This window comes from Streptosporangium sp. OZ121 (assembly GCF_051918885.1).
GTDB lineage: Bacteria > Actinomycetota > Actinomycetes > Streptosporangiales > Streptosporangiaceae > Streptosporangium.
In genome coordinates, this window is sequence record NZ_JBPXMC010000025.1 from 1 (window position 1) to 55283 (window position 55283).

Below are 55283 nucleotides of genomic sequence, written 5' to 3' on the forward strand. Positions count from 1 at the left end.
GTACGACATCTGGGTGCGCCTGCCGCGAGGCACCGTCCACAACGACTCCCGGGCCACCTACGAGATCACCACCAGCTTCGGCGTGGAGACCGTCACCCTGGACCACACCGCCGACAACGACACCTGGATCAACCTCGGCAAGTACGGCTTCGAACTGCTCCACGACACCGACGTCCAGCTGCGCCTGCTCAACGGACCCGCCGCCCCCGGTGACGCCGCGGCGGAAAGCCTGCTGGCCGACGCCGTCATCGTCGCCCCCCACCAGGACTGACGACACCACAGCGGAGCGGCAAGAGACCGGCCACCGGCCGTGAGGTGAGCCCACCCGACACCCGGCCGGGCTGTCGCCGACGGTGAGACACCGTCGGCGACGGCCCCTTCCCACCATGAAGGAGAACTCCGGCCGGAGAGGAGAACCGCAGGAGACCCCGCCGGGAGTGCGGCCCCGTTCGACCTCGGCCGAATGACCGAGGCCGTGCTACGGCGGAGGTCGCGCCCGTCCTTCTCCGGCCCCCTCCGCCGCGCCGCAAGTCAGGCCTAACGCCTGATGGATCCTTCTTTCCCCGTCAATAACGTTTGGTCCGTCATAACGCCATACGTTGTTGAAGGAGAACTGCCGTGACCATCACCGGAGAGGTCGGCGCGTGGGACGCGCGGGGAGGCGCGGCGCCGGCCGTGACGGCCAGAGGTCTCACCAAGATGTACGGCCGGGGGGACACCGCCGTGCACGCGCTGCGAGGGGTGGACGTCTCCTTCTCGACGGGCGCCTTCACCGCGATCATGGGCCCCTCGGGGTCGGGGAAGTCCACGCTGATGCACTGCCTGGCCGGGCTGGACACGGTGAGCGGCGGTCAGGTGCGCATCGGGGACGTGGAGCTGACCGGGCTCAACGACAGGCAGCTCACCATGCTCCGCCGCGAGCGGATCGGCTTCGTCTTCCAGGCGTTCAACCTGCTGCCGACGCTGACGGCCGAGCAGAACATCCGGCTCCCGCTGGAGATCTCCGGGCGGCTCGCCGATCCCGCGCTGTTCGACCTGGTCGTGGAGACCGTGGGCCTGCGCGACCGGCTGGGTCACCGGCCGTCGGAGCTGTCGGGCGGCCAGCAGCAGCGCGTCGCGGTCGCCCGCGCCCTGATCAGCAGGCCTCAGGTCATCTTCGCCGACGAGCCCACCGGCAACCTGGACTCGCGCAGCGGCGCCGAGGTGCTGTCCTTCCTGCGGACGTCGGTGCGCGAGCTCGACCAGACGATCGTGATGGTCACCCACGACCCGGTGGCGGCCTCGTACGCCGACCGCGTGGTCTTCCTCCGCGACGGCCTGGTGGTCAGCGAGCTGACCGGGCCGACGCCGCAGTCGGTGCTGGACACGCTGATGAAGCTGGAGGCGTGAGGTGCTGAGGACGACGCTGGCCGGGTTGCGGGCGCACCGGCTGCGGCTGGTACTGACGTCGCTGGCGATCGCGCTGGGGGTGGGCTTCATCGCGGGGACGTTCGTGCTGACCGACACCATCGAGGCGGGCTTCACCCAGAAGTTCGCGGCGGCGGCCGACCGGATCGACGTCGCCGTGACCCCCCTGTCCGGGGGGAACGGCGACGAGACGCCGTCCGTCTCCGAGGCGACCCTGGAGAAGGTGCGCGCCGTGGACGGCGTGGCCGACGCCCAGGGGCTGGTGCGGGGCACGTCCGCCCTGCTCGGCAAGGACGGCAAGGCGGCCGGCGACTTCCCCACCGCGGGGATCTCCCTGCCCGAGGGCGACCTGAACCGTACCTCGATCGTGAGCGGTGCGGCCCCGAGGACCGCGACGCAGGCCGTGCTCGACGAGGACACCGCCAGGACCAGGGGCTTCAGGCTCGGCGACGTCATCGCGGTGCTCGACACGAAGAACGTCCGGCACGAGTTCACGCTGGTGGGCCTGTTCGACATCGGCCTGGACCAGGAGCTCGGATACTTCGGCGCGGTCGGCTACACCACGGACACGGCCAGGAAGATGACCGGGCAGAAGGGGTACCGGGAGGTCGACGTCGCCGCCGCCGAGGGCGTCACCCAGGAGGCGCTGCGCGGCTCGGTCGCCGCGGCCGTGGGCGCGGGTCACGAGGTCAGGACCGGTGAGCGGTACGCGGCGGACCTGGCCAGGTCCAACGGCGCCAACGGCGACTTCCTGATGCTGGGCCTGCTGCTGTTCGGCGTGGTGGCGATGTTCGTGGCCGCGCTGGTCATCTACAACACCTTCAACATCCTGGTGGCCCAGCGGACCCGCGAGATGGCGCTGCTGCGGTGCATCGGGGCGACGCGCGGGCAGGTCTTCGGGTCGATCGTGCTGGAGTCGGCCGTGGTCGGCCTGCTGTCGTCGGTGCTCGGCCTGCTGCTCGGCTACGGCCTGGGCGCGGGGGCGCTCGCCGTGCTCGCGATGTTCGACGCGCCGATGCCCTTGGACGCCGCCGTCACCCTGGCGCCGCGCACCATCGTCCTGGGCCTGGTCATCGGCCTGACGGTCACGGTCGTCGCGGCGCTGCTGCCCGCGCGGGCGGCGACGCGGGTGGCGCCGATCGCGGCGCTGCGCTCGCAGGCCGAGGAGCAGACCTTCAGGACCGGCCTGGTACGGATGATCTTCGCGGGGCTGTTCCTGGTCGCGGGCTTGGGCACCACGGTGGCCGGGATGTCCATGAAGCCCGGTGAGACCGCCCTCGTGGTGGTCATGGCCGGCTGCTCGCTCGTCTTCCTCGCGGTGCTGGTCCTCGGGCCGGTGATCGTCAGGCCGCTGTCCGCGTTCGCGGGGTGGGTGCCCGCCAGGATCTTCGGCGTGCCCGGCAGGCTGGCCGTGGACAACTCCCGGCGCAATCCGAAGCGGTCGGCGACCACCACCGTGGCGCTCACCGTGGGCGTGACGCTCATGACGGTCATCTCCGTCGTCACCGGCACCGTGCGGGTGACGTACACCCAGCAGCTCGACGAGCAGTTCCCCTTCGACTACATGGTGCAGACCCAGGAGCGTGACTCGGGCCTGCCCCGCGCGATCGCCGAGAACCTCCGGACCAGTCCCGAGCTGGCCTCGGTCATCGCCTTCCGCGAGACCACCGCCAGGCTCGCGACCGGGACCGCGAGGTACGACGTGGGGACCTTCACCCCGGCCCCGGGCTTCGACCCGCCGCTCGACGCGGGCTCGCTCGACCGGCTCGGGCCGGGGACCGCGCTCGTCGCCGAGCGCGTCGCCGAACGGCTCAAGCTGGGGGTCGGCGACCGGATCACCGTACGGACGGCGAAGGCGGGCGCGGTCGGCCTGACGATCGTGGGTCTCTCCGACATCGACGCGAGCCTCGCCAGCCTGACGGTGCCGGAGCGGGATTTCGACCGCTACTTCGGCGAGGTCGGCGACAACCGGGTGATGATCAAGCATCGGGACGGCGTGAACCCGGACCGGGCGCTCGCGGCGGTCGAGGCGGCGACGGAGCCGTACCCGACGGCGAAGGTCGCCAGCTCGACGGCGATGCGGGGCCAGTTCGACGAGGCGCTCGACATGATGCTGATGATCATCACGGGGCTGCTCGGCCTGGCGGTGCTCATCTCCCTGCTGGGCATCGCCAACACGCTCTCCCTGTCGGTCCACGAGCGCACCCGCGAGTCCGCGCTGCTGCGGGCGCTCGGCCTGACCCGGCCCCAGCTGCGGCGGATGCTCTCGGTCGAGGCGCTGGTCCTGGGCCTCATCGGCGCGCTGGTCGGCGTGGTGCTGGGCGTCGCGTTCGGCTGGGCCGCAGCGCAGACGATGACCGACAACGTCATCTTCCAGCTGCCGGTGCCGCAGATCCTGTCGTTCGTGGCCCTGTCCGGCCTGGCCGGGGTGGTCGCCGCGGTCCTGCCCGCCCGGCGCGCGGCCCGCGCCTCGGTCGTCGGCGCGCTCGCGAGCGGCTGAGTGTGGCGGCCGGGACGTCTCGCTATCGGGGGCGGCGTCCCGGCCACTGCTCGGCCACGGTCTCGGGATTGAGCAGCGGCCGGATGACGATCTCGCCGGTGGCCCTGTCGATCACCACGCACCCGGAGCCGACGGTGTCGGGCAGCACGCTGGGATCGTCGGACTCGGGCTCGTTCGACCAGGCGACATAACCCTCGTTGAAGGCGTAGATCCTGATCTCGACGGCGGAGCCGGGGCCGCGGACCCCGTTGAAGTACTCCTCCGCCACCGCCCTCGCCTGGTCCGGGTTCACCCTGTTCTCCTCGTCTCACTCGTCTCACTCGTCTCACTCGTCTCGCGGAGACCCGCCGGCGCGGGGGAAGGCGCCGGAATCGGGAAGGGCACCGGGGAAGGCGTCACAGCCGCCGCCCCTCCCTGTCGATCACGACGCAGAACACGCCGGTCACCGACTCGTACGGCGGCTCCACCGCCATGTGGCCCCGCTGCGCGTCGATCCAGATCACCTCGCCGTCGAAGTTCACCGCGTTCCACGCGTGGCTGCCCCCGGCCGGCCAGCGGTTGATGATGACCGCGGAGGAGCCGTGCCCCCCGGCCAGCAGCGCCTGCGCGATCGGGAGGTAGGAGTGGCGGCCCTGTCCCACGTACTGGAAGCGCTGCCCCAGCCACCGCTCCGCCCTGGCCACTCCCCCGGCCTCGCCGCTGAGCAGCGGCTTGCCCCCCCGGTCGTACTCGGGCCTGCGCGGCGCGGCCACCGCGGGGGTGCCGTACCAGGTGGAGAGCACCGACAGGGCGCAGTCGATCGCGTTGGTCGCCCGGAACGGGTCGTCCGCCGGGCCCGTCCCGTTGATCAGCCTGATCCACATGCCGCGCGGGTCGGGGAAGCGGCGCGGGGTGCCCTGCTCGGTGAGGGGGACGGCCCGCAGCATGTCCTCCTCGGTCTGCGGATCGGGCCTGGCCAGCCCGCCCGCCACCCCGTACGGCCTGCACTGGTCCAGCCGCGCCGGACCCCAGCGCATCCGCTCCCGCTCCCGCTCGCGCTCGCGCGGCGCCGGTGCCACGACCGGCACCTGGACCTCCAGCTCGAAGTCCCGCCACCGCTGCCCGTCCACCGTCACCACGGGGTTGTAGACCCCCGCGGGCAAACTCCACTCGTTCACGACTCCCCCGTCACCATCCCCTGGCAGCCAGATAGTAGGGCGGCCCTCTCCGCGACAGGGAAGAGTTGACCATTTACAGCCCGGGGACCGCCCTGGGATGGGGCGGCGGAGAAGCCGCCGCATGGTGAGGATGGCGATTCGGGGCCGTTCGGCGGTACGGGCCTCGTGCCGGACGGAAGGTCAAATACCCGCGGGAATGTGGCTCAGATCTTCCCCCTTTCTCCCGATATTCAGGGTTATTATCTGCCCAGCTCCCCGCGATCAAGCGGGGCCCCGATCGGAACGAAGGTGGCGAGGTGTCCGAGCGCGGCGAGGATTGGAACGAGGCGATGCTGAACAAGGGTCAACTTCCTGCGGAGATCGACACGACGAAGCCCAGCATCGCGAGGGTCTACGACTGGTTTCTGGGTGGGAAGGACAATTTCGCCATCGACCGGCAGGTCGCCGAGGCGGCCCTGAAGATCGCGCCGGGAGCCCAGGAGGCCGGGCAGCAGAACCGCGCCTTCCTGCAGCGGGTCGTGCACCACATGGCGGCCGAGGCGGGGATCAGGCAGTTCATCGACATCGGGTCGGGCCTGCCCACTCAGGGCAACGTGCACCAGGTGGCGCAGGAGGTCGATCCGGCGGCCCGGGTGGTCTACGTGGACAACGACCCCATGGTGCTGGTCCACGGGCGGGCGCTGCTCGCCGCCGACAACAGCACGACGGTCATCCAGGCGGACGCGCGCGACCCACGGTCGATCCTGGAGAACGACCAGGTCAAGAAGTTCATCGACTTCAGCGAGCCGGTGGGGCTGCTGATGCTGAGCATCCTGCACCATCTGAACGACCACGACGATCCCGCGGGAATGGCGGCCACGCTGCGCGCCCCGCTGGTGTCCGGCAGCTTCGTGGCGATCTCGCACTTCTGCAATCCCGGTGAGGTGCATCCGGCGGCGTCCCAGCAGGCCACGACGGTCGAGAAGCTCTTCAATGAGAACCTCGGCACCGGCCGCTGGCGCACCACGGACGAGATCATGGAGTACTTCGGCGACTTCGAGCTGGTCGAACCGGGCCTCGTCCCGCTCCCCGAGTGGCGCGACGAGCCGAGCTTCTTCGTCAAGAACGCCCTTCTTTACCACACCTATTACGGCGGTCTGGCTCGCAAGCCCTAGACGAACCTCGGCCGGGCGCCGATCCGCGGCACGGCCGCGCCGTTCACCCGGCCCGCCGCCCGGTCCACCGCCTGATCCGTTGCCTGGTCCGCCGGAGGCAGTCCCGCACAGGCCGGAACACGATTCCCCCGCATCGGCCGCGGACCGCGCGGGGTACGGAATCACGGCCCGGGTCAGGCGACCTCGACGGTGATGGTGTGCCAGCCGGTGGCGCCGTCCGGGGCGATGGGGACGCGGTCGCCGGTCTGGGTGTAGCCGGTGGCGTCGGTGGCGCGGACCTCGATGGTGTGGCTGCCGGGGGTGGCGTCCCAGTCGTCGAGGACCCACTGGCGCCAGGTGTCGGCGGTGGGGGCCTCGGCGAGGCGCGCCTGGCGCCACTGGCCCCGGTCGACGCGGACCTCGACCGCGTCCACGCCCTTGTGCTGGGCCCAGGCGACGCCCGCGACGACGGTCTTCCCCGCCGGGACGGTCGCGCCGTCCCTGGGCAGGTCGATGCGCGACTCGGTCTTGATCGGGCCCTTGGCCGACCAGCCCCTGGGCGTCCAGTAGGCCTCGTCCCGGTCGAAGCGGGTGACCTTGATGTCGGTGACCCACTTGGTGGCCGAGACGTAGCCGTAGAGTCCGGGGACGACCTGGCGGACCGGGAAGCCGTGGTCCACGGGGAGCGGCCGGCCGTTCATGCCGAAGGCCAGCAGGGCGTCGCGGCCGTCCATGACGACGTCGACCGGGGTTCCCGCGGTCCAGCCGTCGGCGGAGGTGCTGAGCAGCATGTCCGCGTCCTTCTGGACCCCCGCGTCGCGCAGCACCCCGGCCAGGCTGACGCCCAGCCAGCGGGCGTTGCCGATGTAGGGGCCGCCGACCTCGTTGGAGACGCAGCACAGCGTGACGTCGGCCTCGACCACGGCGCGTTTCATCAGGTCGGCGAAGGTGAGCTCCACGGGCCTGTCGACCATGCCGTGGATGGTGAGGGTCCAGTCGCGCGGGTCGACCTGGGGGACCACCAGGGCGGTGTCGACCCGGTAGAAGTCGCTGTTGGGGGTGACGAACGGCGACAGTCCCTTGATCCTCAGGTCGACCCCGGCGGGCAGCGCGGGGAGGGGTTTCGCGGGCCGGGGCAGCGTGACGGAGCCGCGCGCCGCGCTCACCTCGGCCCGCCCCGAGAACGCGCGCCCGGCCAGTCCCGCCACCCCGGCGAGGGCCACGCCGCCGACCGCGCCGGTCAGCAGGCCCCGGCGGTCGAAGGCGCGCAGGTCGTTCCCCGCCCGCATGACGGACGGCGTCGACGGCTCGGGGTGCTCCCCGGCCTCCGGCGGGGCCTCGGGCGTGACCAGTCGCAGGCGCGTCGGCCCGGTGTCGTGCGCGGCCCCCGCCGCGCTCACGGCACCGGCGCCACCGGACACTCCTCTGTACGGCCCGGCCCAGGTCTCGTCGGGTACGAGGGCCCGGCGGACGAGCCATCGCAGGACGAGCATGGCGGCGCCGACTCCGGCCAGCGTCGGGACAACGTCCATCGGCCCGGAGCCGGGGCGGGCCAGCACGGCGACGACACCGATGAGGCCGAACACGGCCAGCCCCGCCATCCCGTACCGGAGGTCGCGGACGGCGACCCTTCCCAGCCAGGCGGCGATCGCGGCCAGGATCAGCAGGATCCCGGCGAGCAACACGGTCTTGTCGCTCTCGCCGAAGGTGCGGATCGCCCACTCCTTGAGCGGGGCCGGGGTGAGGTCGACAACAGAGTTACCGACCGCGACGACCGGGAAGGCCGCGGGTTTCACCAGGCCCGCGACGAGCAGTGACACCCCCACCGCGACCGCACCGGACACCAGGCCGATCAGCGCCGAGGCCCAGGAAGGCATGCGCCTGTTGCTCTGCATACCCTGACGCTACGCCCATACGGGACCGAAGGTTCTTACGCGCCGATTACAGGTGCCGTCCCGCGCCGATCACGGGCGCCCCCGGCCACCCGCGAGCACCGTCCGGCGATCCACCGGCATCCTCAGGCGATCACTTCGGCGATGATCGGGGCCAGCGCGCGGAAGGCGCGGCCACGGTGGCTGATGGCGTCCTTCTCCGCCGCGGACAGCTCGGCGGTGGTCCGGGTCTCGCCCTCGGGGACGAGGATCGGGTCGTAGCCGAAACCGCCGCTGCCGCGCGGAACGTCGATGATCACGCCGTGCAGCGCCCCCTCGGTCACCCGCTCCTCCCCCGACGGGAGTGCCAGCGCCGCCGCGCACGCGAAGTGCGCGCCCCGGTGCCCCTCGGGCACGTCGGAGACCTGCGCGAGCAGCAGGTCGAGGTTGGCCCGGTCGTCGCCGTGCCTTCCCGACCAGCGGGCGGAGAAGATGCCGGGCATGCCGTTCAGGGCGTCGACGCAGAGGCCGGAGTCGTCGGCGATCGCGGGCAGGCCGGACTGCTGGGCGACCGCGTGCGCCTTGAGCAGGGCGTTCTCCGCGAAGGTCAGGCCGGTCTCGGCGACGTCGCCGATCTCGGGGAACTCCTCGAGCCCGACGATCTCCACCGGGATCGAGGCGTCGGCCAGGATCCGGCGCAGCTCGGCGATCTTCCCGCCGTTCCGGGTGGCGAGGACCACGCGTGCCCGGTTCACGCCGGACCCGGCCGTTCCGGTCCCGTTCGCACCGGACCCGCTCATGCCAGTGCCTCCCGCTGGAGCCGGGTGAGCTCGGCGCACCCGGCCGCGCCCAGGTCGAGCAGCTCGTCGAGGGCGGCGCGGTTGAACGGCTTGCCCTCGGCGGTGCCCTGGACCTCGACGAACTCGCCGGAGCCGGTCATCACCACGTTCATGTCCGTCTCGGCGGCGACGTCCTCGGTGTAGCAGAGGTCGAGCAACGCCGTGGAACCGACGACGCCGACGGAGACGGCCGCGACCGAGTCGATCAACGGGTCTCCGCCGCACATCTTGCGCTTGCGCATCCACGCGACCGCGTCGACCAGTGCCACGTACGCCCCGGTGATGGCGGCGGTGCGGGTGCCGCCGTCGGCCTGGAGCACGTCGCAGTCGATGACGATCGAGTTCTCGCCCAGCGTCTTGTAGTCGACGCAGGCGCGCAGGGAGCGGCCGATCAGACGGGAGATCTCGTGCGTACGGCCGCCGATCTTGCCGCGGACCGACTCGCGGTCGTTGCGGGTGTTCGTGGCGCGGGGCAGCATGGCGTACTCGGCCGTGATCCAGCCCTGACCGCTGCCCCGGCGCCAGCGCGGCACGCTGTCCTGCACGGAGGCGGCACAGAGCACCCTGGTGCCGCCGAACTCGACGAGCACCGAACCCTCGGCGTGCGCGAGCCAGCCGCGGGTGATGGTGACGGGGCGGAGTTGATCGGGAGAACGTCCATCTGCGCGAGCCATGAAACTCACCCTAGGTCATACCGGACCCCGCTCCGTGCGAGTTCCATGCGCCCGCCGAACCCGCCGCGGGAGGCGTCCTCCAGGACGCGGTCGCGGTCGTTCCAGGGCACCAGATGGGTGAGTACCAGGGTGTCCACGTCCGCCTTGGCCGCGTGCTCGGCCGCCTGGCGGCCGTTCAGGTGCAGACCGGCGGGCAGGCCCGGCTTGTCGATGTGTGACGCCTCGCACAGGAGCACGTCGACCCCCGAGGCGAGCTTGACGAGTTCGGCGCTCTCACCGGTGTCGCCGGAGTAGGCCACCGAGCGCCCGCCGTGCGAGACCCTGAACCCGTAGGTCTCCACGGGGTGGTTCACCAGCGCGGCCGTCACCTCGAACGGGCCGACCTCGAACGTCCCCGGCGTCAGCCCCACGAAGTCGAAGGCCGTGTCGAGCGGCGGCTCGTCCGGCATCGCGTAGGCGGAGTTCAGCCGCCTGCGCGCGTCGGCGGGCGCGTACACCGGTATCCGGGGCAGCGGGCCCTGCGGAGAATAGGTGCGGACCACGTGGTACGGGCACATGTCGAGGCAGTGGTCGGCGTGCAGGTGCGACAGGCATATCGCGTCCACGTCGTACAGGCCTATGTGCTTCTGGAGCGCGCCGAGCGCGCCGTTCCCGAAGTCGAGCAGCATGCGGAACCCCTCCGCCTCCAGCAGATAGCAGGAAGAAGGGCTGTCAGGCCCGGGGAAACTCCCCGAGCATCCAATGATCGTCAATTTCACGGCGGCCTCCTACGGTTACTGTGCGGCGCCGCGTGTCACGGCGCGGGCGCCGGTGGCCGGTATCCGCCCCCCTTCGTCCGCCACTCCCGGCTGCTCCCCCTACGGAGCGCCTGAGCACCGTCACACGCGATGCCCGTTGTGCGGGACATCCCCTACTACCGCCACTTCGACCGCCTGGATCTCCGGCCCGAGGAACCGTCGTCCGAGGTCGGCGAAGAGGCCCGCGTCGCCGGTGGCGCGGAAACGGTGCCTGGGCGCGCCCCCTACGGCGGCCAGGCTCCGGTCGTGCAGGACGCGGTAGACGTCCTTGGCCGTCTCGTCGGCGCTGGACACCAGCGTGACGCCGTCTCCCACCACATAGGAGATCGGCCCGGCGAGGAGCGGGTAGTGCGTACATCCCAGGATCAGCGTGTCGCACCGGTCGGCGAGCACCGGCGCCAGGTATTCGCGGATGACGTCGATGAGCTCGTCGCTCATCGTCTCCCCCCGCTCGACGAACTCCACCAGGCGCGGCGCCGCCACCCCGGTCAGCCGGACGTCGGGAGCCGCGGCGAACGCGTCCTGGTACGCCATCGACGCGATCGTGGCCCTGGTCCCGATCACCCCGACCCTGCCGTTGCGGGTGGCCCGCACGGCACGGCGCGTCGCGGGCTGGATCACCTCGACGACCGGGACGTCGTAACGCTCCCGGGCGTCGCGGAGCACGGCCGCGCTGGCGCTGTTGCACGCGATCACCAGCATCTTGACGTCGTGCTCGACGAGGTGGTCCATCACCTCCAGCGCGTAGGCGCGGACCTGCGCGATGCTCTTGGGGCCGTACGGCTGCCTCGCCGTGTCCGCCACATAGAGGATCGACTCGTTGGGCAACTGGTCGATGATCGCCCGGGCCACCGTGAGACCACCGACACCACTGTCAAAGATTCCAATGCTCGCTTGCGACACAGTTCCCAAGGCTAGGCGACCTGGGACGACCGATCACGGTAAGAATCCTCACAACGCCGATTACCAGCTCAGCCATGTATTTTTCGTAACATCTGGCCGCATGAAGTCCTGCCGGGGACCACGGCGCCGCACGAAGTCCTGCCAGTCCTGCGGCGCCGCACGACGCCCTGCCGGGTCCTGCGGCGCCCCGCGGACGCCAGGGGTCGTCCGTGGGACGCGACCAGGACGTCAGCCCCGCCCGACGCGGGCCAGCTGGCGGGACTGGGCGACCAGGCGTCCGGCGGAGTCCCAGACCTCGACGTCCTCGTCGAACCAGCCGTCGCTGATCAGACGGCCTCCGGCGATGAGGGTGAGCCAGCCGGGGGCCGGCAGGGCGCGCAGGTGCCAGGTGAGGTCGACCGTGGGCGCCCAGCCTCGCTCTCCGGCGGAGAAGACCACCGGCGGGAGGGCGTCCACGGCCAGCGCCAGCACGTACGGGTCGGGGTCCTGCGGCTCGGCCAGCCGGAAGTAGGCGCGGGCCTCGGGCCTGCCGGTTGGCCTGCCGTCGAGCCAGCCGATGGTGGGAGGGTCGAAGACCAGCTCCATCTGGGCGTTGAGCGTCATGTTCGACTCGGCCTTGGGAGCGGGCAGCGAGACGCACCGCTCGATCGGCGGCATCGCCACCGAGGGCTCGTCCGTCCAGTCGGGCGCGGCGTCACCGAGGGTCGCGGTCGTGACGAGCCCCTCGATGAAGGACTTGCCGTCCTGGACCAGGGTCGCCCGGGTCATCGTGGCGGTGCGGCCGGTCTTGACCTGCTCCAGGCGCACCTGCGCGGGACCGGGCCCGGCCGCGCGCAGGAACTGGACACCCGTGGTCACCGGATGCTCGTGGGGAGAGGCGTCCACGACCGCGCGCAGCAGCACGGCCATCAGGTAACCGCCGTTGAGGGGGCCGCCGATCGAGTATCCGGTGTCGAGGCACACGTCGTAGGTGGTCTCGTCCACCCTGATGGCCGCTGTCGCCTCGTCGAACTTCGTCATCCACGCTCCCGAACCTTGTTCTAGAAGGGCCACTTTACCCATTCCGTGCGACCTTCGCCTCCCCCGGCCCCGGATGGCCCGCCCGCCGGAACCGGGCCGGCCCCGAGCCGGAGAATCGACGCCGGCCGGGACATCGGAGCCCACGGGAGGCACAGGGGGCGGAGGTACGAAAGAAACGGCAGCGACCTGCGGGAATAGAGTGACAAAGCCCACAATGGTCTATAAAGCATCATTGAACAGGGGCTGATCCCGCTTAGATGCACCAATCACTTAGTTAGTTCAATGCAAGCGGGTTGCTAGCAATGTGCACTAACTTCTCCCTATCCGCTAAGCCCACCTTGTGAGTGATCATGCCTGCCAACAACCCCCCCGACCAGTCGCCCACGCCGGGTCAGAACCCCGACAGGACGATCGCCTACCGATGGAACGAGGGCTCGCAGCACAACGACCAGCCGCACACACAGGCCTATCCGCAGAACGGCCAGCCCGGATATCCCCAGCCTTCCGGCGGCTACCAGCAGGGGCAGCCCTACCCGCAGCAGGGCCAGCCCTACCAGCAGCAGAACCCCCAGCAGGGCTACCAGCAGCAGCCGTACGGCCAGCAGGGCTACGGTCAGCAGAGTCAGCAGGGCCAGCAGGGCTACGGCCAGCAGGGTTACGGTCAGCAGGCCGGTCAGCCGTACGGCCAGCAGCAGCCCGGCTACCAGCAACAGCAGCAGCAGAACTACGGCCAGCAGGCGTACGCGCAGCAGGGCGGGAACTGGCAGCAGGGTCCCGACTTCCTGAGCGCCGGGCCGCCGGCCGGCCCGCCCGCCCGCAGGAGCGGCGGTAAGGGCTGGCTGCTCGCGGCGATCGCCGCGCTGGTCGTGGCCCTCGTGGGCGGTGGCGGCTTCTTCGCGGTCAACCTGCTCAGCGGCGGCGGCGCGCAGCCGCACGACGTGCTGCCCGCCAACGCCATCGGCTACGTGCGCCTCGACCTCGACCCTGCCGCGAACCAGAAAGTGGCGCTGTTCACCATCGCCAGGAAGTTCACGGCCACCAAGGACTCCTTCACCGGCGAGGACCCGCGTCAGGCGATCTTCGACCTGATCAAGAAGGACGCCGGCAGCCTCGGCAAGGTCGACTACGCCGCCGACATCGAGCCGTGGCTCGGCGTCCGCGTCGGCGTGGCCGCGCTGCCCCCGGCCAAGACCGGCGCCGAGCCCGGCGCCGTGGTGGCCGTCCAGGTCACCGACCAGGACAAGGCCACGGCGGGCATCGCCAAGCTGATGGGCAAGGAGAAGTACGGCATCGCGTTCCGCGACGACTACGCGCTGCTCGCACCGACCCAGGCGGAAGCCGACAGGGCCGTCGCCGCCGAGCCGCTGTCGGGGAACGCCAACTTCTCCGACGACCTGAGCGCCCTCGGCGAGACCGGCGTCCTGTCCTTCTGGGCGGACGCGGGCAAGATCGCCGGACTGGCTCCCGAACTGGCGGCCCAGGACCCCACCGCCCTCGCCCAGATCAAGAACGTCCGCGTGGCGGGCGCCCTCCGCTTCGACGGCGAGTACGTCGAGCTCGCGGGCATCAGCCGCGGCGCCGAGAGCCTGGACATGGGCACTCCCGAGGCCTCCAAGATCGGCACGCTTCCGGCCTCCACCGCCGGCGCGATCTCGATCTCCGGTCTCGGCGAGGTGATCGGCAAGCAGTGGGCGCAGGTCATGAAGTCGGCCGACCAGGCCGCGGGCGGCGGCGTCCAGCAGTTCGCCGACCAGGCCAAGCAGAGGTACGGCCTGGCGCTCCCCGACGACCTGGTGACGCTGCTCGGCAAGAACATCACCCTCGCCATCGACTCCGGCGGCCTCAACACCAGCCAGCCGCAGTTCGGCGCGAAGATCGTCACCGACCCGGCCAAGGCGCAGGAGGTCGTCGGCAAGATCGAGAAGTTCCTCGCGGACTCAGGGGCGGCCGTCCCGCAGCTCGCCAAGGTTCCCGGCGACGGCGTCTTCGTCCTGGCCAGCGCGCAGGACTACGCCGCCCTGCTCAACAAGGACGGCACCCTGGGCGACAGCGAGACCTTCCAGCTCGCGATCCCCAACGCCGGCGAGGCGACCTTCGCCCTCTACGCCGACCTGGACAAGGTGGAGAACCTCTATCTCAGCGGCCTCCAGGGCGAGGAGAAGGCCAACCTCCAGGTGCTCCGCGCCGTGGGCATGAGCGGCACCCAGTCGGGCAGCGAGGCGTCCTTCTCGCTGAGGCTCCTGTTCAACTGACCGACCTGATCCACCCGGCTCCCTGATCCTGTTCGATCAGGCCTCCCCAGATCCCCGGCCGGGCTCCGGCCCGCCGGGGATCGTCCCCGCCCGGGGACGGCGAGGGCGGGCGTCCCACCGGGACGCCCGCCCTTCGTCATCGACACGTCGTTCGCCGTCGCGGTTTCCCCGCGACCCCCGGCCCCGTCACGGCAAGAAGCCCCGGAGATCGCCCTTCCCCGGATGTGGTTCAGGCCCAGAGCTGGCCTTCGAGCCGCTCCTCGGCCTCGTCCAGCGTCCCCTCGTAGGCGCCGGTGGACAGGTACTTCCAGCCGCCGTCCGCGACCACGAACACGATGTCGGCCCGCTCGCCCGCTTTGACGGCCTTGGCCGCCATGCCGAGCGCGGCGTGCAGGGCGGCCCCGGTGGAGACCCCCGCGAAGATGCCCTCCCCGGCCAGCAACTCCCGGGTGCGCCGGAGCGCGTCGGCCGAGGAGACCGAGAAACGCGTGGTGAGGACGTCGGCGTCGTACAGCTCGGGGATGAAGCCCTCGTCCACGTTGCGCAATCCGTACACCAGCTCGCCGTACCGCGGCTCCGCGGCGACGATCTTCACGTCGGGTACGTGCTCGCGCAGGAACCTGCCGACGCCCATCAGGGTGCCCGTGGTGCCCAGACCGGCCACGAAGTGGGTGACGGACGGCAGGTCCTCCAGGATCTCCGGCCCCGTCGACTCGTAGTGCGAGCGCCAGTTGGCCGGGTTGCCGTACTGGTAGAGCATCACCCAGTCGGGGTTCTCCTCAGCCAGGCCCTTGGCGACCCTGACCGCCTCGTTGGAACCGCCCGCCGCGGGCGAGGAGATGATCCGCGCCCCCCACATGCGCAACAACTGGCGGCGTTCCTCGGAGGTGTTCTCCGGCATCACGCAGATCAGCTTGTAGCCCTTGAGCCTGGCGGACATCGCCAGCGAGATGCCGGTGTTGCCGCTCGTGGGTTCGAGGATCGTGCAGCCCGGCTGGAGGAGCCCGTCCTTCTCCGCCTGCTCGATCATCCACAGTGCCGGACGGTCCTTGATCGAACCTGTCGGGTTGCGGTCTTCGAGCTTGGCCCAGACCCGCACGTCCTCCGAGGGAGAGAGCCTGGGCAGGCCGATCAGCGGGGTCCGGCCGACCGATTCGATCAGTGAGTCAAAACGCATGGTGTACGGCTTCCGCCTCGGGTTGACCTTGTGGTGACAGACCTTTGCCTCGCGGTGACAGCCCTGAAACCGCGGCGTACGCCACCCGCCCCGCGGGACCTCGCCGGATCTCGCGGGAGATCACGGAGTCTCGCGGGACGGGCGGCGCCGCGCGGCTAGCGGGAACCGCCGGCCACGGCGGGCAGGACGGTGACCGTGTCGCCGTCGGCGACCGGCGTCTCCAGCCCGCCCAGAAAGCGGACGTCCTCGTCGTTCAGGTAGACGTTCACGAAGCGGCGCAGCGCGCCCTTGTCGACCAGGCGCTCCTTCAGCCCGGGATGCCGGGCCTCCAGATCGCCGATGAGCTCCTCGAGCGTGGCGCCCTTGGCGTCGACGGCCTTGGCACCGTCGGTGTAGGTGCGCAGGATGGTCGGAATACGAACCTCGATGGCCATCGCGGGTCAATCTCCTTGCGTCGTCATGGGAGTAAAGCCCACCGGATCAGAACACCGGCGAGCACCGGAGGATTCCAGGAAAGCCGGTCAGCGACAGTCGTAGACGACGACGAAGGGCGTGTGCGCGAACAGGAAGTTCTGTACGGGCGCGACACCCGCGTGCCGCGCCCGGGGGCCGGGACGCGAGAGCACGACGTCCTCCTGGCTCGGGGCGACGGTCAGCATGCTCGCCAGTTTACCCAAAGGGGCCATTCGCCTCACGGCCGTACCGGGCACCGATGCCGTATGAACCCGGGACGCCACCCGGCACGGGCATCCGGACGGTGACGGACGCCCGGAAACGCGAGGCCCCGGGTCTGGGACCCGGACGGTGACGGTCACCCGGAGGTGATCGTCACCTCCTCCTCGCTCACGACGCCGTCGACGATCCGGTACGAGCGGAACTCGGCCTTCTCCCCCAGCTCCTCCCGGGTGGAGACCAGCACGTAGTGGGCGTTCGGCTCGGAGGCGTAGGAGATGTCGGTACGGGAGGGGTAGGCCTCGGTGGCGGTGTGGGAGTGGTAGATGACCACCGGCTCCTCGTCGCGGTCGTCCATCTCCCGCCAGACGCGCAGCTGCTCCAGCGAGTCGAACCGGTAGAACGTCGGAGACCGCTCGGCGTTCTCCATCGCGACGAACCGTTCGGGAGAGTCGGAGCCGACCGGCCCGGCGATCACGCCGCAGGCCTCGTCGGGGTGATCCGCCCGAGCGTGCGCGATGATCCTGTCAACCAGTTCCCGAGAGATCGTGAGCATGACTGGAAGTTACCAAAGGGCACGGACCAGGGTGTCCTGGAGGTAGGTCAGCCAGTCGTAGATGACGTACGCCGGATAGCGGGGGTCGCTCTCCGACATGTCGGCGATCTCGTCGTGCACCTCCTCGGTCACCTCCAGCCGGGTGCCGAGCGCGAGCCGCACGTCGTTCAGCGCGCGCATCCACGCCTGCGCCTGCTCCCTGGTCAGCTCGACCCGGCCGGGCTCGGCGCTGTCGAGCATCGTCCTGGCGTCGGCCCGCTTGCCCTCGCGCAGCGTCGCCTCGGTGTATCTGCGGAACTCGGCGGCCGCCTCGCCGTCCTCGTAGGCCGAGGGGAACAGCCGGGCCAGCACCGGGTCGTCGGACTGCTCGGAGGCGCCGATGCCGAGCGCCTTCTCCAGGGGGTCGTCACCCGTCTCTCCCGGCTCGATCAGGCCCAGGATCTGGGTGACCAGCGAGCGCAGGATCGACACCTCGGCGGCGTCGAAACCCGTGATCACGCCGCCCTCGCGCCCCGGCTTGAACCCCGAACTCATCTCTCGCCCACCATTCCTCGCGGACTCCACCCGAGATCCGCCCGCCACCCGCCGCCCGGCCGTCGTTCCGAGCCTCGGCGCTCCGTGCCCGAAGGCCTCGAGCCCGGCCGCCCGCCGCGCGGCGACGAGTGACGCCGGGCCGCCCGCACGCTCACGAATCCCGCTGGACGGTGGCCCACAGCCCGTACGAGTGCATGATCTGCGCGTCGCGCTCCATCTCCTCGCGGGTGCCGCTGGAGACCACGGCCTTGCCCTTGTGGTGCACGTCGAGCATCAACTTCTCCGCCTTCTCCTTGGAATATCCGAAAACGGATTGGAAGACGTACGTCACATAGGACATCAGATTGACCGGGTCGTTCCAGACGATCGTCAACCATGGCAGATCGGGTCTTACGTCGATTGACGGACGCTCGACCTCCGTTGGAGCGGTGCTACCCACATTCACCAGTCTGCCCTACCCCGGGCTTAGTCTTCGACTCGTGACAAAGAGCATGAGCACCGCGTTGCTTACCGATCACTATGAGCTGACGATGTTGGAGGCGGCGCTGAGAAGCGGGGCCGCCTCCAGGCGGGCGGTCTTCGAGGTGTTCGCGCGCCAGCTGCCCGGCGGGCGGCGCTACGGGGTCGTGGCGGGAACCGGCCGGGTGCTGGACGCGCTGGAGTCCTTCCGCTTCGAGGAGGAGTCCCTGGCGTTCCTGCGGGACAACGAGGTGATCGACGAGCCCACCCTGGAGTTCCTCGCCGGATACCGGTTCTCCGGGAACGTGGACGGCTACGCCGAGGGAGAGTGCTACTTCCCCGGTTCCCCGATCATGACGGTGGAGGGCACGTTCGCCGAGGCCGTGCTGCTGGAGACCGTGATCCTGTCGATCCTCAACCACGACTGCGCGATCGCCACCGCCGCCACACGCATGATCCGCGCGGCCGGGACGAGGCCCCTCATCGAGATGGGCTCGCGGCGCACCCACGAGGCGGCGGCCGTGGCCGCGGCGCGGGCCGCCTACCTCTGCGGGTTCTCCTCCACCTCCAACCTCATGGCCGGCCGCGAGTACGGCATACCGACCGCCGGGACCGCGGCCCACGCGTTCACCCTGCTCCACGACTCCGAGGAGCAGGCCTTCCAGGCCCAGATCGCCTCTCTCGGCCCCGGCACCACGCTGCTCGTGGACACCTACGACGTGGCCCGGGCCGTACGGACCGCGGTGGAACTCGCCGGGCCCTCCCTCGGAGCGGTCCGCCTCGACTCCGGCGACCTCGGCCAGGTCGCCCACGAGGTCCGCGAGCAGCTCGACGCGCTCGGCGCCCACAAGACCCGGATCATCGTCACCAGCGACCTCGACGAGTACGCCATCGCCGCGCTCGCCTCCGCCCCCGTGGACGGCTACGGCGTCGGCACGTCACTGGTCACCGGCTCCGGCTCGCCCACCGCCGCCCTGGTCTACAAGCTCGTCGCCCGCGAGGACGCCGAAGGGGTGATGCGGCCGGTGGCCAAGAAGTCGGTGGGCAAGCCCAGCCGGGGCGGGCGAAAGGAGGCCTTCCGCGAGCTCGACGCCGACGGCACGGCGATCACCGAGCTGGTCACCGTCTCGAGTGAGGCCCCCTCGAACGCCCGCCCGCTGCAGGTTCCGCTGGTCAGGGAGGGTGGGATCGTCGGCCGCGAGAAGCTGGACGCGGCCCGCGTCCGGCACCGCGAGGCCGTCGCCGAACTGCCCTCGAACGCCCACCAGCTGTCCCGGGGCTACGCCGCGATCCCCACCGTGTTTGACTGATCGCATGCCAACCGCACTCATCATCGTCGACGTCCAGAACGACTTCTGCGAGGGCGGCAGCCTTCCGGTCGGCGGCGGCGCCGAGGTGGCCGCCGCCATCTCCCGGCACGCCGCCTCACACGGCTACGACCACGTCGTGGCCACCCGTGACCATCACGTCGACCCCGGCTCCCACTTCGCCGCCGAGCCCGACTACGTGAGCACCTGGCCCGTCCACTGCGTCGCCGGAACCCCGGGGGCCGGCTTCCACCCCGCCTTCGACACCGCACGCGTCGAGGAGGTGTTCAGCAAGGGTGCCCACAGCGGCGCCTACAGCGGCTTCGAGGGCGTCACCGCCGACGGTACGAGCCTGGCCGACTGGCTCGGCGAGCGCCGCGTGGACGCGGTGGACGTCGTCGGCATCGCCACCGACCACTGCGTGCGGGCCACCGCCCTGGACGCGGTCGCGCACGGCCTGTCCGTTCAGGTGCTCCTCGACCTCACCGCCGGGGTGTCCGCCCCGACCACCGAGGCCGCCCTCGCCGAACTCCGCTCCGCCGGAGCCCGCCTCACGGGCACGCCCGTGGTCCGCCCGGCCTGACGGTCTCTCAGCTCTGCGGCATCCCCAGAAAAAGGATCATCCGGTCGAGCTTTCCGTCCATGGTCCGGTAGTTCTCCTTCAACTCGCCGACGTCCTGCTTCAGGACATGGATGTCCTGCTTGACCCCGGCGACGTCCTGCTTGAGCTCGGCCACATCCTGCTTGACCTCGGCGAGTTCCTCCTTGGTCGCGCACTTCGCCACATCAAGCCGAAGCCCGGCCACCTCCTCCTTGAGCCCGGCCACATCCTCCTTGACCTCGGCGACGTCCTGCTTGACCTCGGCGACGTCCTGCTTGACCTCGGCGAGTTCCTCCTTGGTCGCGCACTTCGCCACATCAAGCCGAAGCCCGGCCACCTCCTCCTTCACCTCCTGCTTGACCTCGGCGAGTTCCTCCTTGGTCGCGCACTTCGCCACATCAAGCCGAAGCCCGGCCACCTCCTGCTTGACCTCGGCGAGGTCTTCCTTCGTGGCGCACTTCGCCACGTCCTCCTTGGTGGCGAGGGTGTCCATCCTCGCCATGATCTGCTCGAACATCGGAGCCACGTACTCCATGATCTCGGTACGGATCATCTCGGCCAACACTTGTCCTCTTTGGGTGCATCACAGGGGGAACCCGGCGGAGGGCCCGGGATGGTTACGACGGCACGTTACCAACAACGACCACTCTGAGCATCCGAACGATTACCGGATCGGCATGGAAGGGCAAACAGAACCATCACCGGTTGCGACAGGAGTATCACGGGGAGTTGAGACTTCTTACTACCGGTGGTGACCTCATATGTTCGTGCTCGGCGTCTCCTGGCTGATCCTGACCCCGCTGTGCCTGTGGAACCTGTTTCGCGGAGGGACGCTGGTACGGCTGACGAGCGTGCTGTCGCTGGTCGCGCTGGAAGCGGCCACGATCTGGGCCACCACGGTCGTCCAGATTCCCGCGCGGACTCCGATCGCCGCGCCCCCGGCCCCGGCGGCCCAGCCGCAGACCCGGGCTCCGTACCCGGCGTCCCCGGCGGCCCATGCGCCGGCGCCGCCCCCCGAGGCGGCCCAGCAGGGCGCGCGGGACGCACGGGGAGCGCAGGCGGGACGGGGAGAGCGGCTCGCACAGGGCGAGCCGGGCGAGCGGGGCACCTCCGGCGCGCGGGACACGTCCTGCCGCGGCCGGATGCCGGCCCCCGAGCGGGTGCGGCTGGCTCGCCGGCAGGGCGCGCCGCGCGGCGTGACGCTCTTCTGGAAGGCCAGGGCGGACGAGTGCGACACCGCGACCGTGGTCCTGCACCACAGGAAGCGCACGATCAAGGTCTGGATGCGCGAGGACGAGGCGGGGAACCGTTCGTCCGGCGCCACCACGTGGCCCGTGAGCGTCGCCGGCGGCGTGGCCTCCCTGGAGGTGCCGCTCACGGCGCCGGTGCGCGACACGGGGGCCTTCAGGGCGATCGACGGGCGGACCGGCAGGCCGATCGCCCTCATCCGGCCGGGTCGCATACCGGAGGAGCCGTCCACGTTCCGGTGACCCGGCCCGGTCACCGGGCCGGGTGGCGATCCGCCCGGCCCGGTGGCCCGGTCAGCGGGAGCGCTGGGTGGCCCAGTGGCGGATCTTGCCGATCCGCTCCTGGATCTGCTCGGCGGAGGCCTGCGCGATGGCGGGCCCGCCACAGGCCCTGCGGAGCTCGGCGTGGATGACGCCGTGGGGCTGGCCGGTGCGGTGGTTCCAGGCGCCGACGAGGCCGTTGAGCTCCTTGCGGAGGTTGGCGATCAGCTCGTGCGGGGCGAGCTGCGGCTCCTTGGGCTCGGGCTTGCTGCGCCTGGCCTTCAGCTGGTCGGACTGGCGCTTGCTCAGCAGGGTCCGGACCTGGTCCGGCTCCAGCAGGCCCGGCAGGCCGAGGAAGTCCTCCTCCTCGGGGGAACCCGTCTCCGCCGCGCTGCCGAACTCGCCGCCGTCGAAAAGGACCCGGTCGAAGGTGGCGACCGCCTCCAGGGTCTCGAACGGCAGTTCGTCGCCCACGACGTCGGGGTTGTCCTTCTTGCGCTGGGCGTCCTCCAGGAGGAAGTCGTCCAGCCCCTCCTCGGGGGGCTTGCGGTCGAGCACGTGGTCGCGCTCGGCCTCCATCTCCCCCGCCAGGCCCATCAGGGTCGGCACGGAGGGCACGAAGACGGACGCGGTCTCGCCCCGCTTGCGGGCGCGGACGAAGCGGCCGACGGCCTGGGCGAAGAACAGCGGGGTCGAGATGCTCGTCGCGTAGACGCCGACGGCCAGGCGCGGGATGTCGACCCCTTCGGAGACCATCCGGACCGCGACCAGCCAGCGCTGCTCGGAGGCGGAGAACTCCTTGATCTTCTTGGACGCCGTGGGGTCGTCGGAGAGCACGACCGTGGCGCCTTCCCCGGTGATGGTCCGGATGTGGCGGGCGTAGGCGCGTGCGGTCTCGTGGTCGGTCGCGATGACCAGGGCCCCGGCGTCGGGCACGCCCCTGCGCACCTCGGTCAGACGCCGGTCGGCCGCCCGGAGGACCTGGCGGATCCACTCGCCCTTCGGGTCGAGCGCGGCCCTCCAGGCCTGGCCGAGCTGGTCCTTGGTGAGCGGGGTGCCGAGGGTCGCGGCGATCTCGTCGCCCGCGCGGGTCCGCCAGCGCATCTCACCGGCGTAGGCGAGGAAGATGACCGGCCGGACGACGCCGTCGGCGAGTGCCGGGCCGTACCCGTAGGAGTAGTCGGAGACGCTGCGCCGGACCCCGTCGCCGTCCTCGGCGTAGGTGACGAAGGGGATCGGGTTGACGTCGGACCTGAAGGGGGTTCCGGTCAGGGCGAGGCGTCTGGCGGCCGGCTCGAACGCCTCCCGCACGCCGTCGCCCCAGGACTTCGCGTCGCCCGCGTGGTGGATCTCGTCGAAGATCACGAGCGTCTTGCGTGCCTCGGTGCGTGCGCGGTGCAGCGCCGGGTGCATGGACACCTGGGCGTAGGTGATTGCCACCCCGATGTAGTCGCGGGAGGTGGCGCCCTGGCTGTTCTTGAAATCCGGGTCGATCGCGATGCCGACCTTGCTCGCGGCGTCCGCCCACTGCTGCTTGAGGTGCTCCGTCGGTGTGACGATCGTCACAGCCCGGATGATCCCTCGTGACAGGAGGTCGCTGGCGATGCGGAGCGCGAAGGTCGTCTTGCCCGCACCCGGTGTGGCGACCGCGAGGAAGTCGCGCGGCTCACGGCTGGAGTACAGGTCAAAGGCCTCCTGCTGCCACGCGCGAAGCTTCGGCGCGGTGCCCCAGGCGGCACGGTCCGGATATGAGGGCGAGAGGTGGGATGCGGCGAAAGTGCTCACAGTGTCCCCAGGGTAATCTGCGCCGCCGACAAGACGTGCCGATCCGCCGACATCCTCGCCAAGGTCGTCTCCTCGTGCTAGTGATTCGCGCCGATGATTCGCGAAGCCGGAAACCCCGGGACCGCGCGAGACCCCCTCAGCGCAGGCCCGCGATCACCGTGTCGATCTCGGCCCTCGACACGGGATCGTCCGGCTGGGTCATCGCGACCACGACCACCGGGCGCGCCCCGGCCCCCGTGAGGAAGACCACGCGCAGGTACGCGGGCCGGTTCACCACGTCCAGGTACTCCGCGCGCAGGGAGCGGGTGTGCCCGGTGCGTGCCCCCACGGTGATCTCCGTGTCGTCCACGACCTTCACCTCGTCGCCGTGGAGCAGGAGCCGCGCGTACAGGTCGCTGAGCTCGGCGGTGGTGGCGCGCACGTCGGTCACCGGCTCCGCGGGCATGACCATCACGGTCGTGTTGACGCCGTCGCCCGCGGCCGAGGTGAAGTCCGTGACCGGTGGCACCGTACCCGCGAGCCAGCGGTCGGGCAGCGGGTAGCTGACCCCCGCGACCGGGTCGGTCACCCGCCCCGGCGGCGGAGAGGGCAGCGCCCGCAGCGCCAGCACGACCACTCCGGCGATGACGCCGCCCCCGACGGCCAGGGCGAGCAGTACGAGCAGCACGCGTCGCAGGCGCCCCGGACGGCGCTCGGGAGGCGCGATGGGCGTGCCGTACCAGCGGGCCGAGGGCGGGAGGTCGTCGCCGGGCTCGGGGATGCGGGGAGGCCACGTCAGGCTGGAGCGGGCATCAGGCGGCTCGGACGGCCCGTCCTCCGGCGGCGGCCAGGGGCGGTACTCGTCGTCCTCGGGCGCCGGCCAGGGACGGCGCTCGTCGTCGAGGTCCGGATCCGAGCGCGGCCACACCTCGTCCTCGGCCGCCCGCGCGGCCCTGCGGGCCCGCCGGGACCGGCGCCCGCCGCCACGGCCGGACTCGTCGGGCGGGTCCGACCGGCGAGGTCGTTCGTGCACGGGACCTCCTCCAGGCGGCGACGGTCCTACCGTCCTACCACGCATCCCGCGGCGTGACCCGGCTATGGGTGATCGCTGTTACGGGAGTGACCAATGAGTCATGGGATGTCCCTCATGCGCCGGGCCACGACCGTCCCGAAGAGCCCGATGGAGGCCATCAGCACGACGATCGTGGTGTAACCGGTGGCGATGTCGTCGTGGCCGATCAGGTTGATCAAAACCCCGCCGAAGCCGATGGTGATCGCGCTGCCCAGGGTGTCGACGACCTGGAGCGCGGCGGAGTTGGCGCCCTGCTCGGCGTCGGGCGACTGGCGCATCGCGGTGACGTTGACGCTGGTCATGCCGATGCCCATGCCGAACCCGGCGACGACCCAGGCGGGCACGGTGACCCAGCCGCTGACGCCGGGCACGAGGGCGAGCAGGGTCATCAGGATGCCCGTGGTGATCGCCGTGGCGCCGATCCGTACCAGCAGCGGCCTGTCGTACGAGCGGCGGGTCTGCAGGTAGGAGCCGGTGGTCCAGCCCAGGGCGCCGAGGGTGAGCGCGACCCCCGCCTCGGCGACGGAGAAGCCGTGCACCTTGGTGAGGAGCAGCGGGATGAAGGCGTTGACCCCGAAGAACGCCGAGGCGAGCACCCCGCGCATCATGATCGTGGTGGGCAGGCCGCGACCGAACCTGAGGGCCCGGGGCGGCAGCAACCTCGGCAGGCCCGCGGCGAGGACGACCAGCCCGGCGACGGCGGCGATCCCGCCCGGTGCGGGGGTCTCATGAAGGTGGCTCGCCCCGTACAGCAGGACCCCGGCGCCGCACGCCGTGGCGGTGGCGGCCAGGGTCATCGCCAGCGGCCTGGAGCGGGGTCCCGTGGAGGGCGTGGGCGTCGGGGAGTGCCCGCCGATGCGCAACGCGGGCAGGAGCATCACGAGGGCGGGGACGACCAGCGGCACGATGCCGTAGAAGACCCACCGCCATCCCGCGGTCTCGGCGATGAGGCCGGTGAGGCCGGGCCCGACCAGGGCGGGGAGTACCCAGGCCGCCGACAGCGCGGCGAACACCCGGGGCCGGGTCGCCGGGACGTAGACCCGCGCGATCATCACGTAGATCGCCACGATGACGGCGCCGCCGCCGAGGCCCTGCACGACCCGCGCGACGATGAACAACTCCTTGGATCCGGCGGCCCCTGCCATGGCCATACCGGCGGTGAACAGCCCCACGCCGAGCAGGAACGGCCAGGCGTGCCCTCGCCGGTCGGACCAGAGCCCGGCGACGACGTTGGCGAACAGGCCGGCGATGAGGAAGGCGGAGAAGCTCACCCCGTACAGGTCGAGGGCGTCGAGGTCCTCGGAGACGGCGGGCATGACCGTGCCCACGGACATGCCCTCGAAGGCGATCAGCGTGACGACGAGCAGGATGCCCAGGGAGGCGGTCCGGTATTCGGGACCGAAGATCCGGGGGGTTTCGTATGGAGCGTCGGCTGTCTTCGGTGCTGTCACCCGTCAAGGGTAGTGTCCGCTCCCCGGCCTCGGTAGACGGCCCACATCTCCTGCATCCTGGCGGCCTGACCAGGGGTGAACCCGGACATGCAGCGGTCGTCGGAGTAGTCCATGAAGTTGTGGACCGGGTCGGGGCCGCCGCCCTTGCACGTGTCCTTGATCAGCGGGCAGCCCTCGGTGGGCTGCCCCTCGGGTTCGGTGTCGGCCACGCCGTCGCCCGGCGGATCGCAGCCCTTCTCGAAGGTGTGCAGCAGCCCGAGCCAGTGCCCGATCTCGTGGACGCCGGTGTACCCCCGGTCGAAGCTGCGCATCGCCCCGCCGGGCAGGCTCCGCCAGTCGACGACCACGCCGTCGAGGCCGGGCTCCTTGCCGTACCCGTGGGGGTAGGTGGAGTAGCCGAGCACCAGCTCGCCGAGCTGGGCGAGATAGAGGTTGAGGGTCTCGGGGCCGCCCCTGCGCATCCGTTTGATCGATCGCTCGTGGGTGACGGGCTCGCGGAACCAGGCCGCGTTGGCGGTACGGGTGACGCCGTCCAGCCTGAACCGGATCCCGGTGTCCGCGCCGCCGAACCCCCCGGAGTAGGCGGCGTTGAGCGTGGCGATCTGGGCGCGCACGGCGGTGTCGGGCGCGCCGAGGCGACCGTCGGTGATGACGTGCACCCAGGTGGGCACGGTGATGGCCGGCAGTCGCGGGAGCGGGCTCGATCCGCGCCGCCCGCCGGCGCGCGCGGATGACGGCACGGACGGCATCGACGACACAGGCGGCACCGGCGCGTGCTCCGCCGCCACGGGACGGGCGAGCCGGACGGCGTGGGCGCACCCCGGCGGCCCGGACGCGGCCGTACCGCCGGGAACGGCCGGAACGGGAGGAGAGGCGCCCACCGTGAACAGGCATGCGGACACAACGGCGATCGCACGCCGAAACATGGACTCCCCCGACAGATCCCAGACGCTGGTCGTTCGCCGCCCCCCGGCGGCATCCCGACCGTAGCCTCATCTGTGGCGATCACCCATGAGCAACACTCACTCGTTGTTGCTGTCTTCACCCTTCGGCAGACCCGAGTAGATCTCCTTGCACTCCGGGCAGACCGGGAACTTCTGGGGGTCGCGGTTCGGCACCCAGACCTTCCCGCAGAGCGCGCGGACCGGGGTCCCGCTCAGCGCGCTCTCCATGATCTTGTTCTTCTCGACGTAGTGGGCGAAGCGCTCGTGGTCGCCGTCGCCGTGCGACAGGTCCGGCCGGACGTCGCTCTCAGGGAGAATCTTCGTACTCACCCTGGCGATTTTATGCCCGTACCATCGCGCTCGGGGCACCGGTGGCCGGTGGGTCGCGGAACATCTCCCACCGGCGCGAGCATGACCGCCGGCGCGGGCCCGGCCACCGGCGCGGGCACGACGCCCCTGACCGGCCCGGTGCCCGGTCGGCGGGGTCCCGCGCGGGCCCGGCCGCCTGGGGACGGCCGTCCGGGAGCGGCCGTCCGGCTAGTTCATCGACGGGTCGTCGGGACAGGTGGCCACGTAGGCGAGCTCGCCCCGCTGCCGGCGCAGCACCGCCCGCCACAGCGACTCGGGCTCGTGGTGGAAGGTGTCGCCGGGCTCCGCGTCCACGACGTACCAGGCGCCCTCGCCGATCTCGCTCTCCAGCTGGCCCGCCGACCATCCCGCGTACCCCGCGAAGATGCGCATCTGGGCGATCTCCCCGGCGAGGATCTCCGGCGGCGCGTCGAGGTCGACGGTGCCGAGCCTGGAGACGGCCGCGGTGCCCGCGTGCAACCTCCGCCAGCCGAGCGGTTCCTGGCCGCTCGGGACGGCGGCCAGCGCCAGCGCGCTGTCGGTCTGGACGGGACCGCCCTGGAACAGCACGGACGGGCCGGTGACCATGGTGTCCCAGGTGGGGAGCACCTGGATCACCGAGATGTCACTCGGTCTGTTGAGCACCACGCCCAGGGTGCCGCCGTCGAGGTCGTGTTCCAGCACCAGGACCACGCTGCGCCGGAAGTTGGGATCTTCCAGTTGCGGCGTCGCCACCAGAAGCCCACCGACGTAGATCGCCTCCGCCATACCTCCATCATGAGGGGTGAACCCCCTTTCGCGCTGCTCCACCCGCTCTTCCGATGGTTCGGGCCTCACCCGGTGTCACGTGACGCGCGGGTGGGCGCGCTCCTCGGGGCGGGACGGGAGCCGCGGGCACCGTCCACGCCTCCGTCAGACCTCCGTCATGCCTCCGTCATGCCCGTACGAGCCCGGCCACCGGCCGACTCGCGCACGGCCGCCGCGACGGCGCCCGACACGTCCGGGTGGAACACGCTGGGGATGATGTAGTTGGGGCCGAGCTCCTCGGCGGTCACCACGGCGGCCAGCGCCTTGGCCGCGGCCAGCAGCATCTCCTGGCTGACCACGGTGGCCTGGGCGTCGAGCAGGCCGCGGAAGACACCGGGGAAGGCCAGCACGTTGTTGATCTGGTTCGGGTAGTCGGAGCGACCGGTGGCGACCACGGCGGCGTACTCGCGGGCGTCGTCGGGCGAGATCTCGGGCTCGGGGTTGGCGAGCGCGAAGACCACGGCGTCCTTGGCCATCGTGGCGATGTCGTCGCCGTTGAGGATGCCGGGCGCGGACACGCCGATGAACACGTCGGCGCCCTTGACCGCGCCGCGCAGGTCGCCGGAGTAGCCCTCGGCGTTGGTGTGGTCGGCGATCCACTGGAGCGAGTCGTCCAGGTCCTGGCGGCCGCGGTGCACGGCGCCCAGGTAGTCGCAGACGACCAGGTTGCGGGCGCCCGCCGCGAGCAGCAGGCGCAGCACCGCCGTACCGGCCGCTCCCGCGCCCGCGAGGGCGATGCGGACCTCGCCCAGGTCCTTGCCGACCACGCGCAGCGCGTTGGTGAGCGCGGCCAGCACGCAGATCGCGGTGCCGTGCTGGTCGTCGTGGAAGACCGGGATGTCCAGCAGATCCCGCAGCCGCCGCTCCACCTCGAAGCAGCGCGGCGCCGAGATGTCCTCCAGGTTGATGCCGCCGAAGCCGGGGGCGATGATCTGTACCGTGCGCACGATCTCGTCGACGTCCTGGGTGTCCAGGCAGATCGGCCAGGCGTCGATGTCGGCGAACCGCTTGAACAGCGCGGCCTTGCCCTCCATGACGGGGAGCGCGGCGGCCGGGCCGATGTTGCCCAGGCCGAGCACCGCCGAGCCGTCGGTGACGACGGCGACGGTGTTGCGCTTGATGGTCAGGCGGCGGGCGTCCTCGGGGTTGCGGGCGATGGCCATGGAGACCCGGGCGACGCCGGGCGTGTAGGCCATCGAGAGCTCGTCGCGGTTGCGCAGCGGCACCTTCGACCGCATCTCGATCTTGCCGCCGAGATGCATGAGGAAGGTACGGTCCGAGACCTTGTGGATGACGACGCCCTCGACGCCCTCCAGCTTGTCGACGATCGCCTGCGCGTGATCGGTGTCACGCGCGGCGCAGGTGACGTCGATGCGCAGCGTTTCATGGCCGGCCGTGGTCACGTCGAGCGCGGTGACCACACCTCCGGCCGACTCTACGGCGTGGGTGAGCTGGCTGACGGCATTGCCGCCGGCGGGCACCTCCAGGCGCACGGTGATGGAGTACGACACACTCGGCACGGTGGCCACAGCCAATCCGCTCCTTTGCGACTGACTTTGGTTGGGATGGTTTCCATCGTGCCATCCCGTGACGAGTGTGCGCGCCCAGGTCGGCGGACCTGCTCATATAGATGCGGTCACGACATACCCCATGTCACCCGGCCCTCGATCCGGACCGTGAGCCGGGTGCCCGGACCACCGATCGCCCGGAAAGTCCCTCGGAACAGGGCTCAGAACAGGGCGCTGGCCAGGTTCCTGCGGGCCCTGCCGATGGAGGGGTCGTCACCGGGGAGCGTGTCGAACAGGCCGAGCAGGTGCACCCTGGCCGTGTCGCGGTCGGCGCCCGAGGTGCGGCGCACCACGTCGACGAGCCGGTCGAAGGCCTTGTCCACCTCGCCGGAGAGCATCTCGAAGTCGGCGGCCAGGAGCTGGGCCTCGATGTCGGCGGGGTCGGCCAGGCGGCTCTGCAGGCCGGCCGGGTCGACGTCCTGGGTGCGGCGGATCAGGCCGAGGCCGGCCAGGCCCAGCTTGGCGTCCTGGTCGTTCGGCGAGCGGGCCAGCAGCCGCTCGTACGCGGCCACCGCGCCGTCGAGGTCACCGGCGTCGATGGCCTGCTCGGCGGCGAGCACGTCCGGGTCGACCGGGGGCTCCTGCGGCTGCTGCTCCTCCGCCCCGTTCGCGGCCTCCTCACCGGGGGGCGGGAGGTACTGGGCCAGTGCCTCCATCAGCTGCGACAGCCAGTCGCGCAGCTGCGGCTCGGTGGCGATGCCCGGGACGACGGCCACCGGCTGCCCCTGGAAGATCGCGTACAGGGCGGGCACGTTCTGCACCCGCAGCGCCTGCGCGATCTGCGGGCTGAGCTCGACGTCGACCCTGGCCAGGACCCACCGGCCGGTGTTCTCCGCGGCCAGCTTCTCCAGCAGCAGGCTGTACTGCTTGGCCTGCTCGGCACGGGTGACGGTGAGCTCCAGCAGCACGAGGCCGTTCATGGAGCGTTCGACGACCTCGGTCGCGAAGTTGGCGTCGTCGATGTCGATGACCGGCGCCGGAACACCGCCGGTTTCCTGCGCGGTGGTCTCCCGCCGCGCCTGTGCCTCGAGTGCCTGCTTGCGGGCGCCGAGATCGACGGCGCCGTAGAGCGATCCGGGTCGAGTGAAGTCCGCTGGGCTCATGACTCCAATCCTGCCGTATCCCGGTCGATGCCCCGACGCGCCACCGCTAGAAGCGGGCCGGTTCGGTGTAGACGCCCCATTCGTCGCGCAGCGCGTCGCAGATCTCGCCCAGCGTGGCCTCGGCCCTGGCCGCGTCGAGCATGGCGGGGATCATGTTGCCCTCACCCCTGGCGACCTGCACCATCGTGGCCAGGGCGGCGTCCACGGCCGCCTGGTCGCGGGCGGCGCGGCGTTCGGCCAGGACGCGGTTCTGCTCGCGCTCGACCTCGTGGCTGACCCGGAGGATCTCCAGCGGCTCGTCGATGGAGGCCGTGTGGCAGTTCACCCCGACGATCCTCTTCTCGCCCTTCTCCAGCTTGCGCTGGTAGTCGAAGGCCGCCTCGGCGATCTCGGACATGAACCAGCCGTCCTCGATGCCGCGCAGGATGCCCGAGGTCATCGTGCCGTCCGAGCCCATCTCCCTGATCCTCGTGAAGATCGCCTCGGCCTCGGCCTCCAGCCGGTCGGTGAGCGCCTCCACGTACCAGGACCCGCCGAGCGGGTCGGCGACGTTGACGATCTCGGTCTCCTCCATGAGCACCTGCTGGGTGCGCAGCGCGATCTCCGCGGCCTTCTCGGAGGGCAGCGCGAGGACCTCGTCGAGGGCGTTGGTGTGCAGCGAGTTGGTGCCGCCGAGCACCGCCGCGAGCGCCTCGACCGCGGTGCGCACCACGTTGTTGTACGGCTGCTGCGCGGTCAGCGACACACCGGCCGTCTGGGTGTGGAAGCGCAGCCACTGGGCCTTTTCGGTCTTCGCGCCGTAGACGTCGCGCAGCCACCGCGCCCAGATCCGCCGGGCGGCCCTGAACTTCGCGATCTCCTCGAAGAAGTCGATGTGCGCGTCGAAGAAGAAGGACAGGCCGGGGGCGAAGACGTCGACGTCCAGGCCGCGCGACAGGCCCAGCTCCACGTAGCCGAACCCGTCGGCCAGGGTGAAGGCCAGCTCCTGGGCGGCCGTGGAACCGGCCTCGCGGATGTGGTAGCCGGACACGCTGAGCGGCTTGTACGCGGGGATCTCGGTGGCGCAGAACTCCATCAGGTCGCCGATCAGCCGCAGGTGCGGTTCGGGGGCGAACAGCCACTCCTTCTGCGCGATGTACTCCTTGAAGATGTCGGTCTGCAGGGTCCCGTTGAGCTTCCCGACGGGCACCCCCTGCCGCTCGGCGGCGACGACGTACATGCAGAAGATCGGGACGGCCGGGCCGCTGATCGTCATCGAGGTGGTGGTGTCGCCGAGCGGGATGCCGTCGAAGAGCAGGTCCATGTCCAGCGCGGAGTCGATCGCCACGCCGCAGTGGCCGACCTCGCCGAGCGAGCGCGGGTCGTCGGAGTCGCGGCCCATCAGCGTCGGCATGTCGAAGGCCACGCTCAGCCCGCCGCCGCCCGCGCCGAGGATCATCTTGTAGCGCTCGTTGGTCTGCCTGGCGTTGCCGAACCCGGCGAACTGCCTGATGGTCCACGCCTTGCCCCGGTAGCCGGTGGGGTGCAGGCCACGCGTGAACGGGTACTCACCGGGCCAGCCGATGCGCTCCATGCGCGCGTCGCCGCCCTCGGGCCCGTAGACCGGCTCCACCTCGATCCCGGAGAGGGTGCGGAACTCCGCCTCGCGCTTGCGCGCCCCGTCGAACCGCGCCTGCCAGCGTGCCCGTCCCGCCTCGACCCGCTCAGCGTCCATGGCCAACCCCCTTGTACGGCATGTGGCTTCTTATCCGGCTTGTGGCCTCATGCAGATACTAGGACGTCCTACTAATTCTTGGCCAGGCGTGCGTCCGCGCCGAGGTGGATCGGGAGGGCCGAGCCGGGTAAGAGCGGCCTCACCGCGACGCGCAGCGTCGCCTTCAGTACCGGTCGCCTTCAGTACTGAAAGTCGCCGGCGGCCACGCGGAGGGTTCTGAACAGGTCGAACATCTGGTCCAGTTCCGCCTCGTCGTACATGGGCATGGCGAAGTCGGCCTCCATCAGGTCGGCGGTCGCCCGGCGGACGGTCTCGCGGCCCCGGTCGGTGATCTCGGCGAGCACGCCCCGGCCGTCGCGGGGGTTGGGCATGCGCCGCACCAGACCGGCACGTTCCAGGCGGCTCACGGTGTTGGTCACGCTCGTGGGGTGGACCATCAGGCGCTCGCCGATCCTGGAGAGCGGCAGCGCCCCCGTCTTGCTGAAGGTCAGCAGCACCAGCGCCTCGTACCGAGCGAAGGTCAAGTCATGCGGTTTGAGCAGCGTGTCCAGTTGCGACAGCAGGATCTGGTGCGCTCTCATGATCGATGTGACGGCGGCCATGGCCGAGGAGGGCCCGAAGTGAACGCGCCACGTCTCCGCGGCACGTTCGATGGGGTCAAACGGGAGATTCAGCTGACCTGTAACCACAGGGCTACGGTAGCGCGGCCTCATCCCGGTTCGCCCATATACGTAGAGTCACCGGACTGATGGCTTCACCAAGAACCCGGACGCCAAACGTCACGCTCCGTTATGGTTCCCACATCGAATGGTGAGGCCGTGGCCAAGTGGCCACGATGACTCAGTCCGGCCTGCGGGGGACGCGAGCCGGACCGGTGCCGAGGGGACCGGCATCCGCACATTCACGGCACGGGGGGTGCTTGATGAACGACAACTTGACGGCGTTCGGACGCCGTACGGACTTCGGCTACACCGACGCGGCGTGGGTTTCCACCACGCCGGCCGGTGCGTGAGCACAGGGGCGTTTCACGCGAGGAACTCCAGCAGAGCGGACTGATGGCCGTCGCCATCCTGCTCGTGCTCGGGGTGGTCGCGGCGTGGAGCGTCCTGGTTCCCGGTGTCAGCGCGTGGGAGAACATCGTCGTCGCGGTGATCGGCTCGCTCCGGCTGACCGGCCCGGTGGCGGCCGCGTTCGCCGCCTGGGTGGCGGTGCGCAGGCGGCGCGGGACACGCGGGCGGTCGATGACGCCGTGGCAGGCGGTACGGGCGCCACTCGCGATCCTGGTGGTGTCGGGAGGCGCGTTCACCGCCACCGTCGTGGTCCTGGCGGTCAGAACCATGATCACGGAGCAGGCCGGGCGGCTGCTGCCCAGCGGCCTGGTGATGGGCGCGGCCGGGCTGGCGCTGTACGTCGTCATCGGCTGGGTGGTCGGCTGGCTGCTGCCGTGGACGATCACCCCGGTCCTGGCCGGGCTCGGCTGCTACAGCCTGTTCACCTGGCTGTGCCAGGGGCCGGCCTGGGGCGACCGGCTCGCCCCCGCGACGCGGGAGCCGTACGACCCGTTCCAAGGGCTGAACGCGGCGGCGTTCACCGACCAGACGCTCTGGCTGGTGGGGATCAGCTCGGCGCTGCTGCTCGGCTGGGCGGCGGTCGTGACGCGCCAGGCCCTGGTGCTGGCCGCCGCGCTGATCGCGGTGCTGGCCGCGGGGACCGGCATGGCCCGGCTGTTCACCGAGCAGCAGCCGGTCTCGGCCCAGCAGGTCGTCTACAGCTGCCAGGAATGGCCGATCATGGTCTGCGTGCACCCGGGGATGCGCGCCGGCCTGCCCGAGCTGAGCGCGGAGTTCATCAAGATCGCATCCCGGCTGGCGGGGACGCCCGGGGAGTTCTCCCGGGTGGAGCAGCACCCACGGCGCGACACCACCCCGGTCGCCGCGGGCGTGATCGCGATTCACGTCGACGACCTGGCGGCCGGGTTCGCCGAGAAGGCGGCCGACGAGTTCGTCGACGGCCTGGCCGCCCGGTGCGACGCCACCCCCGCGGCGGGCTACCGCGACATCGTGGCCGCGTGGCTGCGCGGCGAGCCGCTGCCCGGCGGGCCGCTCCCGGAACACCGCTACGCCGCGGCGTGGTTCTCCGGCCTCACGGACGTCCAGCGGCGCGACTGGCTCCGGCTCTCCTACGCCGACTTCACCGGTTGCCGGCTACAAAGCACTCACTTCGGGGGCCAGGCCGGGCAGACCTCTCAGACAGGGCAGACCGGGCAGGGGGCGGGGGGCGCCTCGACCGGCCCCGAACCCCGGCCCGGCACCGGCCACCAGGCACCCGGCGGGCTCCCCTCCCCCGGAGCGAGCACCCCGGGCGGCCCCTGGCGCGTCCCCTCCGCCGAAGGCGGCGCGCTCCCGTCGCCACGGGGATAGGAAGATCGGCATAGGCTCCGCGTGAGAAGGTCACCGTCCGGGGAAGGAGAGCGCTGTGAAAGCCTCCCAAGAAGCTCCGCCCGCGGCGCCCCAGGCGGCCCGACGCGGGCGCGGCTGGCGTTTCCTCGCCGGGCTGCTCGTCGTCGTCGTCCTTCTCGTCGTGGGCGCCCGCCTCACCTGGTCGTGGCTGAACCCGTTCGGCGAGGAGACGGTCGACCGCAGCCAGCCGGTGCTGCTGGAGTCCATCCACAACCTCAGCCGCTTCGAGGCCGCCACCGGCAACTTCCAGGTCGTGGTCGACCTGGAGAAGGACGCGGCCTTCCTGCCCGACGCGGTCAAGGGCAGCCGGACGCTCTTCGTCGGAGCCGGCGGCGTCGACGCCTACGTCGACTTCGGCGGCATCGCCGGCAACGCCCTGACGGTCTCCCCCGACCGTACCGAGGTCACGGTGAAGCTGCCCCGCGCCCAGCTGGAGAAGCCGAATCTCGACAACAAGCGCTCGTACGTCTACGCCCAGCAACGCGGCCTCTTCGACCGGGTCGAGGACCTGCTGTCCTCCTCCCCCGCCGACCAGCGGGAGCTCTACATGCTGGCCGAGAAGAAGATCGCCGAGGCCGCCCAGGCCAGCGACCTGCGCAACCGGGCCGACCAGAACACCAAGATCATGCTTGAGGGCCTGCTGAAGGGTCTCGGCTTCGAGAAGGTCACCGTCAAGTTCGCCGACGAGACCTGAGCCCCGGTGTCCGAGCCCCCGCACGGGGGCTCGGACACCGGGAGACCCGGGAGACACAGACCTCGCTCAGCCCGCGGCGACCAGGAGCTCGTCCGCCGCGGTGTAGGGGTCGAGTCCCGCGTCCAGGACGCGGGTGGCGAGGGCGTCGAGGCGCCGGTCGCCGTGCAGGTGGGCGAAGCGGGAGCGCAGGGTGGTGAGGGCGATCGCCTCGATCTCGTCCCTCGCCCTGGCGTGGCGGCGGCGGACGAGCTCGCCCGACGCCTCCAGATAGGCCAGGTGGTCGTCAAGGGCGCCGACCACCTCCTCGCCCCCCTCGCCCCGGTAGGCCACGGTCTGCACGATCGGCGGCCTCCAGGGCCGCTCGACCAGGGCGATCATGTTGCGGAGCTCGCGGACGGTGGCCTGGGCGCCCTCGCGGTCGGCCTTGTTCACCACGAACACGTCGGCGATCTCCAGGATGCCCGCCTTGGCCGCCTGGATGCCGTCGCCCATCCCCGGGGCGAGCAGCACGACGGTGGTGTCGGCCATCGAGGCGATGTCCACCTCCGCCTGGCCGACCCCGACGGTCTCGACGAGGATGACCTCGCAGCCGGCCGCCTCCAGGACGCGCAACGCCTGGGGCGTGGCCCATGACAGCCCTCCCAGGTGCCCCCGGCTCGCCATCGACCTGATGAACACGTCCGGGTCGGTGGCGTGGTCCTGCATCCGGACCCGGTCGCCCAGCAGCGCCCCGCCGGTGAACGGCGAGGACGGGTCGACGGCGAGCACGCCGACCCTCATGTCCCGCTTGCGGAACGCGTGGACCAGCATCCCGGTCGAGGTGGACTTGCCGACGCCGGGAGAGCCGGTGAGCCCGATGATCCGGGCCCGGTGCGGCCGGTCCGCGCAGAGCAGCCCGGTGATCTCCCGCAGTCGCGGGGAGCCGTTCTCGACCATGGAGATCAGCCGGGCCACGGCCCGCGGCCTTCCCTCCCTGGCCATCGCGACCAGGTCGGAGACCTCCGCGGTCATGCCGAGGGGACGCGGATGATCAGGGCGTCGCCCTGCCCGCCACCGCCGCAGAGACCGGCCGCGCCGAGGCCGCCGCCCCTGCGCCTGAGCTCGTGGGCGAGGGTGAGCACGATGCGGGCGCCGGAGGCGCCGATCGGGTGGCCGACGGCGATGCCGCCGCCGTTGACGTTGATCCTGTCGAGGGAGACGCCGAGCTCCTTGGCCGACTGGAGGACGACCTGCGCGAAGGCCTCGTTGATCTCCAGCAGGTCGAGGTCGCCGACCGAGAGTCCCTGCTTGCCGAGCGCGTGCTTGATCGCGTTGGCGGGCTGCGACTGGAGCGAGTTGTCGGGCCCGGCGACGTTGCCGTGGGCGCCGATCTCGGCCAGCCAGTCGAGGCCGAGCTCCTCGGCCTTGGCCCTGGACATCACGACCACCGCGCAGGCGCCGTCGGAGATCTGCGAGGCCGACCCGGCGGTGATCGTGCCGTCCTTGGCGAACGCGGGCCGCAGCCGCGACAGGATCTCGACGGTGGTGTCCCCGCGCACGCCCTCGTCGGTGGAGAAGACCGCCGGCTCGCCCTTGCGCTGCGGGATGGCCACCGGCACGATCTCGTCGTCGAGCGTCCCGTTCTTGATCGCGGCCGCGGCGAGTTCGTGGGAGCGGGCGGAGTACGCGTCCTGCTCCTCGCGGGTGAGGCCGAGGCGCGCGTTGTGCCGCTCGGTGGACTCGCCCATGGCCACCTGGTCGTAGGCGTCGGTGAGGCCGTCGAAGGCCATCGAGTCGACGACGCCGGCGGAGCCGTACTTCACGCCCCTGCGCAGGCCGGGCAGCAGGTGCGGGGCGTTCGACATGGACTCCATGCCGCCCGCGACCACGATGTCGAACTCGCCGGCGCGGATGAGCTGGTCGGCCAGGGCGATGGCGTCCAGGCCGGAGAGGCAGACCTTGTTGATCGTCAGGGACGGCACGGTCATCGGGATGCCCGCCTTGACGGCGGCCTGGCGGGAGGGGATCTGACCGGCGCCCGCCTGGAGCACCTGCCCCATGATCACGTACTGCACCGCCTCGGGGGCGACGCCGGAACGCTCCAGCGCGGCCTTGATGGCGATGCCGCCGAGTTCGGCGGCCGACAGGCCGGACAGCGAACCGAGCAGTCTTCCGATGGGCGTACGAGCTCCGGCGACGATGACGGAACCAGACATGAGTGGAGCCTCCCTGGCGGGCTTGGGGCGACTTTGCCACCATACCCATGAGTACATCAGCGATCGCCATGGAGGATGTCCCTATGTTCATGCGCATCGATCATGTGGGAATCGCCTGCCACGACCTTGAGGAGAAGATCGCTTTGTTCGAGCGGATCTTCGAGCTCACGGTGGTGGCCCGCGAGGTGAACACCGAGCAGGGAGTGAAGGAGGCCATGCTGCACATCGCCGACGGCGAGGGCGGTGGATCTTATATCCAGCTCCTCGAACCGCTCGGCCCCGACACGCCGGTCGGCAAATTTCTCGCGAAGCGCGGGGAAGGTGTTCACCATGTCGCCTTCGGCGTCCCGGACGTCGTGCAGGCCCTGGAGAAGATCGACGACAGGGGTGTCCGCCTCCTCGACAAGCAGCCGCGCCACGGCTCCCTGGGCTCCTCGATCGCTTTTCTTCACCCCAAAGACGTCGGGGGAATGCTCACCGAACTCGTGCAGGCCGCGGAAAGGCAAGCCGAGGTCACGCCGAATGCAAGAAACGCTGATACGTAACAAGTCACGCATAAAGCCGGACGAGACCGCCAACTCGGCACCAGCGGAGTACGCTGGCGTACCACCGGACGTGGATCCCGCCCCGGCTCCCGCTTCGGATGCCTGAAACCCCCGTCCGGCCCGTGTAGCCGTCTCGACAACCCAGGATCGAGCCTCCATGCAGTCCGACATCGACGCCCAGCTCAACAACTTCTTTGAAGACGCCCCCGCTCGGGAATTCGACGTGGTGCTCCGTGGCTATGACCGGCACCAGGTCCACGACCACCTGAAGCAGCTCGACGGCGAGCTCCGGCAGTCCCGGGAGCAGGTTCAGGGCCTGCAGCGGGAGCTGTCCGACTCCCAGCGCCAGCTTCAGGAGCAGGAGCGCCCGACCTACTCCGGGCTCGGCGCCCGCATCGAGCAACTGCTCCGCCTGGCGGAGGAGCAGGCGACCGAGCTGGTCCAGGCGGCCAGGTCAGAGGCGAACGAGATCAAGGCGGCGTCCAAGGTCGAGGCCGCCGATCTGCGCGCCGCCGCCGAGAACGAGGCGGCCGAGAAGCGCGCCCTCGCCACCCGCGAGGTGGACGAGATGCGCACCAGCGCGGAGCGCGAGGCCGAGGAGATCCGCTCGACGGCCCGCCGCGAGGCCGACGAGCTGACCGCCACCACCGAGCGCGAGGTCTCCAAGCTGCGCGCCACCGCCGACCACGAGGTGGCGGAGAAGCGCGCCGACTCCGAGCGTGAGATCGCCAAGCTGCGCACCACCACCGAGCGCGAGGTGGCCCAGCTGCGCGCCTCGACCAAGCGCGAGCGCGACGAGGTCCTCACCACCGCCAAGCGCCAGGCCGACGAGATGCGCGCCCAGGCCCAGCGGGTGCTCGAGGAGTCCGAGGCCAAGCGGGCCCAGGACGAGGCGGAGTTCGAGATCCAGCTCGCCGCCAGGCGCGAGGAGGCCGAGCGCCAGGAGGCCGAGCGCCACGCCAACGCGCAGGCCGCGGCCCAGCAGCTGACGGCCACCGCCGAGCAGCGGGCGGCCACCGCCGAGCAGCGGGCAACCAAGGCCACGCAGCAGGCCGAGCAGACCCGCCGCGAGGCCGACACGCACGCCAAGCAGCTGCTGGCCAACGCGCGCAAGAACGCCGACCAGGTCGTCTCCGAGGCCAAGGCGAGCGCCGAGTCCATCGTCTCCGAGGCGAAGGCCGAGTCCGAGCGCAGCCGCTCGGTCGCCCAGCGCCAGGTCGACGAGCTGACCCGTCAGCGCGACAGCATCACCAGCCACCTCGCGCAGCTGCGCCAGCTGCTCGGTGGCGCGCCGCTCCCGGCCGCCGAGCCGGAGCCCGCGATCGCCGCGGCACCGCCGAAGCCGGCCATCCCCGCCGCCAACGGCGCCGAGAAGCCGGTTCCCGCGCCCGCCAGGGCCGAGACGAAGGACGACGACGCGGAGTGGTGGCAGGAATAGGCGACCGCTGACTCCGGGGCGTTGGCGACGGCTACCAGAGAGCCTGGCGACCTTCACGGTCGTCAGGCTCTCTTCCTGTGTCGCCCTTCCCGTCCCGCCCCCGCCCCGCCAGGCCGTCCAGGCCTGTGGCACCGCCACGGCGCGGCGATCGCGCCGCTCATCCGCGAGGTGGCGATCCCCTCATCCGCGAGGTGACGATCCCCCGGCGAGCTCGGCGACGAAGCCGGACACCGCCCGGTTGAACGCCTCGGGCTGCTCGACCGCGCTGAGGTGACCGGCCTTCTCGATCACGGCGAGCCGCCCGTCGGGCACGGCCTCGACCATCGCCCCCGCCTCGGCGGGCGGGGCGAGCTCGTCCTCCTCACCCACGATCACCAGGACGGGCGTCTTGAGCGCCCGCAGCGTGTCGAAGGAGTCGGGGCGGCCCGCCATGGCCCGCTGCGCCCAGGCGACGGCCGTCGGCGGGGCCGACTGGACCAGCCCGCGCACCCGGCCGAACACCATCGCCCTGCGCCGCACGGTGGTCTGCCCGACCAACCCGGGAAGCACCTCCCGCAGCAGGACGGACGTGCCCTCCTCCAGCACCGCGGCGGCGATCCGCTCGCGGTTGGACCTGGCGGCCTCCGGGTCGGCCCCCGCCTTGGTGTCGGCGAGGATCACCCCCAGCAGCCGGTCGGGGTGGCGGCGGCACAGGGCCATCGTCACATAGCCGCCCATGGACAGCCCGCCGACCACCGCGCGGTCCACGCCCTCGCGGTCCAGCAGGCGTACGACGTCGTCGGCCATCACGTCGAGGGAGGGCTCGTCCTCGCCCAGCACCGAGCCGCCGAAACCGCGCAGGTCGGGGGTGATGACCTTGCAGACCGTGGACAGCCCCTCCCGCTGGGCCAGCCACATGGCCGACGAGAGGGGGAACGCGTGAAGGAGGACGACCGGAAGCCCCTCTCCCGCCGACCGTGTGTACAGCTGCACGCCGTCCACCGTATTCCCGGGGTCCCCTCCTGGCACCCCCGGTTCCACAACCGTTTATGACGTTGTGGTAACTCCGCCGTCAACGAACGGGACCCGCCCGGCGATACGCGACGAAGATCCCGTGAGAGGTCCGAACCGGACAGGCTCCTAGGCCTCCGGGACCTCGGTGGGCAGGGGGTGGGCGGCCGGGTTCACCCGCAGGACGATCCGGTCGAGGACGATGCGCACGTAAGGCTCGCCGACCCACAGGTGCTTGGCGTCGTCCACCCCGACGACCTCGGCCTGGGGCACCCTGGCGAAGCGCTCGCGAGCCTGCTCGGGACGCAGGTAGTCGTCGAACTCCGGGACCATCGCGGTCAGCGGCCGGCCGAACTCCGCCCACGCGTCGAGGTCGGCGTCGGTGGCCCGGTGCAGCGGCGGGGAGAGCAGGATCGCGCCCTCCACCAGCGGGTCGCGGCCCCACTTGAGCGCCAGCTCGGTGCCGAAGGACCAGCCGAGCAGCCAGACCCGGGGCAGGTCGTGGAAGTCGGCGTACTCCAGGGCGGCGGCGACGTCCAGGCGCTCGTCCTCGCCCCCGCCGAAGGCGCCCTGGGAGGTGCCGCGCTCCGAGGTGGTGCCGCGCGTGTTGAAGCGCAGGACGGCCAGGTCGGCGAGGGCGGGCAGCCGGTTGGCCGCCTTCTTGTAGACGTGGCTGTCCATCATGCCGCCGTGGGTGGGCAGCGGGTGCAGGCAGACCAGCGTGGCCACCGGGGGCCGGTCGGCGGGAAGGGCCAGCTCGCCGACGAGCGTCAGGCCGTCGCCGGTGTGCAGCTCGATCGGCTCCCTGCGCGCGGGCAGCACCGTAGAGGCCCGAATCTCCATGTCTCTCCTCGAATCCGCTTCGGCCGGCCGACGTCAGCGCCGGTCGTGGCCAGTCGTGCCGGTCGTGGCCGGCCGGTCAGTATCTGCTTCGGCCGGGACCGCGCCTGACCCGGTTGCGCCAGCACGCGGTGTGCCAGTGCCTGCGCTCGTCCTCCCCACCCTGCCAGGCGGGCCAGCTGACCAGGTGCGGCAGGCCGGGCCTGATCTCCTGGTCGCAGCCGGGGCAGCGGTAGACCTTGTCCGCCGCGCCGCCGGTGACCCGGCGCACCTGCCAGTCGCCGTCGGGCCACTCCTCGGTGCGGTCGAGGCCGGGCACGAAGCCGCCGACGGGACGGGAGTGCCCCCGGTTGCCACCTCGGTCGAAGGGGTCGGCACGGCGGGCCTTGCGGGGGCTCACGGCAGGTCTCGGATGCTCCGGACCCACGCGGCGCCGAGGTCGTCCGTCCCGGTCCTCTCGGGCGTCCCGGTCACCTCGACCGCCTCAAAAGTGCTCGTCATCGCTCTCCCACCCTGCCCGCCGGGTCCGCCCCACATGGCGGACCGCCCTTTCCGGCATCGCAACAGTCTCCCAGAGAGGTACCGACTACCCCAAAAGCCGGTCGGGTGACAGATGAGCAGACAGAAACTACTTGAACCGGAGTTGAGTAGTAATTACCATTTGAGAATGTGAGCGGAGGAGGAGACGTGAAGGACGAGATGACACCGGAAGAGGCCCTGCGGCGGATCGCCGAGGTCGACCGGCGCGCCCGGCGCCCGGCGCGCGTCGTCGGCCTGCTCTACGGGGTCGTCGGCCTGGGCACGATCGTCTACTGGCCCGTCATGTTCCTCGGCCCCGCCTGGTCACAGGTCACGGCCGGGGTGGCGTGGATCGTGCTGACCGTCCTGTTCGTCGGATACCTCGGCGGCATGAGGGTCCAGGACCCGAAGGTCACCTGGGCCAACAAGTCGAACGGCCCCGTGACGATCTCGTACGTCGTCCTGACCCTGATCGTGTTCGTGTTCGGCGCGTTCTTCCGTCCCGACGACCCGGGCGGCGGCTGGAGCGCGGCGCTGATCGCGCTGTCGCTCTGCGCGGGCGTCCCGCCCCTCTACGCGGCGTGGCGCGTGCTACCGGCGGGGCGGTGAGCGTGGCGAACGACACGAACGGCGACACGAACGGCGCGAACGGCACGGAAAGGGCGGGCCGCACGCGTCGTACGGGCGGCGGCGCGGGCCGGGCGGCGCGCGACGCGGGGAGCACGGGAGGCGGCACGGGAAGCGCCGGGGGTGGCACGGGCTCGCACCCCCGGCACGACCTCGACGACGTCATCCACGCACCCGTCCGGCTGTCGATCATGGCCGCCCTCTCGGCCACCGACAAGGCCGAGTTCCGTTTCCTGCGCGACACGATCGAGATCAGCGACTCGCTGCTCTCCAAGCACGTCATCACCCTGGAGGAGGCCGGCTACGTGCACGTGGAGAAGGCCTTCGTGGGTAAGCGTCCACGCACCTGGCTGGCCATGACCGACGAGGGCCGCCGGGCGTTCCATGACTACGTCTCAGTGTTGAGGCGCCTCACCGAGGGATCCCCCCAATGATCGAGATAGACGACCTGCACAAACGGTACGGCGACAAGGTCGCCCTGGACGGTGTGACGTTCTCCGTGAAACCGGGCGAGATGTTCGGCTTCGTCGGAGCGAACGGCGCGGGCAAGACCACCACGATGCGCATCCTGATGGGCGTGCTGACCGCCGACTCCGGCTCGGTGCGCCGCGACGGCAAGGCCCTGACGTTCGACGACCGGCGCCGGTTCGGCTACATGCCGGAGGAGCGCGGTCTCTACCAGAAGATGAGGGTCGCCGAGCAGGTCGAGTACTTCGGCAGGCTCAGCGGACTGACCCCGAGCGGGGCCAGGAAGGCCACCGCCGACCTGCTCGAACGGCTCTCGCTCACCGAGCGCGCCAACGACGCGGTGGACGCGCTCTCCCTGGGCAACCAGCAGCGCGTGCAGCTCGCGGTGGCGCTGGTGCACGATCCCGAGGCGCTCATCCTGGACGAGCCCTTCTCCGGGCTGGACCCGCTCGCCGTCGACGCGCTGGCCGAGGTGCTCGCCGAGCGGCGCGCCGCGGGCGTGCCGGTGCTCTTCTCCAGCCACCAGCTGGACCTCGTCGAGCGGCTCTGCGACTCGGTCGGCATCGTCTCCGCCGGCCGCGTGGTGGCCAGCGGCACGGTCGAGGACCTGCGCGAGCGGGAGGGACGCGGCCGGCTCAGGGTGGTCGTCAGGAACGCCTCCCCCGGCTGGGCCTCGTCCCTGCCGGGAGAGGTCACCGAGAAGGGCGACGAGGTCCTCGTCGCGGGCGTCGACGGCGACGGCCAGGAGATCCTGCACCTCGCGGTCAAGGCCGGACGGGTCGAGCACTTCGGCTGGCAGCGCCCCACGCTCACCGAGATCTTCAGGGAGGCCGTCGCATGAGCGGACTGTGGCTGGTCGCGCGGCGGGAGATCGTCACACGCGGCCGTACGAAGGCGTTCGTCATCGGCCTCGTGGTCAGCGCCGTCCTGGTCGCGGCCCTGGCGTTCCTGCCCAGGCTCTTCTCCGGGCCCGACTCCTACACCGTGGGACTCACCGGAGCGCAGTCGCAGGCACTGGGGCCGGCCCTGACCGCCGCGGCCAAGGACGTGAAGCTCACCGTCAGGGAGTTCCCCGACGAGACCTCCGCGAGCGGTGCGGTCACCGCGGGCGACGTGGACGCCGCCGTGGTGGACGGCCGCAGGGTGCTCGCCGACGGCGAGGTGGACCGCGAGCTCGGCCTGCTGCTGGAGACCGCGAACCAGACCGCCCAGACCCAGCGGCAGCTGTCCGAGGCGGGCCTCGACCCGGCCAAGGTGGCCGCCGCCATGCGGGTCGCCCCGCTGGAGCAGGTCTCGGTCGGCGCCGACGCCCGCTACGCGGACGTGCGGGTGGGCATCGCGTCCCTGCTGGTCATGGTGCTGTTCTTCCTGCTCATCTACTCCTCCATGTACGTCGCCATGGGCGTGGTCGAGGAGAAGGGCAGCCGGATCGTGGAGATCCTGCTCACCTCGGTCCGCCCCTGGCAGCTGCTCGGCGGCAAGATCGTGGGACTGGGCGCGCTCGCGCTGGCCAACATGGTCGTGATCATCGTGGCCGGTCTCGGCGCGGCGGCGGCGACCGGCCTCGCGGCCGACCTGCCCCCGGGCATGACGGGCATCGTGGTCAGCGCCCTGTTCTGGTTCGTCCTCGGGTACGCCTTCTTCGCAGCGATGGCGGCGGCGCTCGGGTCGCTGGTGTCCAGGCAGGAGGACGCCAACAGCGTCCTGACCCCGATGACGATGCTCATGATGGTCACCTACCTGGTCGCCTACTTCGCGGCGGTCCAGCCGAACAGCGCGGTGGCCAGGATCCTGTCGCTGGTGCCGCCGTTCTCCTCGATGGTCATGCCGGTCAGGATGGCCGGAGGCGAGGTGTTCGCCTGGGAGATCGCCGTGGCGGCGGTCCTGATGCTCCTGGCGACGGCGGGCACCCTCGTCCTCGGCGCCCGCATCTACAGCCGCGCGGTCCTGCGTACCGGCGCCCGCGTGAAGCTCTCCGAGGCGATGCGCTGACCCCGCGGCCCTCCCTCTCGACGGACGTGACTCCCCGAGCCGTACGGCCGGGGAGTCCGTCTTCGTTCACCGGGCCGCCAGGTCATCAGGCCGTCCGCCCGGATCACGGGGATCCGGGCCCCGTCCGGCCGATAGGGTTCGGTCATGCGTCTGGTCATAGCGCGGTGCAGCGTGGATTACGTCGGGAAGCTCACCGCCCATCTCCCGATGGCGCCCCGGCTCATCCTCATCAAGGCCGACAGCAGCGTCTCCATCCACGCCGACGACCGGGCCTTCAAGCCGCTCAACTGGATGAACCCGCCGTGCAAGCTCCGCGAGGAGGAGGGCACCTGGACGGTGACCCACGGCAAGACCGGCGAGAAGCTCGTCCTCACCATGGAGGAGATCATCCACGACACCAGCCACGAGCTGGGCGTGGACCCGGGCCTGATCAAGGACGGCGTCGAGGCCCACCTGCAGGAGCTGCTCGCCGAGCACATCACCACCCTGGGCGCGGGCTGGACGCTCGTCCGCCGCGAGTACATGACGGCCATCGGCCCCGTCGACATCCTCTGCCGCGACCACACGGGCGCTTCCGTCGCCGTGGAGCTCAAGCGCCGCGCGGGCATCGACGCCGTGGAGCAGCTCACCCGCTACCTGGAGCTGATGAACCGCGATCCCCTGCTCGCCCCGGTCGGCGGCGTCCTGGCCGCCCAGAGCATCGTGCCCCAGGCCAAGACCCTCGCCGAGGACCGCGGCATCCGCTGCGTCACCCTCGACTACGACGAGCTGCGCGGCATCGAGCGCAACGACACCCTGTTCTGAGTTCGACGCGTTCCGAGTTCGACGCGTTCTGAGTTCGACGCCCGACGCACCGACGGCCGGTCTTCCGGCGGGGATCGCCACGATGCGATCCCGTGGGAATCGCCGCCCCGGGACCGGGCGGCACGCCTGCTCCGTCAGTCACGCTCCCCGGCCGGCCTCCCGTTGCCGGGTGCCAGGTGCGGGGCGTGCGTCCTGACCGCTTCGAGCAGCCGGGCCTTCGACGGGTTCACCATCGCCTTCCCGGCCACGGTCACGATAGGTACGGTCTCGTTCCCGTCCGCGACCGAGCGGACGAACGCCGCCGCCTCGGGATCTCTCCAGATGTTGACCTCGCTGTAGCGCAGCCGCGTGAAGCGCAGGCGCGTGCGCAACCTCATGCAGTACGTGCAACCGGGGCGCCAGTAGACGACCACTCCCTCGTGGTCCGCGTTCTCGTACGACGTCGTCCGGCCTCGGCGAGGCAGGTTCGTGGCGACGAGCAACGCGATGGCGAGAACAAGGAGCGCGAAGGACATCGGGGACATGGAGGAAGTATCTCAAGCCGCTCGTGACCTGACGGCGTGGGCCTCACCGACCTCGCCGGTCTCACCGCCCCGGCGCTCCGCGCGAACCAGGCTCGGGCCGTGTCTCCCGGGGTGCCGCCCCGGACCCCGGGAGACACGGCCCCTCGCGCTCCCCGGTCTTTCTGCGGTTCCCCTGACAACAGTCCCCGTTACACCGGTTCCCCCGACAACGGGAAACCCGCCGATCGTGCGACGGGGACGGAGGCCCCGGCCCGGACGCCGCCAGGACCCAGACAAGATCCATGGAACGAAGTCCGACAACCGTCACGGCGTACCGAACTCGCCGTCCAGCACTCCGCGGGCGTGAAGACCAGGGCGGGGCCGTTCGGGTTCTTGCTGTCGCGGACGGCGATGACACCGGGCAGGTTCCGTGCCACCTCGACGCAGGCGCCACCCTGACTGTTGCTGCGCGCGCTCTTGCGCCACTCGGCGCCCGACAGGTCAACAGGCTGATCATTGAAAGACATTCCCGCGTCCCTTCTCCAGGCGGTCACCGCTCAATCTCGGCCGCGATTTTCGCGATAAGCGTTCTCGAAGCCTCTACAGGCAGTGCGGCGGCGCGCAAATGGTCAAACATCAGTGCATATCGCCCGACTTCGGGCGTCTTCTCCAAATACAGGGTGCCGGTGGTGTACTCGATGTACACCACATCAGGGTCGTCCGACCCGAAACCCAGCACGTGGAACGGGCTGTCCATGGCGGCATGCGCGCCGATCGAGAACGGAAGGACCTGCAGCGTCACGCTGCGCAGGTCACTGGCCGCGACCAGCCGCAGGAGCTGCTCCCGCACCGTCTCCGGCCCGCCCACCATACGGCGGATGGCCGCCTCGTTGACGACCGCCCACAGGTGCGGCGCTTCGGGACTCGTGAGGAGCTGCTGCCGAGCCAGGCGGACGGCTATCCGCTGCTCGATGTCCTCGTCTTCAGCGCCGATCAGCCCGGCCCGGTATACCGCGCGGATGTAGCTCTCCGTCTGAAGCAGGCCGGGCACGAACTCGACCTCGTACACCCGCAAAAACGTCGCCTCGGACTCCAGCCCCACGTACGCCTCGAACCAGTCGGGCACCGCCTCGCCGTACGTGTGCCACCACCCACGCTGCCGCGCCTCACGGGCGAGTGTCAGAAGCCGGTCGGATTCCGGTGCCCGCACGTCGTAGACGGCGATCAGCGCGCGGACGTCGCTCGGCTGGATCGCGCGGCGGCCCGTCTCGAAGCGGCTGAGTTTCGTGGCGTGCCAGTCGATCTCGGCCGCGACCCGGTCGATCGTCAGCCCGCGTTCCTCACGGAGGCGGCTCAGCTCGGAGGCGAGCCGACGGCGGCGGTCGGCACGAGAAACGCCGTCGGACGCGCCGCCACCAGAGGAATCCGGACGGTCGACCTCACGATGCGACGACAGAACCGCCTAGAGCTCTGCGCACACCCCGGCGCCGCTTTCCTCGCGCGCATGCATGTACGCCGGACACCGATCGGCTGGGAACGGCAGGACCTGCTGGACACCGCCGAGCTGATCGCCTCCGAGCTGGTCACGAACGCCATCAAGGCGACGGGCGACATCACCGTCTCCCACGAGAAGGCCACGCTCTCGCCCGGCCTGGTGACGATCCGACCGGGTGGCCGTGGTCGCCGGGGGGATCGTGGCCGAGGGCGAGCCCAAGACCCTGGCGAGCTGGTCAGAGGCGGGCGAACGCCGCTCCCTGGAGACGGACACGCCGACCAGGGCGGTCCTGGAGCTGACCGGCCGCTTCGGCGGCGAGGTCCCCGAACCGGTCGTGACCCGTCCCATCCTGGAGGACGTCTACCTCCGCCTCATCGAGACCCCCGCCTGATCGTCTCCCGTACGAGCGCCGACCGACCCCCCGCGGTGATCAGCCATATGACCGGCGGGACCGGGTTTTCCCGCTCCGGCCGGAATGGACCTCAGCTCGTTCGCGCGAACGGCAGGACCTTGACCGACTACTCAGACTTGTCACCTTCTTGCACCAAGGATGTAAGCAATAACACAACAACCCTTCCGCAAAAAGGATCTTGCACCCATAATGGTTGATTCCGGGGGCCAGAACCATGAGGTGGAAGTGATAAAGCGAGTATCTGTCAACCTCGCACTGACCTGCGGGAGCTTGACATGAATGGACGGTCCTACCGGGGAATGTCGGCGGAGGAGCGGCTGGCGGAACGCCGGGAGCGCCTCGTCTCCGCGGCGTACACCCTTTACGCCGACCCCGGATTCCCGGAAACGACGATCGAGAGATTGTGCGCCGCGGCACGCATCTCCAATCGCGCCTTCTACGAGTGTTTCTCGGGTCGCGAGGAGCTGATGCAGACCGTGTACGACCGGTGCGTGCGCGAGACGCTGGAGGAGATGTCGAAGGCCATCGACCAGGCCCCCGACACCCTGGCCTCCCGGGTCGAGACAGGGGTCACCAGCTACATCAACTTCGTCACCGGCGACCGGCGCCGCGCGCGGATCATGCATCTGGAGGTGCGCCGGGCGGGCGACTGCCTCACCACCTCCAGGCAGTCGGCCGTCTCGGCCTTCATCAAAACGATCGAGTCGAACGTCGCCGACCTGCCGGAGGCCACGAAGGCCAACCAGCGCCTCCTCGCGCTGGGCATGATCGGAGCGGTCCAGGAACTGCTCATCGAGTGGGTCCTGGCCGACGACCCGCCTCCGGTCGGCAACCTGATCGACACCGCCACGCACATCTTCCACAGGTCCTTCGTGACCTGACGCCGGCGGGAGACCCGGACGGGCCCGCCGGGCCCGTCCCACGATATGTTCCGGCGCCGCCGTCGCCCCCGAGCTCCGGCGGCCGTCCGGATCAGGCCACCGCGGCCACGGGAAGCTCGACGGTGAGGACCCGGTTGAGCCGGGTCACCGCCAGCACCCGCATGACCCTCGGCGGCACCCCCCTCAGGATGAGCCGGCGTTCCGCGCCCACAGCGCGGCGATGCGTGCCCACCAGCACCCCGAGACCGGTGGCATCGATCATTTCCAGCCTGGAAAGATCTACGATCAGATCGCCGTGCCCGGAGTCGACCGCCTCGTGCAGCCGCGGGCGCACTCGGGCGACGGTTCCGACGTCGAGACGATTCCCGACGCCGACCACTTGTGCCCGGGAGTTACCAGGGACGCGCATGCCTCCTCCTCACGCCTGGCCGCCGAGGAGCAACGGCCCGGCACAACGGCGGTGCGTCGCCACGGCCACCCGGTCACGCACCGCGTTCATAAGATGTCAAAGCGTACAAGAAGGTGCGAACCTCCCTCGCTCCCGGCATCGACCTTCTGGCAAACATGTGGGTTCCTTGCCCGAATCAAGCGAGAAAACGCGGTTTAAAGCCAACCTTTTTGTTGAGCCGACCGGATCGCGGTGATCCGGTTGGTCGCGCCCAGTTTGGTGATGGCGCTGGACAGGTAGTTGCGCACGGTGCCCTGGGTGAGGTGGAGCGCGGCGGCGATCTCGGCGACCGAGGCTCCCTGAGCTGCCAGCTCCAGGGCGCCGCGCTCGCGTTCGGTGAGGGGGCTCTCCCCCGCCATCATCGCCGAGGCGGCCATCTCCGGATCGAGGTAGCGCCCGCCCGCGTGAACCTTGCGGATCGCCGTCGCCAGCTCGTCGGCGGAGGCGTCCTTGGGGATGAAGCCGCGCACCCCGGCCGCGAGTGCCCGCCTCAGGTGTCCCGGCCTGCCGAAGCTGGTCAGTATCAGCACCGCATGGCCCGGCAGCGTCTCGGCGACGCTCAGCCCGTCCATCCCCGGCATCTCGATGTCCAGCACGACCACGTCGGGCCGGTGCTCCAGCACGGCCGCCGCCACCAGGTCTCCCCTGGCCACCTCGGCCACCACCTCGACGTCCGGCTCCAGGTCGAGCAGGGTGGCGATCGCCTTCCTGATCAGGTGCTCGTCGTCGGCCAGCAGTACCCGGATCACCGTGCCACCCCCACAGGATCGCTCGCCCCGGCCGGAGGGCCCGGCACCGCGGTCATCGTCTGGACCCTCATTCTCCCCCCAGCGGAACCGTCGCCCGCAGCCTGAACTCCCCGGGGCCCCCGGGGCCCGCCGTGACGGTTCCGCCGATGGCGGCGACCCGCTCCGACAACCCGACGAGGCCGGTACCGCCTCGGCCCTCCACCCCTTCCACCCCGTCGTTCGTCATCGTCAGCACGACGCTTCCGTCGCGGACGGTCATCACCGTACGACACTCGGTCGCGGAACTGTGCCGCAGCACGTTGGTGGTTCCCTCCCTGACCACCCAGGCCAGCAGGGTGGCCACCCCCTCGGGTACCTGGTCGCGCGGCATCTGCAGCGTGCAGCGGATGCCGCCCGCCTCCAGCACCGCGGTCATCGCGCGCAGCTCTGCGGCGAGGTCGACCGTGCGGTAGCCGCGCACCGCCGTGCGGATCTCCTTGAGCGTCTGCCGCGCCAGGATCCGCACCTCGTCCATCTCCCCCGCCGCCCGCGCGGCGTCCACCCCCGACAGCTTGGCGGCCACCTCGCTCTTGACGGCGATCGCGGAGAGGCTGTGGCCGACCAGGTCGTGCAGGTCGCGGGAGAAGCGCAGCCGCTCCTCGGTGACGGCCAGCCGGGCCTGCGCCTCCTTGCCCTCCTCCGCCACCCTCACCACCTGCCAGAACCGGAGCTGGAGCCGGTTGGCCCACGGCGCCGTCGCGGACACCCCGATGTAGGCGCCGAGGACGGGAAGGACTCCATCCCGGTGCGGCGACAGGAATATGTCGGCGAACCCGGGACCGGGATCGACGCTCGGAGACGCGAGAAGCAGGCTGACGGCGATCGCCGCGGCGGTGACGGCGATCGCGGCGGACCTGCCCAGCAGCAGCACGGCACCCGACGCCCAGGCCGGGCCGAGCAGTCCCCAGGACCAGGGGTGGCCGTCCTGGGTCAGCAGGAGGATCACCGCGACCACGGCCGAGGCGGCGATCTCGCCTCTCGCGCCGGTCCCGGCCACGGCCGCCTGGAGGATTCGCACGTACAGAACGCTGAAGACCAGCAGGCCCGGCACCCCGACCGCCAGCAGCGAGAGCCGGGACTGCCCGTCCGGGTCCCCCAGCGTGCTGAGAGGGCCGACCCAGGCCAGAACGAGGCCCAGGGTCAGGGAGAACACGGTCATCCGGCGGAGCCCCTGGACGGGGGATCGCTGCTTCCTCCGGGTAAGCACGCGGGAAAACCGGGAAAGCACGGAGGGGATGAGGCGCGCGAGGCGCCTCATCCCTTTTCGAGCAGTATCAGCTGACATGTCGTGATGAAGGCTAACCGTGCCGGGGTTCCCAGCGGAACAGCCACCGGGCCAGCACCCCGGCCACCGCGATCCAGACCAGCAGGATCGCGAAGGAGGGCAGCGCGGCAGCCCACTGCCCGCCCATGCTCAGCGCCGCCCCGCCCCCGGAGACGTGGTCCCCGCCCAGGAAGGCGGTGCGTGCGATCTCCACGACCGGGGTCGCGGGGAGCAGGGCGGAGACGTCGCCCAGCACGCCGGGCAGCGTGTCGGCGGGGAACGCGATCGGGGCGCCGACCAGCACGAGCAGGAGCACCGGCAGCACCGTGATCTGGGCGAGCTCCGCGTTGGGCGTGAGGCCCGAGAAGGCGGCGGCGAGCAGGCAGAACAGCGCGACCCCCAGGACGGCGACGGTCACGAGCATCGGCACGTTGGCCACCGTGACCCCCTCGGACCGCTGCATCCAGACGGCCAGGAGTGCCACCTGGGCGAGATAGAGCACGAGCGCCCCGAGGGCACTGCCGGCGAGGATCGCCGGGCCCGACGGCTGGCCGGCGCGCAGCCGCTTGAGCACCAGTTCCTCGCGCCGGGCGGTGAAGGAGTTCACCAGGTTGACGAAGACCGCGAACACCAGGATCAACCCGGGCAGCCCGGCCAGGACGAACAGTTTCCCGGCCACGCCGTCGATCTTCTCGGTTCCGACGGCCTGGGTGTAGACCCAGGCCATCAGGAGCGGCAGCAGGAGCACGTTGAACAGGACCGTGGTGTTCCTGCTCACCAGGGTCAGGTCGATCCTCGCGAGCCTCATCGCGTGCAGCACGTCGGTTCTCATGGTCACTCGCCCTTTCTCGCCGGTCCTGCCGCCATCGGCCCTTCGCCGGCCTCCCGGGCCGCTCCATCCGCTCCGGCCACTCCGGTCGCTCCGGTCGCTCCGGCTTTCTCCCCGTCCACCGACATCTCCCCGGCCACGCGCATGAAGGCGTCCTCCAGGGTCCCCCGGCGGACGGCCAGCCGCTCCAGGGTCTCGCCACGCGCGTCGGCCCAGGCCAGGAGCTGCCGTACCGCCGTGTGCGCGCGGGCCTCGGCCCGTGCTCCGTTCAGAATGTAGGCGACCTCCGTGTCGCCCCTGTCGCCGCCGTAGGTCAGCACCGGGGCCACGCCGTCCAGCGAGGGAAGGTCACCGAAGGCCCAGGAGATGCCGGGAAGGCGGAAGGAGATCCGGTCGCCCGACCCGGCCACCACCTCCTCGACGGTGCCCTGAAGGTGGATCCGGCCCTCGTGCATGATCGCCAGCCGGTTGGCGAGGTGCTCGGCCTCCTCCAGGTAGTGGGTGGTGAGCAGCACCGTGGTGCCGCCCGCCCGCAGGTCCTCGATCACCTTCCAGGTGGCACGGCGCGCCTCGGGGTCCATGCCGGTGCTCGGCTCGTCCAGGAAGAGCACCTCCGGCCGGGAGATCACCGCCAGCGCGAGGTCGAGCCTGCGCCGCTGGCCGCCGGAGAGCTGCCGCACCCTGGTCCTGGCCTTCCTGCCCAGCCCCGCCGCCTCCAGGGCGTCCATGGTCCGCGGATCCGTGCCCCTGTGCCGGCCGAGGAAGGAGGACGCCCCGGAGGGACGGGCGGGGGTGTCCCCGCGGCCCGCGTCCCGGCTCAGCCCCTCCCACAGGCCGACGGTCTCGGCGACCGTGAGGTCACCGAGGAAACCCCCTTCCTGCAGCATGATCCCCACGCGGGGCCGCAGTCGTCGCCGCTGCCCGACCGGGTCGAGCCCGAGCACGCGGACACTGCCGCCGGTGGGGGCACGGAAACCCTCCAGGACCTCCACGGTGGTGGTCTTGCCGGCGCCGTTCGTGCCCAGCAGGGCGAACAGCTCGCCCCTCGGGACCGTGAAGGAGACGCCGCGCACCGCCTCGAAATCGCCGTACGCCTGCCGGAGCCCGCCGACCTCGATCACGTTGTCGAGGCCGGCGGTCGCGGCGCCGGCCGGATCCGTCGCCTGTGGTGTTCTCATGGGGACAATCGTCGTCGCCCCGCGTTTGACCAGGTAGTCGCCGATATCACCGGAAAGGCAGTGATCTCTAATGTGTTCCGGATGACAAATGTCAACTACGGGCGGGGCGGCAGCGCGGGACGCCGGCGGGACGGCCGGGTGGCGGGGTCGGGCGGGGTCGCCGCCGGACGCTCGGCCAGCGCGGCCAGCGCGAGCCGTACCGCCTCCTCGATCTGCGGGTCCCTGTCCTCCGCCCAGTCGCCGGGGGCGATGTCGACCTCGACGTCCGGATCGACGCCGTAGTTCTCCACGCCCCAGCCCAGCTCCTCGAACCAGAAGGAGTACTTGGGCACGGTGATGCGCGAGCCGTCGACCAGGCGGTGGGCGTCCTCGATGCCGATGACGCCTCCCCAGGTCCGGGTGCCCACCACGGGCCCGAGCTTGTGGATCTTGAAGGCCGCGGTGACGATGTCGCCGTCGGATCCGGCGTTCTGGTCGGTGATCGCGACCAGCGGGCCGCGCGGCGCGTCCTCGGGGTAGGTGATCGGCGTCATGCCCCGGGGCAGGTCCCAGGCGATGACCCGGCGGATCAGCTTCTCGATGACCAGCTCGGAGGTGTGGCCGCCCCGGTTCCCCCGTACGTCCACCACCAGCCCCTCGAAGGTCATCTCCCTGCGCAGGTCGCGGTGGAACTGTGCCCAGCCCTCGGCCACCATGTCCGGGATGTGCAGGTAGCCGAGGCGTCCGCCGCCGAACTCCCTGACGCGCGCCCGGTTCCCGGCCACCCAGTGCTGGTAGCGCAGGCGCCGGTCGTCGCGGAGCGGCGTGACGACCACCCGACGGCCACCGTCCAGGGTGAGCTCGACCGGCTTGTCGGCGGCGCCGACCAGCAACCGCGCGGGCCCCTCGGGCGGCACCGGGCGGCCGTCGACCGCGAGCAGCGCCTCCCCCGGCTGCACGCTCGCCCCCGGCCCGGCCAGCGGCGAGCGGGCGTGCACGTCGGAGGACTCGGCGGGCAGCACCCGGTCCACCCGCCAGCGGCCGTCGTCGCCCCTGGAGAGGTCGGCGCCGAGCAGCCCGACCGGCTCGGAGGCCGGATGGCCCCAGGGAGCGGCGTCGACGTAGGCGTGCGAGCTGCCCAGCTCGCCCGCGACCTCCCAGAGCAGGTCGGCGAAGTCGTCGGCGGTGGCGACCCGGTCCACCAGCGGCCGGTACTCCTCCAGCACGGCCTCCCACTCGACGTCGGCCATGTCCTCGACCCAGAAGTCGGCGCGCATCCGGCGGCCCAGCTGGGCGTAGGCGTGCCGCCGCAGCGCCCGGGGGTCGGCGGTGATCCGGATCCTGGACAGGTCAACGGTCGTGTCGTCGCCGTTCTTGCCCCCCTGCTTTCCCCCGGCCGGGCGGACCGTGAGCGTGTTCTTGTCGCTGACGACGAGCTGCGTACCGTCACCGCTCACCCGGTACCAGTCGAGCTTGTCGACCACTTCCTCCCACTTGCGCTTGACCAGGTCGTAGCGGTCCAGCGCCGGACGGGGCGCCTCGCCCCCCACCTCGTCCCTGTCCTCGCCGAGCTCCCCGGCCAGCGGCTCCCGCAGCCAGACGAACCCGCCCTTGACCGCCCGCAGGTCCGAGTAGCGGCCCTCGGGCACCGGCACCTGCACGACCCTGGTGGCGATGCCCTCCAGGTCCACGGTGATCGCGCCGTCGTCCTTCTTGCCGTCGTCGTCGCCGGATCCCGGGCCCGAGCCCGCGTCGGCGGCCCGCCCCGCGGAGCTGGGCGCGAACGGGGACGGCGTG

58 protein-coding genes and 1 pseudogene (1 of these 59 running past the window's edge) are annotated in these 55283 nt (G+C 71.0%); 19 read left to right on the forward strand and 40 right to left on the reverse strand.

Annotated features, from left to right (window positions below):
* From ACTOQ1_RS32410 to ACTOQ1_RS32420, 3 genes are all read left to right on the forward strand, one after another.
* On the forward strand, positions 1 to 271 hold a 271-nt coding region (locus tag ACTOQ1_RS32410; protein WP_440071781.1), incomplete at its 5' end, for a hypothetical protein.
* Positions 272 to 699: 428 nt separating this feature from the next.
* Positions 700 to 1389 carry an ABC transporter ATP-binding protein gene (locus ACTOQ1_RS32415; protein WP_440071882.1) on the forward strand — a complete coding sequence of 230 codons (690 nt, stop codon included), beginning with the start codon at positions 700 to 702 and terminating at the stop codon, positions 1387 to 1389.
* Position 1390: 1 nt separating this feature from the next.
* Positions 1391 to 3907, forward strand: a complete 2517-nt coding sequence (locus ACTOQ1_RS32420) for an ABC transporter permease (protein ID WP_440071782.1) — start codon at positions 1391 to 1393, stop codon at positions 3905 to 3907.
* A 22-nt stretch (positions 3908 to 3929) separates the two neighbouring features.
* Here the strand turns inward: ACTOQ1_RS32420 and ACTOQ1_RS32425 are convergent, their stop codons facing one another.
* Both ACTOQ1_RS32425 and ACTOQ1_RS32430 read right to left on the reverse strand, forming a co-directional pair.
* Positions 3930 to 4199 (reverse strand): hypothetical protein, encoded by a 270-nt coding sequence (locus ACTOQ1_RS32425; RefSeq protein WP_344919251.1) that lies wholly within the window; start codon positions 4197 to 4199, stop codon positions 3930 to 3932.
* Between the two features lie 103 nt (positions 4200 to 4302).
* Complete coding sequence (locus ACTOQ1_RS32430; RefSeq protein WP_440071783.1) at positions 4303 to 5064, reverse strand: toxin glutamine deamidase domain-containing protein; 762 nt, start codon at positions 5062 to 5064, stop codon at positions 4303 to 4305.
* 296 nt (positions 5065 to 5360) lie between these two features.
* Between ACTOQ1_RS32430 and ACTOQ1_RS32435 the strand changes: the two genes are divergently transcribed.
* Positions 5361 to 6218: an SAM-dependent methyltransferase gene (locus tag ACTOQ1_RS32435; protein WP_440071784.1), complete on the forward strand. Its 858-nt coding sequence runs from the start codon at positions 5361 to 5363 to the stop codon at positions 6216 to 6218.
* 173 nt (positions 6219 to 6391) lie between these two features.
* Here ACTOQ1_RS32435 and ACTOQ1_RS32440 read toward each other — a convergent pair whose 3' ends face one another.
* The 6 genes from ACTOQ1_RS32440 to ACTOQ1_RS32465 all read right to left on the reverse strand — a co-directional run bounded on the left by ACTOQ1_RS32440 (position 6392) and on the right by ACTOQ1_RS32465 (position 12301).
* Positions 6392 to 8092, reverse strand: a complete 1701-nt coding sequence (locus tag ACTOQ1_RS32440; RefSeq protein WP_440071785.1) for a molybdopterin-dependent oxidoreductase — start codon at positions 8090 to 8092, stop codon at positions 6392 to 6394.
* A 122-nt stretch (positions 8093 to 8214) separates the two neighbouring features.
* Positions 8215 to 8868, reverse strand: coding sequence for an RdgB/HAM1 family non-canonical purine NTP pyrophosphatase (gene rdgB, locus ACTOQ1_RS32445; RefSeq protein WP_440071786.1), 654 nt, complete (start codon positions 8866 to 8868; stop codon positions 8215 to 8217).
* Positions 8865 to 9581, reverse strand: coding sequence for a ribonuclease PH (gene rph / locus ACTOQ1_RS32450; RefSeq protein ID WP_440071787.1), 717 nt, complete (start codon positions 9579 to 9581; stop codon positions 8865 to 8867). Before rph ends, rdgB begins: the two co-directional genes overlap by 4 nt.
* A gap of 5 nt (positions 9582 to 9586) precedes the next feature.
* Positions 9587 to 10339: an MBL fold metallo-hydrolase gene (locus ACTOQ1_RS32455; protein WP_440071788.1), complete on the reverse strand. Its 753-nt coding sequence runs from the start codon at positions 10337 to 10339 to the stop codon at positions 9587 to 9589.
* A gap of 120 nt (positions 10340 to 10459) precedes the next feature.
* Positions 10460 to 11281, reverse strand: coding sequence for a glutamate racemase (murI, locus tag ACTOQ1_RS32460; protein WP_440071789.1), 822 nt, complete (start codon positions 11279 to 11281; stop codon positions 10460 to 10462).
* 228 nt (positions 11282 to 11509) lie between these two features.
* Positions 11510 to 12301, reverse strand: a complete 792-nt coding sequence (locus ACTOQ1_RS32465) for a thioesterase family protein (protein ID WP_440071790.1) — start codon at positions 12299 to 12301, stop codon at positions 11510 to 11512.
* A gap of 350 nt (positions 12302 to 12651) precedes the next feature.
* Here ACTOQ1_RS32465 and ACTOQ1_RS32470 point away from each other — a divergent pair, with 350 nt between their 5' ends.
* Entirely contained in the window at positions 12652 to 14553 is a 1902-nt protein-coding gene (locus ACTOQ1_RS32470; RefSeq protein ID WP_440071791.1) for a DUF3352 domain-containing protein, read from the forward strand.
* A gap of 229 nt (positions 14554 to 14782) precedes the next feature.
* Here ACTOQ1_RS32470 and ACTOQ1_RS32475 read toward each other — a convergent pair whose 3' ends face one another.
* The 6 genes from ACTOQ1_RS32475 to clpS form a co-directional block, all read right to left on the reverse strand.
* Positions 14783 to 15730 carry a PLP-dependent cysteine synthase family protein gene (locus ACTOQ1_RS32475; RefSeq protein ID WP_440071792.1) on the reverse strand — a complete coding sequence of 316 codons (948 nt, stop codon included), beginning with the start codon at positions 15728 to 15730 and terminating at the stop codon, positions 14783 to 14785.
* Between the two features lie 155 nt (positions 15731 to 15885).
* Positions 15886 to 16164: a MoaD/ThiS family protein gene (locus tag ACTOQ1_RS32480; RefSeq protein WP_030906436.1), complete on the reverse strand. Its 279-nt coding sequence runs from the start codon at positions 16162 to 16164 to the stop codon at positions 15886 to 15888.
* A gap of 87 nt (positions 16165 to 16251) precedes the next feature.
* On the reverse strand, positions 16252 to 16389 hold the full coding sequence (locus ACTOQ1_RS32485; RefSeq protein WP_440071793.1) for a hypothetical protein: 138 nt from the start codon (positions 16387 to 16389) through the stop codon (positions 16252 to 16254).
* Positions 16390 to 16541: 152 nt separating this feature from the next.
* A complete protein-coding gene (locus ACTOQ1_RS32490; RefSeq protein WP_350973579.1) occupies positions 16542 to 16958 on the reverse strand; it encodes a M67 family metallopeptidase in 417 nt (138 codons plus the stop codon).
* A 9-nt stretch (positions 16959 to 16967) separates the two neighbouring features.
* Positions 16968 to 17492, reverse strand: a complete 525-nt coding sequence (locus tag ACTOQ1_RS32495; protein WP_440071794.1) for a DUF2017 domain-containing protein — start codon at positions 17490 to 17492, stop codon at positions 16968 to 16970.
* 151 nt (positions 17493 to 17643) lie between these two features.
* Positions 17644 to 17931, reverse strand: coding sequence for an ATP-dependent Clp protease adapter ClpS (clpS, locus tag ACTOQ1_RS32500; RefSeq protein ID WP_329091067.1), 288 nt, complete (start codon positions 17929 to 17931; stop codon positions 17644 to 17646).
* Between the two features lie 40 nt (positions 17932 to 17971).
* Here clpS and ACTOQ1_RS32505 point away from each other — a divergent pair, with 40 nt between their 5' ends.
* Positions 17972 to 19261 carry a nicotinate phosphoribosyltransferase gene (locus ACTOQ1_RS32505; RefSeq protein ID WP_440071795.1) on the forward strand — a complete coding sequence of 430 codons (1290 nt, stop codon included), beginning with the start codon at positions 17972 to 17974 and terminating at the stop codon, positions 19259 to 19261.
* Positions 19262 to 19265: 4 nt separating this feature from the next.
* Entirely contained in the window at positions 19266 to 19841 is a 576-nt protein-coding gene (locus ACTOQ1_RS32510) for a nicotinamidase (RefSeq protein WP_440071796.1), read from the forward strand.
* Positions 19842 to 19848: 7 nt separating this feature from the next.
* On the opposite strand, the gene ACTOQ1_RS32515 is transcribed toward ACTOQ1_RS32510, so the two are convergent.
* The gene (locus ACTOQ1_RS32515; protein WP_440071797.1) at positions 19849 to 20424 is read right to left on the reverse strand and encodes a hypothetical protein; all 576 of its coding nucleotides are present in this window, start codon (positions 20422 to 20424) and stop codon (positions 19849 to 19851) included.
* Positions 20425 to 20620: 196 nt separating this feature from the next.
* Between ACTOQ1_RS32515 and ACTOQ1_RS32520 the strand changes: the two genes are divergently transcribed.
* Positions 20621 to 21349, forward strand: a complete 729-nt coding sequence (locus ACTOQ1_RS32520; protein ID WP_440071798.1) for a hypothetical protein — start codon at positions 20621 to 20623, stop codon at positions 21347 to 21349.
* A gap of 51 nt (positions 21350 to 21400) precedes the next feature.
* Here the strand turns inward: ACTOQ1_RS32520 and ACTOQ1_RS32525 are convergent, their stop codons facing one another.
* From ACTOQ1_RS32525 to ACTOQ1_RS32570, 10 genes are all read right to left on the reverse strand, one after another.
* Positions 21401 to 23152: a DEAD/DEAH box helicase gene (locus ACTOQ1_RS32525; RefSeq protein WP_440071799.1), complete on the reverse strand. Its 1752-nt coding sequence runs from the start codon at positions 23150 to 23152 to the stop codon at positions 21401 to 21403.
* Positions 23153 to 23288: 136 nt separating this feature from the next.
* Positions 23289 to 24164, reverse strand: coding sequence for a hypothetical protein (locus ACTOQ1_RS32530; protein WP_440071801.1), 876 nt, complete (start codon positions 24162 to 24164; stop codon positions 23289 to 23291).
* A 98-nt stretch (positions 24165 to 24262) separates the two neighbouring features.
* Entirely contained in the window at positions 24263 to 25654 is a 1392-nt protein-coding gene (locus ACTOQ1_RS32535; protein ID WP_440071802.1) for an MFS transporter, read from the reverse strand.
* Entirely contained in the window at positions 25651 to 26556 is a 906-nt protein-coding gene (locus ACTOQ1_RS32540; RefSeq protein ID WP_440071803.1) for a zinc metalloprotease, read from the reverse strand. The genes ACTOQ1_RS32535 and ACTOQ1_RS32540 overlap by 4 nt, the downstream gene beginning before the upstream one ends.
* A gap of 120 nt (positions 26557 to 26676) precedes the next feature.
* On the reverse strand, positions 26677 to 26928 hold the full coding sequence (locus ACTOQ1_RS32545) for a DUF3039 domain-containing protein (RefSeq protein WP_329091055.1): 252 nt from the start codon (positions 26926 to 26928) through the stop codon (positions 26677 to 26679).
* 207 nt (positions 26929 to 27135) lie between these two features.
* On the reverse strand, positions 27136 to 27714 hold the full coding sequence (locus tag ACTOQ1_RS32550) for a YqgE/AlgH family protein (protein WP_389922645.1): 579 nt from the start codon (positions 27712 to 27714) through the stop codon (positions 27136 to 27138).
* A 155-nt stretch (positions 27715 to 27869) separates the two neighbouring features.
* Positions 27870 to 29282 (reverse strand): NAD-dependent malic enzyme, encoded by a 1413-nt coding sequence (locus ACTOQ1_RS32555; protein WP_362850780.1) that lies wholly within the window; start codon positions 29280 to 29282, stop codon positions 27870 to 27872.
* Positions 29283 to 29482: 200 nt separating this feature from the next.
* A complete protein-coding gene (locus ACTOQ1_RS32560; RefSeq protein WP_440071804.1) occupies positions 29483 to 30424 on the reverse strand; it encodes a tetratricopeptide repeat protein in 942 nt (313 codons plus the stop codon).
* A gap of 46 nt (positions 30425 to 30470) precedes the next feature.
* Entirely contained in the window at positions 30471 to 32138 is a 1668-nt protein-coding gene (locus tag ACTOQ1_RS32565; protein WP_440071805.1) for an acyl-CoA mutase large subunit family protein, read from the reverse strand.
* A 179-nt stretch (positions 32139 to 32317) separates the two neighbouring features.
* Complete coding sequence (locus tag ACTOQ1_RS32570; RefSeq protein WP_440071806.1) at positions 32318 to 32851, reverse strand: MarR family winged helix-turn-helix transcriptional regulator; 534 nt, start codon at positions 32849 to 32851, stop codon at positions 32318 to 32320.
* 291 nt (positions 32852 to 33142) lie between these two features.
* On the opposite strand from ACTOQ1_RS32570, the gene ACTOQ1_RS32575 reads away from it, so the two are divergent.
* Together ACTOQ1_RS32575 and ACTOQ1_RS32580 are read left to right on the forward strand one after the other, a co-directional pair.
* The gene (locus ACTOQ1_RS32575) at positions 33143 to 34558 is read left to right on the forward strand and encodes a hypothetical protein (protein WP_440071807.1); all 1416 of its coding nucleotides are present in this window, start codon (positions 33143 to 33145) and stop codon (positions 34556 to 34558) included.
* A 55-nt stretch (positions 34559 to 34613) separates the two neighbouring features.
* Positions 34614 to 35291: a DUF4230 domain-containing protein gene (locus ACTOQ1_RS32580; RefSeq protein WP_362850789.1), complete on the forward strand. Its 678-nt coding sequence runs from the start codon at positions 34614 to 34616 to the stop codon at positions 35289 to 35291.
* A gap of 66 nt (positions 35292 to 35357) precedes the next feature.
* Here the strand turns inward: ACTOQ1_RS32580 and meaB are convergent, their stop codons facing one another.
* Positions 35358 to 36302: a methylmalonyl Co-A mutase-associated GTPase MeaB gene (gene meaB, locus ACTOQ1_RS32585; protein WP_440071808.1), complete on the reverse strand. Its 945-nt coding sequence runs from the start codon at positions 36300 to 36302 to the stop codon at positions 35358 to 35360.
* Positions 36299 to 37486 carry an acetyl-CoA C-acetyltransferase gene (locus tag ACTOQ1_RS32590; RefSeq protein ID WP_440071809.1) on the reverse strand — a complete coding sequence of 396 codons (1188 nt, stop codon included), beginning with the start codon at positions 37484 to 37486 and terminating at the stop codon, positions 36299 to 36301. The genes meaB and ACTOQ1_RS32590 overlap by 4 nt, the downstream gene beginning before the upstream one ends.
* A gap of 83 nt (positions 37487 to 37569) precedes the next feature.
* On the opposite strand from ACTOQ1_RS32590, the gene mce reads away from it, so the two are divergent.
* Together mce and ACTOQ1_RS32600 are read left to right on the forward strand one after the other, a co-directional pair.
* Positions 37570 to 38031 (forward strand): methylmalonyl-CoA epimerase, encoded by a 462-nt coding sequence (gene mce, locus ACTOQ1_RS32595; RefSeq protein WP_440071810.1) that lies wholly within the window; start codon positions 37570 to 37572, stop codon positions 38029 to 38031.
* A 157-nt stretch (positions 38032 to 38188) separates the two neighbouring features.
* The gene (locus ACTOQ1_RS32600) at positions 38189 to 39469 is read left to right on the forward strand and encodes a DivIVA domain-containing protein (RefSeq protein ID WP_440071811.1); all 1281 of its coding nucleotides are present in this window, start codon (positions 38189 to 38191) and stop codon (positions 39467 to 39469) included.
* A gap of 180 nt (positions 39470 to 39649) precedes the next feature.
* Here ACTOQ1_RS32600 and ACTOQ1_RS32605 read toward each other — a convergent pair whose 3' ends face one another.
* The 3 genes from ACTOQ1_RS32605 to ACTOQ1_RS32615 all read right to left on the reverse strand — a co-directional run bounded on the left by ACTOQ1_RS32605 (position 39650) and on the right by ACTOQ1_RS32615 (position 41699).
* Positions 39650 to 40441, reverse strand: a complete 792-nt coding sequence (locus tag ACTOQ1_RS32605) for an alpha/beta fold hydrolase (RefSeq protein WP_440071812.1) — start codon at positions 40439 to 40441, stop codon at positions 39650 to 39652.
* Positions 40442 to 40588: 147 nt separating this feature from the next.
* On the reverse strand, positions 40589 to 41302 hold the full coding sequence (locus ACTOQ1_RS32610; protein ID WP_440071813.1) for an alpha/beta hydrolase: 714 nt from the start codon (positions 41300 to 41302) through the stop codon (positions 40589 to 40591).
* Positions 41303 to 41378: 76 nt separating this feature from the next.
* Positions 41379 to 41699 (reverse strand): ATP/GTP-binding protein, encoded by a 321-nt coding sequence (locus tag ACTOQ1_RS32615; protein WP_440071814.1) that lies wholly within the window; start codon positions 41697 to 41699, stop codon positions 41379 to 41381.
* A 287-nt stretch (positions 41700 to 41986) separates the two neighbouring features.
* Between ACTOQ1_RS32615 and ACTOQ1_RS32620 the strand changes: the two genes are divergently transcribed.
* The 5 genes from ACTOQ1_RS32620 (at position 41987) to nucS (ending at position 45709) form a co-directional block, all read left to right on the forward strand.
* Positions 41987 to 42427: a hypothetical protein gene (locus ACTOQ1_RS32620; RefSeq protein ID WP_440071815.1), complete on the forward strand. Its 441-nt coding sequence runs from the start codon at positions 41987 to 41989 to the stop codon at positions 42425 to 42427.
* 2 nt (positions 42428 to 42429) lie between these two features.
* Positions 42430 to 42879, forward strand: a complete 450-nt coding sequence (locus ACTOQ1_RS32625; protein ID WP_440071816.1) for a winged helix-turn-helix domain-containing protein — start codon at positions 42430 to 42432, stop codon at positions 42877 to 42879.
* The gene (locus ACTOQ1_RS32630; protein WP_440071817.1) at positions 42876 to 43754 is read left to right on the forward strand and encodes an ABC transporter ATP-binding protein; all 879 of its coding nucleotides are present in this window, start codon (positions 42876 to 42878) and stop codon (positions 43752 to 43754) included. Before ACTOQ1_RS32625 ends, ACTOQ1_RS32630 begins: the two co-directional genes overlap by 4 nt.
* A complete protein-coding gene (locus ACTOQ1_RS32635; protein ID WP_440071818.1) occupies positions 43751 to 44905 on the forward strand; it encodes an ABC transporter permease in 1155 nt (384 codons plus the stop codon). The genes ACTOQ1_RS32630 and ACTOQ1_RS32635 overlap by 4 nt, the downstream gene beginning before the upstream one ends.
* Positions 44906 to 45049: 144 nt before the next feature.
* Positions 45050 to 45709, forward strand: a complete 660-nt coding sequence (nucS, locus tag ACTOQ1_RS32640) for an endonuclease NucS (RefSeq protein WP_440071819.1) — start codon at positions 45050 to 45052, stop codon at positions 45707 to 45709.
* Between the two features lie 134 nt (positions 45710 to 45843).
* On the opposite strand, the gene ACTOQ1_RS32645 is transcribed toward nucS, so the two are convergent.
* The 4 genes and pseudogenes from ACTOQ1_RS32645 to ACTOQ1_RS32660 all read right to left on the reverse strand — a co-directional run.
* The gene (locus tag ACTOQ1_RS32645) at positions 45844 to 46233 is read right to left on the reverse strand and encodes a glutaredoxin domain-containing protein (RefSeq protein WP_440071820.1); all 390 of its coding nucleotides are present in this window, start codon (positions 46231 to 46233) and stop codon (positions 45844 to 45846) included.
* Positions 46234 to 46421: 188 nt separating this feature from the next.
* Positions 46422 to 46739, reverse strand: coding sequence for a DUF397 domain-containing protein (locus ACTOQ1_RS32650; protein WP_440071821.1), 318 nt, complete (start codon positions 46737 to 46739; stop codon positions 46422 to 46424).
* 23 nt (positions 46740 to 46762) lie between these two features.
* Positions 46763 to 47338 carry a DUF5753 domain-containing protein gene (locus tag ACTOQ1_RS32655; protein ID WP_440071822.1) on the reverse strand — a complete coding sequence of 192 codons (576 nt, stop codon included), beginning with the start codon at positions 47336 to 47338 and terminating at the stop codon, positions 46763 to 46765.
* A 69-nt stretch (positions 47339 to 47407) separates the two neighbouring features.
* Positions 47408 to 47668: pseudogene (locus ACTOQ1_RS32660) on the reverse strand (helix-turn-helix domain-containing protein); the annotation flags it as partial.
* 214 nt (positions 47669 to 47882) lie between these two features.
* On the opposite strand from ACTOQ1_RS32660, the gene ACTOQ1_RS32665 reads away from it, so the two are divergent.
* Both ACTOQ1_RS32665 and ACTOQ1_RS32670 read left to right on the forward strand, forming a co-directional pair.
* Complete coding sequence (locus ACTOQ1_RS32665) at positions 47883 to 48098, forward strand: hypothetical protein (protein WP_440071823.1); 216 nt, start codon at positions 47883 to 47885, stop codon at positions 48096 to 48098.
* A gap of 296 nt (positions 48099 to 48394) precedes the next feature.
* On the forward strand, positions 48395 to 49000 hold the full coding sequence (locus tag ACTOQ1_RS32670) for a TetR/AcrR family transcriptional regulator (RefSeq protein ID WP_440071824.1): 606 nt from the start codon (positions 48395 to 48397) through the stop codon (positions 48998 to 49000).
* A 91-nt stretch (positions 49001 to 49091) separates the two neighbouring features.
* Here ACTOQ1_RS32670 and ACTOQ1_RS32675 read toward each other — a convergent pair whose 3' ends face one another.
* The 6 genes from ACTOQ1_RS32675 to ACTOQ1_RS32700 form a co-directional block, all read right to left on the reverse strand.
* Positions 49092 to 49409: an STAS domain-containing protein gene (locus ACTOQ1_RS32675; RefSeq protein ID WP_440071825.1), complete on the reverse strand. Its 318-nt coding sequence runs from the start codon at positions 49407 to 49409 to the stop codon at positions 49092 to 49094.
* Between the two features lie 194 nt (positions 49410 to 49603).
* Positions 49604 to 50197 carry a response regulator gene (locus ACTOQ1_RS32680; RefSeq protein ID WP_440071826.1) on the reverse strand — a complete coding sequence of 198 codons (594 nt, stop codon included), beginning with the start codon at positions 50195 to 50197 and terminating at the stop codon, positions 49604 to 49606.
* A gap of 67 nt (positions 50198 to 50264) precedes the next feature.
* On the reverse strand, positions 50265 to 51395 hold the full coding sequence (locus tag ACTOQ1_RS32685; RefSeq protein WP_440071827.1) for a sensor histidine kinase: 1131 nt from the start codon (positions 51393 to 51395) through the stop codon (positions 50265 to 50267).
* 139 nt (positions 51396 to 51534) lie between these two features.
* Positions 51535 to 52332 (reverse strand): ABC transporter permease, encoded by a 798-nt coding sequence (locus tag ACTOQ1_RS32690; RefSeq protein ID WP_440071883.1) that lies wholly within the window; start codon positions 52330 to 52332, stop codon positions 51535 to 51537.
* A 2-nt stretch (positions 52333 to 52334) separates the two neighbouring features.
* Positions 52335 to 53507: an ABC transporter ATP-binding protein gene (locus ACTOQ1_RS32695; protein WP_440071828.1), complete on the reverse strand. Its 1173-nt coding sequence runs from the start codon at positions 53505 to 53507 to the stop codon at positions 52335 to 52337.
* A 95-nt stretch (positions 53508 to 53602) separates the two neighbouring features.
* Positions 53603 to 55283, reverse strand: partial view of a S41 family peptidase gene (locus tag ACTOQ1_RS32700; RefSeq protein ID WP_440071829.1) — the 3' portion only. Its footprint extends 1502 nt past the window's final position; 1681 of the gene's 3183 nt are visible here — the last part of the coding sequence; its start codon lies beyond the right edge, outside the window — the gene reads right to left on this strand; its stop codon occupies positions 53603 to 53605.

Bases quoted from the DNA above. Each gene is read 5' to 3' on its own strand.
- ACTOQ1_RS32415 (WP_440071882.1), top strand. From the start codon at position 700: ATGTACGGCCGGGGGGACACCGCCGTGCACGCGCTGCGAGGGGTGGAC.
- ACTOQ1_RS32440 (WP_440071785.1), bottom strand. From the start codon at position 8,092: ATGCAGAGCAACAGGCGCATGCCTTCCTGGGCCTCGGCGCTGATCGGC.
- rdgB (WP_440071786.1), bottom strand. From the start codon at position 8,868: ATGAGCGGGTCCGGTGCGAACGGGACCGGAACGGCCGGGTCCGGCGTG.
- rph (WP_440071787.1), bottom strand. From the start codon at position 9,581: ATGGCTCGCGCAGATGGACGTTCTCCCGATCAACTCCGCCCCGTCACC.
- ACTOQ1_RS32465 (WP_440071790.1), bottom strand. From the start codon at position 12,301: ATGACGAAGTTCGACGAGGCGACAGCGGCCATCAGGGTGGACGAGACC.
- ACTOQ1_RS32470 (WP_440071791.1), top strand. From the start codon at position 12,652: ATGCCTGCCAACAACCCCCCCGACCAGTCGCCCACGCCGGGTCAGAAC.
- ACTOQ1_RS32475 (WP_440071792.1), bottom strand. From the start codon at position 15,730: ATGCGTTTTGACTCACTGATCGAATCGGTCGGCCGGACCCCGCTGATC.
- ACTOQ1_RS32480 (WP_030906436.1), bottom strand. From the start codon at position 16,164: ATGGCCATCGAGGTTCGTATTCCGACCATCCTGCGCACCTACACCGAC.
- ACTOQ1_RS32485 (WP_440071793.1), bottom strand. From the start codon at position 16,389: ATGCTGACCGTCGCCCCGAGCCAGGAGGACGTCGTGCTCTCGCGTCCC.
- ACTOQ1_RS32490 (WP_350973579.1), bottom strand. From the start codon at position 16,958: ATGCTCACGATCTCTCGGGAACTGGTTGACAGGATCATCGCGCACGCT.
- ACTOQ1_RS32495 (WP_440071794.1), bottom strand. From the start codon at position 17,492: ATGAGTTCGGGGTTCAAGCCGGGGCGCGAGGGCGGCGTGATCACGGGT.
- ACTOQ1_RS32510 (WP_440071796.1), top strand. From the start codon at position 19,266: ATGCCAACCGCACTCATCATCGTCGACGTCCAGAACGACTTCTGCGAG.
- ACTOQ1_RS32520 (WP_440071798.1), top strand. From the start codon at position 20,621: ATGTTCGTGCTCGGCGTCTCCTGGCTGATCCTGACCCCGCTGTGCCTG.
- ACTOQ1_RS32550 (WP_389922645.1), bottom strand. From the start codon at position 27,714: ATGGCGGAGGCGATCTACGTCGGTGGGCTTCTGGTGGCGACGCCGCAA.
- ACTOQ1_RS32560 (WP_440071804.1), bottom strand. From the start codon at position 30,424: ATGAGCCCAGCGGACTTCACTCGACCCGGATCGCTCTACGGCGCCGTC.
- ACTOQ1_RS32565 (WP_440071805.1), bottom strand. From the start codon at position 32,138: ATGGACGCTGAGCGGGTCGAGGCGGGACGGGCACGCTGGCAGGCGCGG.
- ACTOQ1_RS32570 (WP_440071806.1), bottom strand. From the start codon at position 32,851: ATGAGGCCGCGCTACCGTAGCCCTGTGGTTACAGGTCAGCTGAATCTC.
- meaB (WP_440071808.1), bottom strand. From the start codon at position 36,302: ATGACCGCGGAGGTCTCCGACCTGGTCGCGATGGCCAGGGAGGGAAGG.
- ACTOQ1_RS32590 (WP_440071809.1), bottom strand. From the start codon at position 37,486: ATGTCTGGTTCCGTCATCGTCGCCGGAGCTCGTACGCCCATCGGAAGA.
- mce (WP_440071810.1), top strand. From the start codon at position 37,570: ATGTTCATGCGCATCGATCATGTGGGAATCGCCTGCCACGACCTTGAG.
- ACTOQ1_RS32600 (WP_440071811.1), top strand. From the start codon at position 38,189: ATGCAGTCCGACATCGACGCCCAGCTCAACAACTTCTTTGAAGACGCC.
- ACTOQ1_RS32610 (WP_440071813.1), bottom strand. From the start codon at position 41,302: ATGGAGATTCGGGCCTCTACGGTGCTGCCCGCGCGCAGGGAGCCGATC.
- ACTOQ1_RS32630 (WP_440071817.1), top strand. From the start codon at position 42,876: ATGATCGAGATAGACGACCTGCACAAACGGTACGGCGACAAGGTCGCC.
- ACTOQ1_RS32635 (WP_440071818.1), top strand. From the start codon at position 43,751: ATGAGCGGACTGTGGCTGGTCGCGCGGCGGGAGATCGTCACACGCGGC.
- nucS (WP_440071819.1), top strand. From the start codon at position 45,050: ATGCGTCTGGTCATAGCGCGGTGCAGCGTGGATTACGTCGGGAAGCTC.
- ACTOQ1_RS32645 (WP_440071820.1), bottom strand. From the start codon at position 46,233: ATGTCCCCGATGTCCTTCGCGCTCCTTGTTCTCGCCATCGCGTTGCTC.
- ACTOQ1_RS32650 (WP_440071821.1), bottom strand. From the start codon at position 46,739: ATGTCTTTCAATGATCAGCCTGTTGACCTGTCGGGCGCCGAGTGGCGC.
- ACTOQ1_RS32670 (WP_440071824.1), top strand. From the start codon at position 48,395: ATGAATGGACGGTCCTACCGGGGAATGTCGGCGGAGGAGCGGCTGGCG.
- ACTOQ1_RS32675 (WP_440071825.1), bottom strand. From the start codon at position 49,409: ATGCGCGTCCCTGGTAACTCCCGGGCACAAGTGGTCGGCGTCGGGAAT.
- ACTOQ1_RS32685 (WP_440071827.1), bottom strand. From the start codon at position 51,395: ATGACCGTGTTCTCCCTGACCCTGGGCCTCGTTCTGGCCTGGGTCGGC.
- ACTOQ1_RS32690 (WP_440071883.1), bottom strand. From the start codon at position 52,332: ATGAGAACCGACGTGCTGCACGCGATGAGGCTCGCGAGGATCGACCTG.
- ACTOQ1_RS32695 (WP_440071828.1), bottom strand. From the start codon at position 53,507: ATGAGAACACCACAGGCGACGGATCCGGCCGGCGCCGCGACCGCCGGC.